Consider the following 50,764-nt stretch of genomic DNA (forward strand, 5'->3'; position numbering starts at 1 on the left):
AATTGGTATACATAACTCTTATCCGAAGGCCCGTCAAATTGTTTTAAGGCTATTGACAGTTCGGCATCGGTATCACTACTAGCCTTGGGGTTTTTAAAATGTCGTGCCAATAAGGGTAATAGTTTGGGCGGAAAAACCTCTGGACGGATAAACGGCAGCATTAAAGATTGGAAACAATGTTTCCACTCCTTGCCATGTGGCAATATTTGTCTGCCGTAAGTCTCAAAAGCAATCAAATGGGCAATTTCATGTACCAAGGTCATCAAAAAACGATAGGGATTAAGGCTAGCATTGACGGTTATCTTATGCCGGCCATCGGGCATACGCCTATAGTCGCCATGCCGGGTTTGCCGCTGCCCCACGATCTTTAGGTGCACCCCATGTGTTTTGATCAACTCTACACAACGCGCTACCGCCCTCTCCGGCACATATTTAGCCAAAACCTCATCCATGGTAACACTGGATTAAATCGGGCAACTGTGACATCGTATCAAACACTTTGTGTGCCTCTTCCAAGGAGTCCAATTCTTGATGCGGCCTATAACCGAATACGGTAAAACCACCAGCCAGTGCGGCACTAACCCCTTGGGGCGAATCTTCAATTACCAAACCGTCTTGGGGATTTACTCCAAGTTGCTCAGTGGCGTGGATAAAAATAGCCGGATCGGGTTTCCACTTGCCGATATCGTAACAACTATAGATTCGACCTTCGAAACGAGGTAGCAAACCGGTCAGCCCCAAATTCAACCTGATTTTTTCAGGCGGGCCACTGGAAGCCACGCCGAAGGGGATTTCAATTGCATCCAAAACCGACTCTATTCCGGCAATGGGTGTGATTTTTTCCTTGAAACCTTCAAAGGAGCGACGCCGGTATTCGGACTCAAAATCATGGGGCAATTCTTTTCCTATCCGATTTTCAATATGGGCCATACAGGCATTTATAAAACTGCCTTTGAAATGTTTATAGCCATAGGCCAGGTTTATATTGGCGCCATGCTCGTTGGCCATTTCGACCAAGATACCCGTACCAATAGCCTCACTGTCTACCAAAACCCCGTCGCAATCGAAAATCACCGCCTTAAATTTTGACATATTAGGGGGTACTACTTGAAACTTGTAGGGTTTTCCCGTTATAATAGCGCTGCCCGGTCAAGGTAAAATCCATGATATACTCTGCCATTTCCGCTGCCGATAATGGAGCTTGGTAGCCCGGAAAGGCCTCTTGGAGCATTTCGGTCTGTACCGCCCCCAAAGCTAGAGCGTTAAAGGCCGGACCATTTTCCTTAAACTCCTCCGCCCATAACTCGGTTAGCGTAATTACAGCCCCTTTACTGGAACTGTAAGCGGATAGACCGGCAAATTTGGCACTGCCTTGTATTCCGCCCATGGAAGTTACGGTAAGTACGTGTCCGCCCTTTTGCATATACGGCAATACTTTTTGGGTTAGCCGCATTACCCCAAACACATTTACCTCATAGACCTTTTCAAAGTCATCCCATTCCGTTTCCATGAAAGGGGCATTCAACAACCTTCCGGCATTGTGTACCAAGGCATCCACCTTACCCCATGCCTGAAGTAGGACATCTAATTTTTGGTAATCCGTTTTTTCAGCCAGATCAAACGATAAGGCCGTAAGGTTTTTATGTTTTGGCATATGGGCAACCTTTCTGGATAAGGCCAATACCTCATGCCCTGCTTCCAAAAGTAATGCACATAATTCGTATCCAATCCCCCTGCTGGTACCGGTAACAATGATTTTTGCCATTAGTTGTATTTAATATTTTGTTCCGCCTGATTGACCACTTTTTCCAAAACCGGGGCCATGGTGTTGATCAATTCGGTCATATGGGCCATATCCATCAACTCCATTTCGTCGCCCACCCCATGGTAATGCTCAAAATTGGTGAAATCGAAAGTAGAAAAGGTCTGTGATGGCACCCCGAATTCCTCATGAAAAGGATAATTATCGGAACGCTGGAACAAATTGTACTCTTTGGCCGTTGGCAAAAAACCTACTATCTTTTGTGCGGCCACACTATTGACTACTTCCGCCATATTCGACTTTTCGTAACCTGTGGCGTAAACCAGATAATCTTTATCTACCAAGGGCACCCCGACCATTTCAAAATTGAACATGGTATATAAAGAAGCCCCTTGGGCCTTCATTTTCTGGGCCAAGTGCTTCGAGCCTAATAAGCCTTTTTCCTCGGCACTGAACAAAGCGAAAACCAGGGTACGTTTATTCCCCCCTCTTTTCGCGAAATACTTAGCCAATTGCATTACCACCGTAGTACCGGAAGCGTTGTCATTGGCACCATTGGCAATATCGTCCGTACCATTGGGCTTACCCTTACCGATATGATCGTAATGCGCACCAAATAGCACAATTTCTTCTGCCATTTTGGGGTCGGTTCCGGGTATTACACCAACAATATTATCGGTAGCTTTATCAAAATTCGACAGCCTATCGCGATAGGTTTCAAAATAGGGGTTAACCCCATAGGACTTAAAAGCCGTTTCTAATAAAACGGCAGCCTTCTCTATTCCTTCGGTACCAGAATCCCGACCGGCCATGTCATCAGAGGTCAAGGCTTCCATCATTTGGGTCACCTCTACCTGGTTTGCTTTGGCCGCCTCTATTGATATCGCACTGGAAGGCTTGCTGCTTTTGCAAGCCAGACCCAATAGCAACAAAATTGACACTGATATTTTCGCAACCATATTATTTAATTTTATCATACCCATATTCAAAAGAGCTAATTACAGTATCCGAATATAAAAAAAGCATCCCGTTTTGGCAGGATGCTTTTTCAATATTTAATTTTAGCTTAACTATGCCAGCATGGTCACTGGATTTTCTAGGTAAGCCCTAAGTGTTTGTAAAAACTGTGCTCCTGTGGCACCATCTACCGTACGGTGATCACAAGCCAAGGTAACCTTCATGGTGTTACCCACAACGATTTGTCCGTCTTTAACGACGGGCTTTTGAACAATGGCACCTACCGATAGGATGGCTGAATTGGGTTGGTTGATGATTGAGGTAAACTCTTGTATACCGAACATACCCAAGTTGGAAACCGTAAAGGTACTACCTTCCATCTCTGCCGGAGCAATTTTTTTATCTCGGGCACGACCCGCCAAATCTTTAACCGCGGTACCGATTTGGGTCAATCCCATTTGATCGGTAAACTTTAATACCGGAACCACCAAACCATCTGGAACCGCAACGGCAACACCTATGGAAACATGTTGGTTATAAATGGTGGTATTCTCGTTCCAAGTGGTATTTACCTGCGGATGCTTTTTCAAAGCCATGGCACAAGCCTTTACCACCATATCGTTAAAGGATACTTTGGTATCGGGCAAATTATTAATTTGCTTACGCGATGCCATAGCATTGTCCATATCGACCTCAATAGTCAAATAGTAGTGCGGAGCAGTGAACTTGGACTCGCCCAAACGCTTGGCGATAACCTTACGCATTTGCGAATTTTTCACTTCTTCAACACTTTCCTCGCCTACCGGGGCAAAAGTAGCTACAGCTTTGGCAGGTGCCTCTTGCGCAGCTGGTGCAGCTTGCTTGGGCTGATAGTTTTCAACATCTTTTTTGATGATCCTACCATGATCACCACTACCTTGTATCGTAGATAAATCGATGCCTTTTTCCTTGGCTATCTTTTTGGCCAATGGTGAGGCGATTACCCTACCACTGGTATTTTGGACTGGTTTCGGCGCAGACTCTTGCTTCGGGGCCTCGGTCTTAACCTCGGCCTTGGCCGCTTCTTTTGGAGCATTAGCTGGAGTTCCTCCGGCCAATATACCGGACACATCGGTACCGGCCGGGCCAATTATGGCCAACACATCGTCTACCGGGGCACTCTCACCTTCTTGGATGCCGACATGCAATAAAGTTCCTGAATAGAAAGACTCAAACTCCATAGTAGCCTTATCGGTCTCAATCTCGGCCAAGATATCGCCTTCCTCTACGGCATCACCTACTTTTTTCAACCAAGTGGCTACGGTACCTTCTTCCATGGTGTCGGAAAGACGTGGCATTTTTACCACCTCAACCCCTTCAGGAACGTCGGCAGCCGGAGTGGCTTCGACAACTGCTTCCTCTTTCGCCTCAACGGTTTCGGCGGCAGTTTCGGTAGCTGTACCAGTTAAAAGACCGGAAATATCCTCACCTTCTTCACCGATTATAGCCAATAGGGAATCTACCGGAGCGGTATCCCCTTCCTGTATCCCGATATGCAGTAATGTCCCTTCTTGAAAAGACTCAAACTCCATAGTCGCCTTATCAGTTTCGATTTCTGCCAGAATATCGCCCTCTTCTACACGATCACCAACTTGCTTCAACCATGCGGCTACGGTACCTTCTTCCATGGTATCCGAAAGCCTTGGCATATTTACGATAACGGCCATAGGTTAGAGTTTATGTTTTATAAATGGATAATCTTCTTGCTCGTATACGGTATCGTACATCTGATCCAATGCCGGGAAGTCTGAATCTTCAGCAAACTGCTCACATTCCTTCACCAAGTCCTTAACACGCTTATCTATGGTCTTGATTTCATCGTCAGAGGCGTATTTTTCCTTTTTGATTACATCGAGCACCTGGGTAATCGGGTCGATCTTACGATACTCTTCTACCTCTTTTTTGGTGCGATAATGCTGGGCATCTGACATAGAGTGACCTCTATAACGATAGGTTTTCATTTCTAAGAAAGTAGGCCCACCACCTGAACGTGCCCGCTCTACGGCCTTACTTACCTCACTAGCAACGGAAACGGGATCCATACCGTCTACGGGACCACAAGGCATTTCGTAGCCCAGACCCAATTTCCAGATTTCTTGGTGGTTGGCGGTACGTTCTACCGAAGTACCCATGGCATAACCATTGTTCTCACAGATAAAAACCACCGGAAGTTGCCATAACATAGCCAAGTTAAAGGTCTCATGCAAAGAACCTTGTCTTACGGCACCGTCACCCATATAACAAAGGGTTACGGAATCTCGCTTAAAATATTTATCGCCAAAAGCCAATCCGGCACCTAAAGGAATCTGTCCGCCCACAATTCCGTGTCCACCATAAAAACGGTGTTCTTTGGAGAAAATATGCATAGACCCTCCGTTTCCGCCTGATGTACCGGTAGATTTACCATAGAGTTCAGCCATAACCCTTTTCGGATCTTCACCCATACCAATGGGTTGTACATGGTTACGATAAGCCGTTATCATACGATCTTTGGTAAGATCCATGGCATGTAACGACCCAGCCAATACCGCCTCTTGACCGTTATACAAATGGAGGAAACCCCTCACTTTCTGCTGGATATACACCGCAGCCAACTTGTCCTCGAACTTTCTCCAGAACAACATGTCTTCGTACCATTTCAGGTAAACCTCCTTGGTAATTTCTTTCATGTGAATTTTCTAATTGTCTTTAAATAGGTCACACGCAACATCTATCAACACCCCTTTATTAAAAGGCCAGTTTTTCTAGATGCCTCATCTTTCTATTCCTGTTTTTCCTCCGCCGCACCTATACAATAACTATGGGTTCGGACACCTCAACTTCTAAGTGGTAATTCTTTAATCACATAAAAGGCATTATACCATGTGACCATTTTCGAAAAACCGAAAACAAAAATAAACATTAAATCGGTAGTGGAAAACATTTAAGGAGTACGAATAGGGCTTAAAAAAACCTATATCGTTTTCGAACACGGAATCAGCCAACTATGGCAAATACGAATTATTGAAGCCTAGGGGAAGAATATCGGAAATAGACGCACATTTGTACACCTCCCCTTTTTCGCCCATTAACAATAACACAATGGGCTTTTTTTGTTTGAATTCGTATTCGGAAAGTGATTGCCGGCAATTACCACAAGGTGCCGCGGGTTTATCTACATCTATTTCGTTTGACGCTGCCGTAATGGCAATCATCTCAATAGATTGATCTGGAAAGTTGGCCCCTGCATAGAATACGGCCACCCTTTCGGCACATAACCCGGCCGGATAGGCAGCATTCTCTTGGTTGCTACCTTGAACCACTTGACCATTGTCTAAAAGAGCAGACGCCCCAACCCTAAATTTAGAGTATGGGGCGTATGCTTTTTCCCTGGCTTCTACGGCCGATTCCATTAATTGACGTTCTTGCTCTGAAAGTGCGGTTACATCTGGATAAATCTCTACCTCAAAAGATATTTTTATTCTTTTCATTAAAAGTTATCGTATTCCCTTCCTAAGTTAAAGATAAGGGAAAAACGCAAGGTATTCTCCAAAGGATTACGAACATTGGAAGTTGAGAACAGGTACGAAAGATCTATTTCTACCATATTGTATTTAAACCCGGCCCCCATGGTAAAGAATTGTCGCGATCCTTTTTCTTCACTTTCGTGAAAATAACCTGTACGCAACATAAAGGCTTCCCTAAAGGAATAATTGGCACCCAAGGCCCAAGTTACTTCTTTTAATTCTTCACTAAAACCATCCGGAGCATCGCCGAAAGATTTAAAGATACCTTCAAAGGCACCAATCTGGTTATACTCGTCATTATCTTCGGAATCAATATCGCCATCACCATCAAAATCTTGAGGGGTTGGCACCAACAACTTATTGAATTCGGCATTCAAAGACAATACGTTATCAGCATCCAAAATAAAATCGAAGCCCCCACCAAACTTTAGGTTAGCCGGCAAGAAGTTTTCTTGTCCACCTTCATCATACTGCATCTTACCTCCAATATTCGAGATATTGAATCCAGCCTTCCAGCGACCATCAAAAGAATTATAAGCAATTTCTTTAGAGCGGTAATAACCCGCGATATCTACAGCAAACGAACTTGCGGATTGCGAATCTGATGAACCGGTACCATCTGGCAATTTGAGGTTAGAATTGATAAACCTACCGGCCACGGCCATACTAAATCTATCGCTCAACTTCAATGAATACGAACCGTCTAGGGCAAATTCGTTAGGCTTGGCCAAACGCCCTGGATCAGCTGCATTTTGTCTTAACTCAATTTCACCTAATCCAAAATAACGTAGGCCAACAGCAAAGGCACTACGTTCATTTATTTTCTTGGCGAAGGTAGCATTCAATAAAGATATATCTGTTATTACACTTTCGAGGTAAGGCGTATAGGCCGCCCCAACCACCATTTCTTGCCCCAAAAAGGCATATTTGGCGGGGTTCCATTGTTGGGAGAAAGCGTCTACATCGGTAGCAACACCCATATCACCCATTCCGCCTGCCCTAGCATCGGCAGCTATAGTTAAAAAAGGTACTGCAGTGGTTATGACCCTATCTTCTTGAGCCATTACATTAAGACTTACCACAAGTAGTAAGGTGGTTAAAAAAATCTTTTTCATTTCAATAGTTTGTTTATGGCATTGATTAAAGAAATTAACAACATACAATTTTCCTTAACCTAAAATTTTCATATTAAATGGGCCTCTTTTAAACTGTGTTCCGGTATTAGCTACTATTAAGAGAACAAAACAATTATAGTTTGTTCGAGCCTCCCAAAAACAAGGTCAAAAAGACATATCTTATCGTCTAACGTCATTTTTGGGAAAAAGTTGTGTCGCCCTCATACTAACCTTTCACATATTTCGTTATAGCATTCTCGGCATGGCGACGTAATTTTATTAATGATGCCTTTCCATTATTTTTCCACAGCGTAAAATAATCAATAGGTTTTTCCGTTCTAATGCCAACTGTAACGCTAATTGAAGATCAAAGTTATGGTAACGCCCATATCTTGAAAACGCAAGCCCTTATTATGAAAAAACAATGTATCAAGGTTGTACTATCCTGTGTAGCAATATCGCTAGCGGTCACCGGCTGTAAGAATTCCTCTTCCGGTGGTAAGAACGTCTCTAGGGCTACCGGATGGAAAATCAACGCCAAGGAAGGTGGCTTCCAATACAATTCCGACTTTAAGGAACAAGAAACCGCCCCCGGATTGGTATTCATTGAAGGTGGTACCTTTACCAAAGGAAAGGTGCAAGACGATGTGATGCACGATTGGAACAATACCCCAACCGCACAGCACGTACAGTCCTTTTATATGGACGAGACCGAGGTTACCAATGTTATGTACCTCGAATACCTAGACTATCTAAAAAGTGTTTATCCACCGGAAGACCCAAAATATGCCAATATTTATACCGGAGCCTTACCTGATACTTTGGTTTGGAGAAACCGACTGGGCTTTAACGAAACCATGACCAATAACTATCTCCGTCACCCGGGCTATTCGGAATACCCTGTTGTAGGTGTTAACTGGATACAAGCCGTTCAATATTCCGAATGGCGTACCGATAGGGTGAACGAAGTTATGCTGGAGCGTGAAGGATACCTTTCACAAGAAGCCAAATACAAGCCTTTGGAAGGTGAAATGGGAGAATCTTTCAGCACCGAAGCCTATTTGAACCGTCCAGAATCTATTTATGGCGGACAAATCGACTCACTTCAAGGAAAGATGAAGAAAGATTCCGTATCTACCTTTGCCAAACGTAGTAGCGGTGTAATTTTACCTGAATATCGTCTACCTACCGAAACCGAGTGGGAATACGCTGCCCAAGCCCAAATTGGTTCGAGGGAATACAACAACTACCGTGGACGCAAAAAATACCCGTGGGAAGGTGATTATACCCGAAACGGACAACGCGTAGGGCGCGGCGACCAATTGGCCAACTTTAAGCAAGCCAAAGGTGATTATGGTGGAATCGCAGGTTGGTCTGATGACAATGCCGATATTACCGCCGAAGTAAAATCGTACAAACCCAACGATTTTGGCCTTTATGACATGGCCGGTAACGTAGCCGAATGGGTGGCCGATGTATATCGCCCAATCGTAGACGACGAAGCCAACGACTTTAACTATTACCGTGGTAACATTTATATGAAAACCGCCATCGGTGAAGATGGGAAGGTAAACGTTTTACGCGATTCTATTGTGTACGATACCTTACCAAACGGTAAAGTAGTAGCCGTAAACCTACCCGGTGAGATTAAAATGGTACCGGTTGACGAAAATGAAACCTACTTAAGAACCAACTTCTCAAGCAGTGATAACCGCAGTTACCGTGATGGTGAAATAGGTTCGTCACGCTTCTATGATCGCTTTGCCGATGAAGAAGACAAAGACGAAAGTTCGAAACGTCAAATGTACGATTCGCCCCGTCATAAGGTCTCTAAAGATGAAGAAGGAAAAATCGTTAGGGAGTACGACAAATCGAACAACCGAACCAGTTTAATAAACGATGAGGTACGTGTGTACAAAGGAGGTTCTTGGAGAGACCGTGCCTACTGGTTAGACCCAGCACAACGTAGATACCTACCCCAATATATGGCTACCGATTATATCGGTTTCCGATGTGCCATGTCTAGGGTCGGTTCTAAATCGAAAAGTAAAAACAAGACCCCAAGATCCAAGAAGGTTAGAAACTAGGGCTTGTCTATCAAATAAAAAAGAGGGCGTTCCGATCGGAACGCCCTCTTTTTTTATCTTCGCCTTATGGAGATAAGCAAGCTATACGATTACTTCTTGGCGCAACCCGAAGTTTGTACCGATACCCGTAAAATAACCAAAGGATGCATTTTCTTCGCTCTAAAGGGACCCAACTTTAACGGCAACCGTTTTGCCCAGCAAGCCTTGGAAAAAGGAGCCGCATTAGCCGTGGTAGACGAAGTAGAATTTGCCCAACCCCCAAATACTTTTCTTGTTGAAGATAGTTTAAAAGCATTGCAGCAATTAGCCCAGCATCACCGTAAGCAATTCAACATACCCGTTATTGGCCTAACCGGAAGTAACGGCAAAACCACAACCAAAGAATTAATCGCATCGGTCTTATCAAAAAAGTTCGAAACCTTGGCCACCTTGGGGAACCTGAACAACCATATCGGGGTACCCTTGACCTTGCTTCGTATAACAACTAAAACAGAAATCGCCATTATAGAAATGGGCGCCAACCATATTGGCGAAATCGAGTTTTTGTCAAATTTGGCACAGCCCACTCATGGTTATATCACCAATTTTGGAAAGGCCCATATAGAAGGATTTGGCTCTGAAGAAGGTGTAGTCATCGGAAAAAGTGAACTTTATCAATATTTGATTAAGAACCAAGGCTGCATTTTCTATAACGGTCAAGATAAAAAGCAGGCGGATCTTTTGGAAAGCTATTCGAATAAATTAAACTATGGATCTACTGCCGATTTTAACTGTACTATTTTAAACATAGCTGCGGAACCCTTCGTTAATTTGGATTATGACAACCACAATATTCAAACCCAGCTTATTGGGCGGTATAATGCCAATAACTGCGCCGCTGCTTTATTGATTGGTTCTTATTTTAAGGTTAGCACCGAATCAATGGTCAACGCCCTAGAGGGTTATTGCCCTACAAACAATCGATCTCAGATTGTTGAAAAGAATGGACATAAAATAATTCTTGACGCCTATAACGCCAACCCTTCAAGCATGGAGGCGGCCTTGGAAAACTTCGATAAGCTAATAGCCAAAAACAAAGTGGTTTTTTTAGGGGATATGTTCGAATTGGGAGCCATCGCCGAGGCCGAACATAAGCGCATTGCGGAAATGGCTTTTTCAAAAAAAATCAATCAGGTATATTTGATAGGCATGAATTTTTCAGCAGCAGTTAACAGTAAAAAGGCCTTTTCCGACTTTAATGCCATTTCGGCCTATTTAGAATCAAACAGCTTGCCTTCGTCAACTATTTTAATAAAAGGTTCTAGGGGCATGGCACTTGAAAGACTAGTTGCTCTTCTTTAAGCTGAAAAACCTAGGTTTTTATACAACTTCGCTAATCTGAAAAAGATTGAGATTCGTCAAAATTTCATAAAGAAGGAATTACCCTACAACGAATAGCTATTGGATTACACACAATACACGTTGTTTCGCAACAAAAGTAAGAAAACAAACTACCAAATAGCTTAGCTTGCACTTAATCGTAAAAACGAATCAGTTCAACTGAGTTGTATAGCTGCGTATACCTGACCTTAACCCAGGTTTCCATATAAGCTTAACCAGTTGGGCGACAAGCTAAACCCAAAATACTGGAGCGATGAGAAATACCCTAAAGGGATTCCTAATCTTGATTTTTTCTTTTACTTGCTATACGGCATTGGCGCAACAAGAGGCGCAGTTCTCAAGTTATATGTACCATACCCAACTATATAACCCGGCTTATACCGGTAGTACCGGCTACCCATCTGCCATGTTAAGCTATAGGTCGCAATGGGTAGGAATAGATGGTGCCCCCGTAACCCAAACACTCACCTTCCACTCACCGGCATGGAATCGGGTCGGTTTAGGCGTTTCCGTGTTACGTGATGCCATTGGGCCATCGACTGAAACCTATTTTGCTGGCGACTTTTCGTATGCTATCCACTTTGGCGATGGTAGAACCCATTTGGCATTTGGCCTAAAAGCAGGGTATTTCAACCTCAATCTAAACATTAACGATATCAATATCCTAAATCCGGGCGATGCCGGTTTTGCCAATACGGAAAAAAGTGGGAACGCCATCATTGGTACCGGTTTGTACTTGTACAACGACCAAGGATATATTGGGGTTTCTACACCAAATTTAGTCACCACCTCGCATTACGATGGTATCGCCAATACTACCATACAAGAAAAAATGCATCTCTACTTAATGGGGGGCTATGTCTTCCCCTTAAATCCAAACCTACAGTTTAAACCTGCTTTTTTAGTTAAAGCGGTAAACGGTGCCCCGCTTGGGGTAGATGTATCAGCCAATTTCTTGATAAACGAATCTTTTACGTTAGGGGCTTCTTACAGACTGGAATCTGCTATTAGTATCTTGGCCGGATTTCAGGTAAACAATGCCATTTTCATTGGCTATGGCTATGATTTCGACACCACCGACCTAGCCCAATACAATTCTGGTTCCCATGAGGTATTCTTACGCATCGATTTTATGAGGAGAGTACGAAGGAATATGTCTCCTAGATTCTTTTAAACTGTAAAGACACTTCCGACACCCATGAAGTACACAACATATATATTGGTTTTCTTTCTATTCGCAGCCAGCTTTGCACAGGAAAAAGATTTGGGTAAAGCCAATGAATTCTTTAGCGCACTCTCTTTTAGCCAAGCAATAAAAAAATACGAAAACATGGTAGCTGAAGGCCAAGGCAATATACATGTGTTTCGTCAATTAGGTATGGCCCATTATTACAATGCCCGTTATACCGATGCCGAAAAATGGTACTCCATATTATATGAAAAATGGCCCGATTCCATAACGGCCATCGAGTATTTACGTTATGCCCAATCCCTTCAGGCCAATGGTAGCCAAAACAAAGCTAAAAAAATGTATGGCCACTATGTTAAAGGCATAGGCCAAGAACATATACTTGATTTTATAGATACGGGAGACGACCATTATACGATTTCGATTATGCCCGGCAATTCGGATAAAAGTGAATATGGTGCCTCTTATCATGAGGGCAAACTTTATTTTGCATCGGCCCGTGGACGGGAAAACAGTTTTATCGTAGATGCTTGGACCAACGACCCGTTTTTTGACCTGTATCAAGTTGCCTTGGATCCTGAGTCTGGTCCGTTTGGTGAGGCCATGCGATTAAAAGGCCATGTAAACACCGCCTTTCACGAATCTTCCCCGGCTATAACACCAGACGGTAAACATTTGTATTTTACGGCAACGCACAGGGTTAATACCGGTAAAGACGGTATTGTACATTTAGGTATTTTCCGGGCTACCCATAAAAACGGAAAATGGAAAAAGGTAAGAAACCTTTCTATTAACGGAAAAGAATTTAATAATGCCCACCCCTCTCTAACCAATGATGGCAAAACCTTATATTTTGTCTCTGATCGAGAAGGGGGCATTGGTCAAACCGATTTATACAAGGTAGCCATTAACGAAAATGGAAGTTTGGGCGAACCTGTGAATTTGGGCCCGGAAATAAATACACCCGGAAGGGAATCGTTCCCATATTCAGATGGCGAAAAAGGTTTGTATTTTTCCTCTGACGGTTATTTAGGCCTTGGAGGTTACGATATATACTTTAAAGACCTTACCCAACCCCAAAATGCGGTTATTAGCCTAGGAAAACCCATTAACAGTAATAAAGACGATTATGCCTTTCATCTTATTTCAGAAAACGGGGTGGGCTTTTTCAGTTCGAACCGTGGGGATAATGATGACATTTATCAATTGACCCAACTTAATCCGATTAACAAACTTTCGGAATTGGTCCTATATGGTACCATTACCGGGGAACCCCAAGAACAAGCGGTGGCCAAGGCCTTGGTACGTATAGTAAATGAATTTGGCCGTACCATCGCAGAAGCCAAATCTGATAGTGCAGGTGAATTCATGTTTAAAACACCCAAACAAGCGGGTAGTACGCTCCGTATAAAGAAAGATGGTTACAAAACCTATTCACAAGTATTGGATTTGACCGGATCGTCGCAAGAACTTATGGTACACCTTCAAGAATCTGAAGAAGCGAAGGCCTATAGGTTACGTAACCAAGAAAAATCACTTCTCTTGGCCGCCTTAAGCCCCTTGAACGAAGACCCCATTTCTTTCCCGTTCGAAAAAACGGCATTATCAGATTATGAAAAAACACGTTTGGATGTTCTGGCCGAAGTCATGAAAGAGCAATCGACCCATACCTTGGTTATTGTAGGCCATACCGATACACGTGGTTCAAAGCATTATAATATGAAACTATCGGAAAACAGGGCCTTGGCCGCAAAAACATATTTGGTATCCAAAGGAGTAGACCCTACATATCTCAAAATACAAGGCAGGGGTGAAGAAGAACCGATCAACGACTGTATACACTGTAACCAAGAAGAACATCAAAAAAACAGGCGTCTCCAATTCCGGTTACAGGAATAAATGGAGGCGACAAATTTTGGGATGCTTACGCAGCGAAGGGTTCCGGCTACGGCTGGGCCCTTTTTATGATTTCGGACAATCAAACAAATCTATTCTACTTAAAACCATCCCCTCTTGTTACATCGTAAGTGTTTTTTATCGTCAGCCTAGAAAAAGTTTTTTACCCATGGACTACTTAACGAAAAGACGTGAAATCTATAGTATTTTACCACAAATCAAATTAATTTTAGCCCATATGGGCTTTCTTGGCCTTACTGAGGTATTTTCTTTCCTTTCACCTAAGGCAAGAAATCGTTTTCCTGTAGTGGATCTACTTGTCAACATACGCTATTTAATGGATGGTTTTTCCATCAATTTTAGCTATTATTAGGCTCCCGCAGTATTTTGACATAAATTGGATGCGTCTAATTTAGAATCTATTACATCTTAGGCTTACCAAATTCACTAGGAAGCTTTTTCCTATAAATTGTGCACCTTGATTTGAACATCTTTTTGCACGATCCAATGCACAACATGAGGAACCGTAATAACCATAACCAACACCATCTAACTTCTGGTCATACCATTAGGTTATTGATTGTTGACGATCATCCGATGACCGTTAAGGGATATATCTATTCCTTAGGTGAGATTGTTCCTCAAGGTTCCGTTGAAATTTTGGAAGTGAATAGCCAAGATGCAGCCATTCAGGCCTTAAATGAGTCTAAAGCCGATTTTGACCTTGTTTTCTTAGATATATCCCTGCCACCGTCAAAAGATGGCAGGCTTACTTCTGGAGAAGACCTAGGTAAGGTTTTGAGAAAGAAACAACCCAGTATAAAACTCATGGTACTTACCATGCTGAACGATGTTTTTCGCATTAAGGGTATTATCAACGATTTAAAACCGGAAGGATTTTTGCTCAAAACCGAAATTACCCTAGAAATACTATCTACTGCCTACTACCAAGTACTTAATGGCAATACCTATTATAGCCCAGAAGTGGAAAGGTTATTAAAGGAGCCGGTTGATTCCGATATACAAATCGATAGTTTAGATCGTAAAATACTCTATTATATCTCTATCGGTGAAAAGATGAAAAACCTACCCATGTATATACCCTTATCCATGGCCACCATAGAACGCCGGAAGAAAAACCTGAAATCGGTTTTACAATTAAAAAGCGGGTCTGATCGCGAACTTTTGGAAAAGGCCCGTGAAATGGGATTTATTTAAAACCAGCTATTCCAGGTACCCAATTACCCATTGGAATATGGTGCATAAAAGCCTGTATAACACCTAAAATCCTTTTGTTCCCATATTTGAATTGCCACCAAATAAAATAAGCGCCTCGATACATTTATCGAGACGCTTATTTTACTATAGCGGTATGTTGCGCTTTTACTCCGGATTGGTACCCGCCAAAGCTTCTGCTACCTTTTCTACATATTTAGAAGCTACTTTAGACGCTTCCTTAGGGTCGGTAACACTAGAGGTTACCACACTTACCAGTTGATCCTTACCACTTTCTTTCAAGTTATATGCCACGGTTTCTACAACATAGGTAGTAGAGGTATAGGTACTTGTACTGGTTGGCATATACCCTCCAAATCCACTATAGTAAGGCCCTGCCGCATACGGGTAACGGTAATAATTATAGAAACCACCGTAATACCCTGGGTAATAGCCGGCCCCCATATAAATACCACTTGTAGAAGTGGTGGTAGTTTCCTCTTTATCCTTAATGGAAGTTACCACAACTCCGGTATACCCCTCACTATCGATAATACTCCTTACCATTTTCATTCGCTCTTCGGTCATTTCCCTTTGTTTATGCATTTTCGGGAATTTTTTAAAGCTCTCGGTCACCTTAAAACCTTTAGCGGCCATTTGGGCAGCTATCTCTTCTTCAAAGGCGACACGGGCCTGATTATCTGCCGTACGGGCAATTACCAAAATATTCTGCTCTTTAAAACTGTCCAATTTGGCTTGGTCGGCTTTCCAGGAATCCAATACTTTAATACTAGAACAACTCTGGAACAAAATAGCTACCAATAGGATAGCGATTTTTACTTGCGCGTTTTTCATGATATATGCGTGTGTTTAGAAATTTGATGGGAAGATACTAAAGTTTGTGTAAAAACCGCCCACTTGGTACGTTAAAGCTAACATAGGCTAAAAACCATATCCGTTCAGGCCTATTCCCACCAATTTTCTTGATAATCGGCAGTACGCCCAAAGGTGAACCATTGACCTATTTTTGGTACGATCATGGGCATTTGCAATTCTTCACTCCTTTTTGAAGCCCTTAGTACAGGGTCGTCCCAAGTATGAAAAGCCAATTTAAAGGCGCCCCAATGAATGGGCATCATTTCCTTGGCACCGACATCTATGGCAGCCTGAACCGTTTGCTCGGGCATCATATGTATCTCTTTCCAGAGTTCATTATACTGCCCACACTCCATCAAGGCCATATCAAAAGGCCCGTAGGTTTCACCGATTTGTTTAAAATGGGGCCCGTAGCCGCTATCGCCGCTAAAGAACAATTTGGTTCCCTCGACCTCAAGGACCCAGGAGGCCCATAGGGTACTACCCCAATTACTGATCTTGCGACCCGAAAAATGTTGGGCCGGCGTACAGGCCATAAAAACATTTTCATATTGGGTTTCTTCTCCCCAATCCATCTCTTCGACCTGAGCTTTAGGCACCCCCCATTCATACAAATGCAAGCCTACGCCAAGTGGCACTACAAAGCGCTCCACCTTGTCTTTTAGCGCCAAAACAGAGTCATAGTCCAAATGATCATAGTGATCATGTGAAAAAACAACCAAATCTATTTTAGGCAATCGTTCGATCTCCAAGGGCAATTGGGTATTAAAGCGTTTTGAGCCTAATGCCGGATGTGGTGCCGGTGTTGTACCGAACATGGGGTCCAGAAGTATGTTCTTACCCCCTATCTGCCACAAAAAAGTGGAGTGGCCAAACCAAACCATTCTTCCTGCCCCTTGGTATTGGGTCATTTCCAAGGAATCTAAGGTTTGAACAGGAACCGATTCCGGAACGGTACCTTCTTGTTTCTGAAAATACTTGACCCCGGATTTAAACATATCGCCAAATCCCATTTTATTCTCGACCCCACCAATATTCCTAAAAACATCGTCACGGTATTGCGGCGATTTAGCAAAGCGAACCTTATCGGAAGCCGACGGGTCTGCGCCAAAAGCGGGATGCAGATTAACAAATAAAAAATAGGCCAAAACAAAGACCCCGATTACAATACCAATGGTAATTCCGAGCATTTTTAATCTTCTTTTAATCATATGATGTTTACTAATCCCTACAGTAACCACGAATTTCTCGATTCATCAGTACTTATAGTGAATATTTATTCGTTTTTATTTTAAAAAAAATCATCTTTTTATCCCATCCCAGTACAAATCGAATAATTGATTGCTATCTTTTAGGGCCATCTTGCCATCGCGTACCAATTGGGCACTCATAGTAAGACTGGCCAAGGTAGCGGCAATCAACACCTCATTATCCAGCGCTTTTATCGTACCATCGGCCTTGGCCGTTTGGAACAAGGCACTAACCAAACTGTATGCCTCACCCCTATCGTGAATTTTCTGTCTTTTGTAATAGGGTGATTGCTTTACTTGCTCTATAAAAGACTTCTCTTTTATGTTATTAATGTTAAAATGAAACCATTGCAACCAAACTTTCTTTAGTTTTGCCCGAATCGGAATTGGTTCTGCGGTATGGGCTTTTAAAAATACTTCCTGGGTACCAAGTACTTCATCATAGACGCTTAAAACCAAATCTTCCTTATTCTTAAAATAGATGTATAAGGTAGCGGGCGACAGGCCCACCTTTCTGGCCAAGGCAGCCATTTTTAAACCCGATAGACCCGTTTGGTGCACCATGTCCAAGGTACATTCGATGATTTGTTTTCTTTTTGTCTCGTCTTTGAGCCGCATGGGGCAAATATATTAAAAACGAATAAATATTCACTTTAAATCAAAAAAGAAAGGCCTAGCATTTACCAGACCTTTATAACCCTAGTGGGATATACTGGATTCGAACCAGTGACCTCTGCCCTGTCAAGGCAGCGCTCTAAACCAACTGAGCTAATATCCCATAATTAAGTCTTCACGAAAATAATCAATGAAAACCATAAACTAAAAAAGCCCTCCGTTAAGGAAGGCTTTTTGTTGTGGGCCCTACTGGATTCGAACCAGTGACCCCCTGCTTGTAAGGCAGGTGCTCTGAACCAACTGAGCTAAGAGCCCCAATCGCACATCCATTACTGATGTTGCGGGTGCAAATATAGTACTGTTTTTCTTTTGTCCAAAAGAAAAGGGATAAAAAAATCAAAGTATTTCCGCCACGGTGAACGTACTGCCACCAACAAAGATCAAATCGTCGGAAGTCGCATTTTCTTTAGCCCTCGCAAAGGCTTCAACTACAGAAGCATAGCCTGAGCCCTGCAACTTTTCTTCTACAGCCAGGGCTAACAGCGCATCTGTATCTACAGCTCTTTTTATTTGGGGTTGGGCAAAATAATATATGGCCTTTTTCGGGAGAAGCCCCATGATTTTGGACACTTCCTTATCGGCTACCATACCGATTACCATATGTAGGTTACGGTATTTTTGGGCTTTTACTTGCTGAATTACCAACATAATCCCTTCAACATTATGGGCGGTATCGGCAATAATCTTTGGCGCTTCGCCCAAAACTTGCCAACGCCCCCTAAGTCCGGTATTGGCCACCACGTTTTTTAGACCTAGACGCAAATGCTCTTCTGTCACTTCGAAACCTTCCAATTTTTTCAAAGTCGCCACTACCCCTTTTAGGTTTTGCTGCTGGTAAGCGCCCATTAAATCGGTTTTGTACACCCCATTAACTGTGGTAGAAGCGAAACAAATACTACTAGCCTCCTTGTTCTTGGCTTCGGTCTTAAACACCTGTACTACCTTGGGCTGATATTCACTAATGACCACGGGCACCCCCTGTTTTATAACCCCTGCTTTTTCAAAAGCGATGGCCTCTAAGGTATCTCCCAATATTTGGGTATGGTCCTTACTTATATTGGTTATTAGGCAAACTTCTGGGGTAATAATATTGGTGGCATCGAAACGCCCACCCAAGCCTACTTCGATAATGGCTATATCTACCGATTCTGTAGCGAAGTATTCAAAGGCCATGGCCACGGTCATTTCAAAAAAAGACAGTCCCAAACCTTCCATATAGCTTTTGTGCCGGCTTACGAAATCGACAACACTAGACTCGGGTATCATGGTACCGTTAATCTTAATACGTTCTCGAAAATCGGACAGGTGGGGCGAGGTATACAAACCAACTTTATAACCTGCCTGTTGCAGTACGGAGGCCAGCATATGGCTACTACTCCCTTTGCCGTTGGTGCCCGCCACGTGAATGCTCTTAAAACGTTCTTGCGGATCACCCAAGTGGCGGGCAAACGCTTTTATCTTATCGAGTTTGGCGTTTAGGGCCTGTATGCCCTCTTTTTGGTACATGGGCAATTGCTCGAACATCCATGTTACCGTTTCCTTATAGTCCATTGTATATTTTATTCCCCCAATTTGAAGTTGACCACCACAAATCCGATTTGGCGGCTTGGGGCATTGCTATCGAGGTTCCAGTGGTGCATCATGGCCGTTTTACGGGCAGGCTCCATTAAACATGGGGCGGTATTGTTGGTTCCCTTTACCCCAGGTGTGGCACTGGTTACCTTTCCATTACGATCGACCACGATTTTTACCACTACCCGGCCTTCTTCATTGCAGTCTTGCTGTACTTTTCCGCGGCTAACCAAAGAACGGCCGTTAAGTCCGTATCCGCTGCCTCCCGTACCTGTACCGGCCGAACCGTAATAACTGGTGGCATAAGGATTACCTTCGGGTTTTCCCTTGTCTCCGGCACGGTCATCGTTACCTTCACTTCCGGTGGCCGTACCCTCTGAGGAGTTCAAACCGCCCATAAGGGCATCCAACTGTTTCTTTTTGGCATCTTGTTCGGCCTGACGCTTACGTTCGGCATCGGCTTTGGCCTTAGCGATTCGGGCCGCTTCGGCCTCTGCCTTTTGTTTGGCCTCGGCCGCTTTACGCTCGGCTTCCTTTTGTTGCTTGATACGAATGGATTCCTCACTTTCTTGGGTCAGTACCTTTTCTTCGGGAGCGGATTCGGGTTGGGCCTCGGCCACTTCGGTCTCTTCTGTCACAACTTCCTCAACTGGCTGTTGCTCAGTAACCGGTTCGGGAATTTCTTCAGCTTCTTGAGGTTGGGAACGAATGGGTTCGGTGGGTTGTTTATTGCCCCTACCGAAATCGGTGGTACCAAAGTTTACCGAAATACCACTTTCCTCTGGCGGATCTAAATAGGCCAGCCCCACATAAAAAAGCAATAAGAGCAATGCGCTCACCAAAACGGTGGTCAGCGTAAAACTCTTTTTTTTATGATCCGTATCTAATAGTGCCATTATTTGGGCCGTACGGCCAAGATGACCTTAAAGTTATTTCGGTTGGCGATATCCATAACGTTTACCGCTTCTTTAATGGCGACGCTCTCTTCGGCCCTTAAGATAATGGTAGGTTTCTCCTGACCTTTAAGGGCTTTTTTGAGTTCTATCTCAATGTACTCGCCATTGATCCGTTCATTGTTCACATAGTATTCCAGGTTCTTGTTGATGGTCACCGACACATTTTGGGTATTGGTCGATTTCCCTTTGGCCTTGGGCAGTAAAAGATCCAGGGCATTAGGCGCATTGGAGGTCAGCATAAAAAAGACCAACAATAAAAACACGATGTCGGTCATGGACGACATACTGAATTCTGGACTAACCTTATTCCTTCCTTTTAACTTCATAGCGGAAGAGGATTAAAGAGGTTCGTTCAATAGGTCGAGGAATTCCACGGCATTCGCTTCCATTTTGTGTACCACCTTATCGGTACGGTTCACCAAATGGTTATATCCAATATAAGCGATAATACCCACAACCAGACCGGCAACGGTAGTGGTCATAGCCGTATAGATACCCGAGGCCAAAGACCCCATTTCGGCCTGGCCGCCACTACTGGCCATTTCGTGGAACGCCAAAATCATTCCGATTACGGTTCCTAAGAACCCAATCATAGGTGCCGCACCTGCCACCGTAGCCAAAACACTAACGTTCTTCTCTAATTTGTATACTTCAAGTGTACCAGCATTTTCAATAGCCTTATTGATATCCTCCAAAGGTTTGCCGATCCTAGACACCCCTTTTTCGGTCAAACGGGCCACTGGCGAATCGGTTTGGGCGCATAATAATTTAGCCGCATCCAATTTTCCGTTGGTTACATGATCGCGTATTTGATTCATAAAGTTCTTATCGATCTTAGAAGCCGCCTTGATCGCAAAAATGCGTTCGAAGTAGATATACAAGGCTACAAACAACAATACGAACAACACCGCTATAATAACGATACTACCCGTACCACCGTTTAAGATAAGGTCCATTACGGACAAGGTTTTTTCTTCGGATAGGCTATCGGTAAGGGCCGGATCCGTGATTGCTTCTTGAAAGAATGTCATAGTTTCTCTGAATTGCTGATAGTTCGTGTTGCCATAATAACGCCTATTTCATTATAAAAGTATGTCATTGGGCCCCATACTTTATGTTCATGCACAAAAAAAAGCCTTTCTGTTTCGAATTCGATCCTATAGTAAGCAACAATCGGACCATTTCCGTATACAGAAAGGCTAAAATCTATTTTGGAACCCTTAGGCCAATATACTTCTCATAACGATAAAGGCAATAGAACCAGCCAAGAAGCCAATCAATGCCAACCAACCGATTTTTTTCAAATACCAGAAGAAATCGATCTTTTCCATACCCATGGCCACCACCCCAGCAGCAGAACCGATGATAAGCATACTACCCCCGGTACCGGCAGAAAAGGCGATGAAATGCCATAACGGATTATCCAATGGCTCGGAAAACATGCCCAAACTAGCAGCTACCAAAGGTACATTGTCTATTACGGCAGAACCTACACCTAATAGCATTACCACTAAGTCAGATACTGCAGTACCCGCCAATTCCGTACCCATCATAGGCATACTTTCTTTCAAGGTATCGGCAAAGCCGAACAATAATCCTAAAGACTCTAGTGCGGCTACGGCCATTAATATCCCTAAGAAGAAAAGGATACTTGGCATTTCAATTTTAGAAAGTGAATGGTGTACCGGACTATGGTGCCCGTGGGCATCGGCATGCTCACTGTCTATATTGGTAATGGTAAACTTAGAGTTACTATAAATCTCGGCAAAAGTAGCTACAACAGCCAGCGAAAGCATCATACCCACATAAGGTGGTAAATGGGTAACCGTTTTAAAAATAGGTACGAATACAATGGCAGCCAAACCTAAGTAAAGCATGGTAGGCCCAAATTTACTTTTTGGCTTATCTTCTTCCTCTTCTCCTTCGATTTCACCTTTAAAGGCCGGCATAAATGATGCAATCAACACAGGCACCACCATACAAACCAAAGAAGGTATCAACAGATAGGTAATTAGGTTTCCAGTAGTTACTTTATTTCCAATCCATAGCATGGTAGTGGTTACGTCGCCAATCGGAGACCAAGCCCCACCGGCATTGGCCGCTACAATGATCAAACCGGCATACCATATTCGGGTATCGCGGTTTTTAACGATTTTTTGAAGTATGGAAATCAAAACGATCGTTGCTGTTAGGTTATCGATTATTGCCGAAAGGATAAAAGCCAGGAAAGCGAAAATCCACAAGATCTTGCCTTTGCTTTTGGTCTTTACATAACTTTTAATAGTCGAAAAACCATCAAAATAATCGATAATCTCCACAATGGTCATGGCACCTAATAAGAACACCAATATTTCACAGGTCTTACCCAGATGGTGTAACAAGGTCTCTTCGAGCAGGTGCATTTTCTCTTTATGTTCCAGCATGCCGAAATTTTCCATTAGCGCATGCTTGCCCGAATCGAACCAAGTGGTAAATCCGTCAATTCCAAAAGCCATAAAGGCCCATAAAATGGCCATCATGGCCAAAGCAGGAATCAACTTATCGATTTTTAGATTGTGCTCTAGTGTAATGGCTAAATAGCCGAGCACGAAAATAACGATCATTATCGTCTCCATAATTAGTTGGTTTTTTTAGTTAGAGTAATTGTTTCAGTGCTATTTCGAAGGCGGTCTTACTTATTTCTTGTTTCGCGCCATTCTTTTTAAATACGTCTCGGAGTGCCTTTTTTATGGTTTCTGAAGTATCCCCAAAGATTTTTTCGTCGTCCATAGATACCCGCCGCTCCATAAAATAGGCGAATACCCGAGCCATTCCACAATTGGAAATAAAATCGGGAATAAGGCTTACGCGTTCATCGGTATATTCCATTATTGGGCCAAAGAAAATCTCGGAATCGGCAAAAGGCACATTAGCCCCACAGCTAATGACTTCTAGACCGGTATCGATCATTTGGCTAATCTGTTCCTTGGTTATTAAACGGGATGCCGCACAGGGCGCAAAGATTTCGGTTGGCAGTTCCCAAATCCGGCGGTTCATCTCTTCGAACGGAATCATTTGATTGGACACCAAGGTATTGCCATCTTTATTGCGATACAACTCTACTACCTCATCGAAGGTAAACCCCTCTTCCTTGATCACACCTCCGACACGGTCGATTATACCCACGATCTTGGCCCCCATCTGCGCTAAATAAAAAGCCGCTGCGGCCCCTACATTGCCGAACCCTTGGATAATGGCCCGTTTCCCGGCAACATTACCCCCGTAAATATCGTAATAATGCCTTACGGCCTCTGCGACACCAAAACCGGTAATCATATCGGCTACTGTATATTTTCGGGATAAATCGGGAGAGTATTGATTACTTTCCAATACTTTGATGACGCCTAAACGCAATTGACCGATACGATTGATCTTATCGGCTTCGGTAGGTCGAAAATGCCCGTTAAAAACCCCTTCTTGTGGATGCCAAACCCCGGCATCTTCGGTAATGGGGATAACTTCGTGAATCTCGTCTACGTTTAGATCGCCCCCGGTACCGTAATAACTTTTCAATAATGGGGATACGGCGTTATACCATCGTTCCAAAACCCCTTTTTTCCTAGGGTCGGCCGGATCAAAGTTTATACCCGATTTGGCCCCGCCTATGGGCGGCCCAGATACCGTAAACTTCACTTCCATGGTTTTGGCCAACGAAAGCACTTCGTTCATATCCAAGCCCTTTCGCATACGTGTACCACCTCCGGCAGCTCCGCCGCGTAATGAATTTATTACCGTCCAGCCCTCGGCTTCCGTTTCTGGATCCATCCAATGGAAAACAATCTCCGGGGCCTTATTTTCATATAACTTTAGTAGTTCTTTCATTCAATAGTGTCCAAAAATATTAGGAAAGACAAAAGCGTTCCCTTAGCATCTCCATCTGCATTTCGCCATATGTGTTATATGAAAAACACACCCAACAAATATATGAATATTGAAATGCTTTTTACATCTTTAACAGGATTGGTTTCAAAAAAAAGCAACCAATTCCCGCTACTCAATCCTGTTATATTATTCTCTAACAAGCTGTGCTTTTGTTGAATTTTTGACATCAAAAACGTATATTTGAGACCTTCAATTATATATTATTCAACAATATGGACTTCACCTTAACCGAAGAACAACAGATGATCCAACAAGCGGCCCGTGACTTTACGCAAAACGAGCTCTTGCCTGGGGTTATTGAACGAGACGAACACCAAAGCTTTCCGGCCGAACAAGTAAAAAAGATGGGGGAACTCGGCTTTTTAGGCATGATGGTAGACCCAAAATACGGCGGTAGTGGACTAGACACCTTGTCTTACGCCTTGGTCATGGAAGAACTCTCTAAGGTTGACGCTTCTTGCTCGGTTGTTGTTTCGGTAAACAATTCACTGGTATGCTGGGGACTGGAAACCTTTGGTACGGAAGCCCAAAAAGAAAAATACCTGACCCGCCTGGCTACAGGCGAGATTATCGGAGCCTTCTGTCTTTCGGAACCAGAAGCCGGAAGCGATGCCACCTCTCAAAAAACCACAGCGCTAGACCATGGGGATCACTACGTACTCAATGGCACCAAAAACTGGATTACCAATGGCGGTACGGCCGAAGTGTACTTGGTTATTGCCCAAACCGATATCGAAAAAGGCCATAAGGGCATCAATGCCTTAATCGTGGAAAAAGGTATGGATGGTTTTGAGATCGGTCCGAAAGAGAACAAATTAGGTATCCGCGGTAGCGACACCCACTCTTTGATCTTCAACGACGTTAAAGTACCCAAGGAAAATAGGATCGGTGAAGATGGCTTCGGATTCAAATTCGCCATGAAGACCTTGGCCGGCGGCCGCATTGGTATTGCCGCCCAAGCCCTAGGTATTGCCGCTGGTGCCTATGAACTGGCCCTAAAATACAGTAAGGAACGAAAGGCCTTCGGTACCGAGATCGTAAACCACCAAGCCATTGCCTTTAAACTGGCCGATATGCATACCAAAATAGTGGCTGCACGTATGTTGGTTTATAAGGCTGCTATGGACAAGGACAAGCACGAAAACTACGACCTGTCTGGAGCCATGGCCAAACTCTATGCCTCTGAAGTGGCTATGGAAACCGCAGTAGAGGCGGTACAGATACACGGTGGTAATGGTTTTGTAAAAGACTACCACGTAGAGCGTTTAATGCGCGATGCCAAGATTACCCAGATTTACGAGGGCACTTCCGAGATACAGAAAATCGTTATCTCAAGGAGCATCTCTAGATAACATATAGCTTTACACCATTGCAAAGCCTCCGTAGTTTCGGGGGCTTTTTTTGATTTGCATCTTGCCTGTTACCGCAACAAAACCAGAAGTGTTCTACCTTTACAACATCATTCTTTCCCCTACAACACCCCTTCAATCCAACACTTTATAACGGCGGTCTTCTACATAGGCCATTTTCTCCATATGGTTTACCTCTAGGGTCAAAAAACCGAATTCTTCCATAACCTTGCCCCTTAACCTATAGATACCCCGGCCCCGAAATGGGTATTTCTTGGCCACGGGCGGAAAATGTACCGTATCTATCCACGCGCCCTGCCGGTCTAAAAAGGTGCCGAAGAACATGAGTTTACCCCCAGAGGTCTTGGTTTTTTTCAGGCTTACCAAATAACCGTACAATTCCATATTCCGATGTAAAAACCGTTGCATATGTACTGCGTTCCAATCCGTGGCCGGGGGCAGCTCCAATAAATCGAAGGGGTCGCCCAAGGCAAAACCCAACAGCTCCAACTCGTCAAAAGCCTGTTCCAGCTTATGTAGCTGTAGTTCGGGTAGGGCAAAATTGCGGCTATGCGAACGGAACAGGGGTTGCTGGTGGTGCTGGGGTATTTTATTGCGTTTTAAGTAGGCCTGCCATAACAGTTTCCGCTTATTGGGGTGCAACTCCCGAAAGGCATCGATACGTATCAACACCTCCAATTGTTCCATCCCTATGGGTACCCGCTCCAAAAAATCGTCTAGCGAACTAAAGGCACCATCTTGTTGGCGCACTTCCATAATGCGTTTGGCCTGGGCCAGCTCAAAATTTTGTAGATAACAGAACCCCAAATAAATAGCATTGCCCTCCAAACGGGTGAGGTAATCGCTTTTATTGATATGGGGCAAATGGATATGCCCACCGCACATACGGGCTTCGTGTATATAAAACTCGGCCTTGTAATAGCCGCCGCCGTTATTCAGGGTTGCCACCATATACTCTAGCGGATAATAACATTTTAGGTACAGGCTTTGGTAACTCTCTACCGCATAACTGGCCGAATGCCCCTTGGCAAAGGCATAGCCCGCAAAACTCTCAATCTGGCGCCATATCTCGGCTACCTGATCGGGATCGTGCCCTTTTTCGTTACAATTGGCAAAAAACTTCTGCTTTACCTTTAAAAATTCATCGCGGGAACGGTATTTACCACTCATACCCCTTCGCAACACATCGGCCTCGCCCAGATCCAATCCGGCAAAATGGTGGGCCACTTTGATCACATCTTCTTGGTACACCATAACCCCATAGGTATCGGGCATAATATCCCACAAAACCGGATGGGCCAATTTACGCCTTTCGGGATCTTTGTGACGTAAGATATACTCGCGCATCATGCCACTTTGCGATACCCCGGGCCTAATGATCGAACTGGCCGCCACCAAGCCCAAATAATTATCGACCTCCAATTTTTTAAGCAGCATACGCATGGCCGGCGATTCAACATAAAAACAGCCCACACAGGCCGCGCGGGCCACCATGGTGTTGATTTTGGGGTCTTGGATCAAAGGGGCCACATGGTGTATATCGGGCAATACCACATGGGGCCGGTTTTCGCGCACCAGGGCCAAGGCATCTTTGATCTTACCCAGACCGCGCTGGGCCAATATATCGTATTTGTACAGGCCTACATCTTCGGCAATAACCATATCGAATTGGGTGGTCGGGAAACCTTTGGGCGGTAGGTCGGTGGCCGAAAAATAATGTATGGGCTTTTCCGAGATTAAAATACCACCCGAATGCACACTTAAATAATTGGGCATACCTTGCATATAGCCCGCATAGCGATGGGTAAGCGTAGAAAACTTATCGAGCTGGTCGGGATCGTACTTGCCACTACTCAAACGATCAATCTCGTGTTTGGGCAACCCAAAGACCTTACCCAACTCGCGTACGGCGGCACTGTGTTTAAAGGTGTTATAGGTAGCCAATAAGGCCACCTGCCCCTGCCCCCCGAAACGCTCAAAGATATAACGGGTAACATCTTCCCGGTCGCGCCAAGAAAAATCGATATCAAAGTCGGGCGGATTGGCCCTATAGAGGTTCATAAAGCGTTCGAAATACAGGTCGAGTTCAATGGGATCTACATCGGTTATACCCAACAGATAGGCTACGATACTATTGGCACCACTACCCCGGCCCACATGGTAATAGCCTTGGCGTTTGGCATAGTCTACAATATCCCAATTGATCAAAAAGAAGGGGATAAAACCCATTTCTTCGATCAGGGCCAGTTCTTTTTCCATACGTGAACGCACCACGACACTAGGCTCACTATAGCGATAGGCCAGCCCTTTTTCGCACAATTCGCGGAGCATACGTTTATCGGCCTGGCTATTTCCGGTATAATCCATTTTGTTCTGTGGCTTTCGCCCTTGCGAAAAGTCGAAACGGATGCTACACTGGGCCAATAGCTTTTCGGTATGGGCAACCAAATCCGGGAAATCGGCAAACTTGTCGAGAAGCTCGGCTTTGGGCAGCATCAGGGCATCGGGATCCGATTGTTCTTCCGGCGGCAATTTACTCAACAGTGTATTGTTGTCTATGGCCCTAAGCAACCGATGCAGGTTAAAATCGCGTTTACCCCTAAAACTGACCGGTTGCAGAATCACAAAACGCTCTTTTTGGGCATAGAGTCGCGAAAAGCGGATCTTGCGCAGCTCTTGCCATTGCACCCCAATATATTCGTAAGGCGCCAAGCTCTGTTTGTCCAACTCCAAAGCCCGCTCGAACGGATAGATCATATACACCCCTTCCAAGGCCGGGGCCGTTTCGGGAAAAGGCTCTTTTCGGGCCTTGCAAACCGACAAAAAGCGATTGAGTTGCATAAAGCCCGTATTGTTTTGGGCCACGCCTACATACAAACGCTGATTACCATTACGAAAATCGATGCCCACCATAGGCCGTATACCGAATTGGGGGGCCAAACGTATAAAATTCAAACAGGCCGAGGTATTGTTGATATCGGTCAGCACCATTTGGCTATATCCTCGGGCAGCGGCCATCTCCAGCAACTCTTTTTCAGAAATGGTGCCGTACCGTAAAGAATAATAACTATGTACGTTTAGTAACATGGGTTAGTCGAATGTCAAAAGTCAAAAGTTGGTGTACATCCCTAAATAGCGTTGCCGTCTTTTTTCTTTCCTCTTTGAGCAAAGCGGTCTTTTTTCTATAAAAACTCACTGCGTCCTATGGGCCAATACGATGGGCGGTTCGCCGTTAAAAGGGTTAAAATTGCCCCCAATGGTCTTGGCGCCCATGGTAGCGGCCCGCATAACCATTCGGCTACCAAAGCGGTTACGCACCCGATCCATAGCCTGGTAGAGGTTGGCCGTTTTACTGGTATCTTCAAAAAGCGACATTTGGTAATGCCCCCCAGTAAGCCCACTAAAGCGCACCCCGACCAAACGAATGAGCATACGGCGGTCGTACAAACGCTGAAAAAGCTCCATGGTCTTGGGAATCAGTATATGATCGGCGGCCGTATAGGGTATGCGCAATTGCTTACTATAGGTATTGAAATCGGAATAGCGGATCTTTACCGTAACACAAGAACACACCTTATTACCCGCCCGCAGTTGGTAGGCCAATTGCTCGGCCATGGCCGACAGGCTGGTCTTTAATTTTTGCATATCGGTGGTATCGCGCCCATAGGTACGCTCGCTAGAGATGGATTTACGTTCGTGATACTCCACGATCGGACTATTATCTACCCCTTGGGCCCGTTTCCAGATTACGATACCGTTTTTACCAAATACACTCTCCATGGCCTCTATGGGCATTTGCTGTACGTTAGCCACCCGTTTTAGACCTAGGTTGCACAAGCGCTGAAAGGTTTTATCGCCCACCATGGGTATTTTCTTTATAGACAGCGGTGCCAAAAACAGTTTTTCGTACCCCTTGTCTACTTTTAACCTATTGTTGGGTTTGGCCTCATTGGTAGCCACCTTCGATACGGTCTTGTTTACCGAAAGTCCGAACGAGATGGGCAGCCCGGTCTCATGCCTAATGGTAGTACGCAATTCAGAAGCGAACTTATAGGCCCCGAAAAACTTATCCATACCCGATAAATCGGCATAAAACTCATCTACACTGGCTTTTTCGAGTACCGGTACCCGCTCCTTCAGTATCTCGGTCACCATTTTGGAGTATTGGGTATAGGTGCCCGCATTGCCCCGGATCACTACGGCTTCCGGACATAACATACGGGCCATTTTCATAGGCATGCCCGAGTGTACCCCAAAAGTACGGGTCTCGTAACTGGCCGCCGAGACCACGCCCCTATCGCCCGTACCCCCCACCAAAATAGGGCGGTTGTTCAGCCTACTATCCAGTAAGCGCTCACACGACACAAAAAAGGTGTCCAAATCCATATGGAGTATCGTCCGTTCCATGTCACAAAAGTAGATCAAATTTTGTTTTATTCCATATTTTTGGATTATTTCCATTTTTAAATCGACATACCACCCAAACCGAATCATTTGATCTATTGTCAATTTTTTAGCCTTTGCGATTACCAACTCCCCAAAAAAGAGCTACCCAAAATAGCATCATTGGGTATTTTTCAGCTCATTTTTCCAAAAGCTGTATTTTTTCTCCGACAATTCTTCCTTTCATGCATTTTTGACAAACTTTAGGCTGTTTTTGAATAAAATCATCAGTTTATGGGGAAGCATGCACAAGGGCTCTATCTGCCCGAATTTGAACATGAAAACTGTGGGGCCGGATTTATTTGTAACCTAAATGGTGAAAAGAGTAACCAGATCATTCACGATGCACTGGAAATCTTGGTAAAACTGGAACATAGGGGCGGTGTAAGCTCCGATGGAAAGACCGGCGATGGGGCCGGACTCATGATAGATATACCACACGAATACTTTACCAGGGTCTGTGGGTTCGAACTACCGGAACAACGGAAATATGCCGTAGGTATGGTATTCTTACCTAAAAGCCCAAATCAATACAGCTTTTGTAAAGCCGAGTTCGAAAAAGAACTCAAAACCCAAGGCCTAACCGTATTGGGCTGGCGTAAGGTTCCGGTAGACCCCTCACATCTGGGCGAGATCGCTTTGGCCTCGGAACCCAATATAGAACAGGTATTCGTTGCCCAAGGCGAACTGGAAGAGCATATTTTTAAAGCCAGGTTGTATGCCGCCCGAAAAATCGCCGAGCACGCCATCCGCCTCTCGAAAATATCGGAAGCCGATGCCTTTTACGTATCCAGCCTGTCCAATACCACTTTGATCTACAAGGGTATTATCATGCCCGAAGACATTGGACCCTATTTCCTGGATCTACAACAACCCGATCTGGTTACCCGTATGGCCTTGGTACACCAACGTTTCTCTACCAATACCATGCCCACTTGGGAACTGGCACAACCCTTCCGTTTTCTATGTCAAAACGGTGAGATCAATACCCTACGGGGCAATGTATCGCGTATGCGGGTACGGGAAGAGATCATGAAGTCGGATATTTTTGGAGATCAGATCGAAAGACTGTTCCCTATTATCCTGCCCGGAAAATCGGATTCGGCCTCTATGGACATGTCGGTAGAACTACTTACCCTTACCGGACGCTCGTTACCCGAGGTTATGATGATGACCATACCCGAAGCCTGGGAAAGGCATGCCACCATGTCTGAAGACCGCAAGGCCTTTTACGAGTACAACTCTTGTATTATGGAGCCTTGGGACGGCCCAGCCTCAGTACCTTTTGCCGATGGTGATTATATAGGTGCCCTACTCGACCGTAACGGCCTTCGGCCTTCGCGCTATACCGTTACCAAAAGTGGTAAACTGATCATGTCTTCGGAGGTTGGCGTAGTAGACCTAGACCCTGCCGATATTGAAAGCCATGGCCGTTTAGAGCCCGGAAAAATGTTCTTGGTAGACATGAACGAAGGCCGCATTGTGGGCGATGAAGAAATAAAGGATAAAATCGTTACCCAACGCCCCTATAAAAAATGGTTGAACGAGAACAACCTGCAACTGAAAGACGTACCGAACAACAATACGGCCTGCCCTATTGAGACCTTGGACCTGAATACCCGCCAACGTCTTTACAATTATACCATTGAAGATATACAAGAGGTAATCGTACCTATGGCCCAAAACGGTAAGGAAGCCTTGGGGTCTATGGGTATAGACACCCCTTTGGCCGTATTGTCTGACCGCCCCCAATTGATACCGAACTACTTTAAACAATTGTTCGCCCAGGTTACCAATCCGCCTTTAGATGGTATTCGCGAAGAAGTGGTTACCGATATCAGTCTGGCTTTGGGGCACGACAAAAATATTTTCGAGATTATTCCGGAACAATGCAACAAACTGCGTATACAGAATCCGGTAATCTCGAATAACGATCTGGAAAAGATCCGTAATATAGACGTAAACGGTTTTAAGGCCGAGACCATTGCCATCCTTTACGATAAAAACAAAGGGGTAAACGGACTGGAAGATGCCTTGGATCAGATTATCATCCAAATAACCAAAGCCCTCGACCAAGGGGTGAATATCATTATCCTATCGGATCGCGGGGCCAAAAAAGGTTCTGCCCCGATTCCGGCCCTATTGGCTTGTTCGTATGTGCATCACCAAATGAACCGTTTGCGTAAGCGCTCATATTTCGATATCGTAATCGAATCGGCCGAGCCGCGTGAACCCCATCATTTTGCCACCCTCTTCGGTTATGGTGCCTCTGCCATTAACCCCTATATGGTGAACGAGATCATCCGCCTTCAGGTAGAAGAAGGATTTATAGCACTCGACGCCCAAAAGGCCGTAGACAACTTTAACAAGGCCATTGGCAAGGGTATCTTAAAGGTGATGAACAAAATCGGAATCTCTACCCTACACTCGTACCGGGGATCCCAGATTTTTGAGATCGTTGGCTTTAACTCTGCCTTTGTAGAAAAGTATTTCCCGTACACCGCTTCGCGCATAGAAGGTATTGGGCTGTATGAGATTGAAAAAGAGATACACAAACGCTACGAATACGCCTATCCGGAGCGCCATATCGATAAGCGATTAGGCCTTAATATCGGGGGCGAGTACCGTTGGAGACGTAATGGGGAACGCCATTTGTTCAACCCTACCACCGTGGCCAAGCTGCAACAATCGGTACGTTTGAACGACCAAAATGCCTACGATACTTATAAGGATGCCATAAACGAACAGGCCAAAAACCTGCTTACCCTGCGCGGTTTGTTCGAGTTCGACAATTTGGATCCCATTCCGTTGGAAGAAGTGGAGCCATGGACCGAAATCGTAAAGCGTTTTAAGACCGGGGCCATGTCGTACGGATCCATTTCCCGCGAGGCCCACGAGAACTTGGCCATTGCCATGAACCGCTTGGGTGCCAAATCCAATTCTGGGGAAGGTGGCGAAGACCGTAGGCGTTTTCAGCCGGCCCCCAATGGTGACAATAAAAACTCGGCCATTAAGCAGGTAGCCTCCGGACGTTTCGGGGTAACCTCACATTATTTAAGCTCGGCCCAAGAAATACAGATAAAAATGGCCCAAGGGGCCAAACCCGGTGAAGGTGGACAATTACCCGGACATAAAGTATTGCCCTGGATCGCCGATGCCCGTAACTCTACGCCTTTTGTAGGTTTGGTATCGCCACCGCCACACCACGATATCTATTCCATCGAAGATTTGGCCCAGCTGATCTACGATTTAAAGAATGCCAATAGGGAAGCCCGTATCAATGTAAAATTGGTTTCCGAAGTAGGTGTAGGTACCATTGCCGCCGGCGTTGCCAAAGCCAAGGCCGATGTCGTACTGATCTCGGGTTATGATGGAGGAACCGGAGCCTCGCCCCTAACCTCTTTAAAACATGCCGGACTGCCTTGGGAACTCGGTTTGGCAGAAGCCCAACAGACCTTGGTCATGAACAACCTTAGGTCGCGCATCGTGGTAGAATGCGATGGGCAACTTAAGACCGGACGCGATGTGGCCGTAGCCGCCCTATTGGGTGCCGAAGAATTCGGTTTCGCCACCGCACCCTTGGTAGCATCGGGTTGTATTATGATGCGTAAATGCCACCTAAACACCTGTCCGGTAGGTATCGCCACCCAAGACAAGGAGTTGCGTAAAAACTTTAAGGGTACGCCCGAACACGTGATCAACTTTTTCTACTATGTAGCCAACGAATTGCGCCAGATTATGGCCCAACTAGGTTTTAGAACGGTTGATGAAATGGTAGGCCAAACCCAAAAATTGAATACCAACAAGGCCATTCAGCATTATAAGGCCAAAGGTTTGGATCTATCGTCCATTCTTTACCAGCCGGCCAATTATAACGAATTCACCATCCGTAATACCGAAACCCAAGACCATAACTTGGACAATGTTATGGATTTCCGAATCCTGAAAGACGGTCATGCCGCCATCTTTAGAAAGGAACCCACCCACTTGGCCTACGATATACATAACACCGACCGTTCGCTTGGGGCCATAGTCTCAAATGAAATATCGAAGATCTATGGGCATTTAGGCTTACCAGAAGACACCTTGAACCTAAGTTTTAAAGGTTCGGCCGGACAAAGTTTCGGGGTTTTCGGTGCGGCCGGTATTACCTATACCATTGAAGGGAACACCAACGATTATCTGGGCAAAGGATTATCTGGGGCCAAGATTATCGTAAAGAAACCAGCCGATGCCGATTTTGTGGCCGAAGACAATATTATCGTGGGTAATGTGTGCCTGTTCGGAGGCGTAAAAGGGGAAGCCTATATTAACGGAATTGCCGGTGAACGCTTTGCCGTACGAAACTCTGGCGTAACCGCCGTTGTAGAAGGTGTAGGCGACCATGGTTGTGAATATATGACCGGAGGTAGGATCGTGGTACTCGGAAAAACCGGACGCAACTTTGCCGCGGGAATGAGCGGGGGCTATGCCTACGTACTCAACCAAAGTGGCCAGTTCACCGATGGTCTTTGTAATGAGGAAACTGTCGATTTTGACCCCATTACCGAAGCCGATGCCGCCGAATTGAAAGCATTGATAAGCAACCACCTAAATTATACCGATAGTAAGAGAGCGGCCGAAATTTTGGCCGACTGGGACAGTTACTTGGCAAAATTCGTGAAGGTTATGCCAAAAGAATACAAGGTAGCCTTAGAGCGTATTGCCAATGAAGAACCAATGGTCGAAGAACTAACAGTAGCGTAATTATGGGAAAAGTAACCGGATTCAAAGAATATAAAAGAGTTGACGAAACCTACGAACAAGTAGACGACCGTCTTAAGAATTATAAAGAGTTTACCGTACCCTTATCCGAAAAGGAGCTAAAGCAACAAGGGTCGCGCTGTATGGACTGTGGTATACCCTTTTGCCATAGCGGATGCCCGCTGGGGAACCTTATCCCCGACTTTAACCATATGGTACACCAAGAAGAGTGGCAAAAAGCCTCTTGGATCTTGCACTCTACCAACAATTTTCCGGAATTTACCGGAAGGTTGTGCCCGGCCCCCTGCGAACAAGCCTGTGTTCTTGGACTGATCGACAATCCGATCTCCATTGAAAACATAGAGAAAAATATTGTAGAAAGGGCTTTTAAAGAAGGCTGGATCAAACCCCAACCTCCTAAAAAACGTACCGACAAGACCGTAGCCGTAGTAGGCTCCGGACCCGCCGGATTGGCCGCCGCGCAGCAGTTGAACCGGGCAGGACATACCGTTACCGTTTTCGAAAGGGACGACGCATTGGGAGGATTGTTGCGCTACGGTATTCCTAATTTTAAGATGGAAAAGGAAATCATTGACCGCCGTATCGCCATTCTGGAGGCCGAAGGTATCCAGTTCAAGGTGAACGCCAACGTGGGCAAAAACGTACCGGTCGAAGACATCAAGAACTTTGATGCCGTAGTATTGGCCGGAGGTGCCACCGAAAGACGATCGCTACCCATTCCGGGAATTGACGCCGATGGAGTGGTACAAGCCATGGATTTCCTTACCCAACAGACCAAGGTGGTGTTTGGCAAAGAAGTAAAAGACCAGGTATTGGCAACCGATAAAAACGTTATCGTTATCGGTGGGGGCGATACAGGTTCCGATTGTATCGGTACCTCTAACCGCCACGGGGCCAAATCGGTGGTGAATTTTGAGATTATGCCCAAACCCCCCGGACACCGTTCACCCAGCACGCCTTGGCCCTATTGGCCTTTACAACTAAAAACCTCTACTTCGCATAAAGAAGGGGTAGAACGCAATTGGTTGATCAACACCAAAGAATTCATCACCGATGAAAACGGGAAACTAACGGCCCTAAAAACGGTGAATGTAGAGTGGAAAATGGTACCCGGTCAACGCCCACAACTGGTAGAACTGGAAGGCACGGAAAAAACCTGGCCTTGCGACTTGGCCCTTTTGGCCCTTGGTTTTACCGGACCCGAAAATTACTTGGCCAAACAATTGGGTATAGAAACCGATGCCCGATCCAATTACAAAGCGGGTACTAACAACTACCAAACCAATGTGCCCAATATTTTTACGGCTGGCGATATGCGCCGTGGTCAGTCTTTGATCGTTTGGGCCATATCGGAAGGTAGACAGGCCGCACATCACGTAGACACTTATTTAATGGGCAGATCCGATCTACCCTTAAAAGGGAGCGGCGACCTACCAACCGTTTAAAATACAGATATATACATCTTTTTAAAGGGAGGCGATGCCTCCCTTTATGTTTTTAGGGATCACGGTAACACAAAAAACCATTACTTCTCCTACCGACGAAATGCACATTACTTCTTTATCCCGCATAATCAAAGGGCTTATCGACAAAACGCATACCGATAAAAACAGGTGTTTTATCCATTTTTTAGCCTTTTACCGAAAAATACAAGGGCTTAAACCTATTATTTCCAAATCAATAGCCCCTCTAAGCTTACTTTGTTCCTAGTTAACCGAATCCTATTGCTATTATAACCTACGACCTATAAGGAAATAAATACCCCTATTCCCTTTTAGACCAAAGATTTAAGGCACCGACACGCACATGTCGGAACAGGGTTCCTATGCTCAAATCTTTCGTTATGGCACAACCAAAACGTTACTTCGTCCTACTAATCGGCTTATTGCTTTTGCTCAGTACACCTAAGTTAGCACAAGCCCAATTGAAAAAATCGTTCAACCCTAGATTCTCCCAGAGTATCCATGGCGACATGACCACCATTGCCAACAATGTAATCTCGCGTCATGCCACCAACGATTACAACCCCGATTACCCTTATAGTAACCACGATTTCACGGACAACGTGTTCGTCGATATCGACAGTGACAGCTCGACCTTCAACTCGAGTAGTGCCCAATTCAACAATCCGGCTCCGGGAGCTTCTTGTTTCGAATTGGAAAAAGTGTTTCTATACTGGGCCGCCGCCGATAAACCCTATGACTCGGGTAGCGGTAACGGAGGTACCGAACCCAATTGGGCCTACAACCAACTTAAGTTGATGTTGCCCGGGCAAAATGCCTATCAAACCCTTACGGCCGATGAGACCATTTACAACGGACGGGCCGATTCTTTTGGAAACGCCCCATACATCTGTGTAAAGGATATTACCCAATCGGTAAACGGTCTGAGTTCACCTTTCGGGAAATATCAAATCGCCAACCTAAAAGCTACCGAAGGAAAATTAACCTCTTATACCGGAAACAATACCGGTACCTCTGGCGGATGGCAAGTGGTTTTTGTTTACAAAAGCCCTTCATTAGCCCCAAAAAACATTACCCTTTTCGATGGTTATGCCCATATTACCAAACATAGCCACGGATACGAAATTCCGATGAATGGTTTTGCCACCGTACCCTATGGTCAGGTTAACGCCAATCTGTTGATCGGTGCCCTCGAAGGTGATGCCGGCCTTGGTGGTGATAAACTTCAATTGAAAAACACTTCCGGAAGTTGGGTAGATTTAAGTAGTCCGGCCAGGGATAGTAACAACTTCTTCAATAGTAAGATTACGTTATCCGGCAATGCTTTTAATGATAGAAGTCCGGCCAGTGCCAACACCCTTGGTTTCGATGCCGGTGTCTTTGCCCTACAAAACAATGGTAACACGCTTATCGGTAACAATCAAACTGCGGCTACCTTTAAAATGACCTCCGACCAAGAGACCTATGGACTGTATCTTTTGGGCTTTTCGGTAGAGGTTTGGGAACCAAATCTTGGGGCCTTGGACCTAACCACCCAAAGTAATGGTACCACTTTTGCCCCGGGTGATTCCGTAGGTTTTAACCTGAAACTTCAAAACAGTGGTAATGACGAGGTCAAGGACCTTACCATAGCCACTACCATTCCCCCTTATGCCGATTTAGGTGATATGGGCGGATTACCTTCAGGGGTTAGCTATAGTTTTGACCCTCTAAGTCGCGTATTGACCTTTAGCGTGGCCAATGGTACCATCAACATTGGTGATGCCGCATTGGATATCCCTTTTGAACTGACCTTAAAAAACAGTTGTCATTTTCTAGAGGAAGCCTGTGTTTCCGAATTCGGACTACAGGCTCAAGCCACTTACAAAGGGGTATTGAACCCGAATCAGCAGAATACTCTTAGCTCTGGATCTTTGGATAATTGTGGTCAAGGTTTACACGACCCTACCTTACTACAAATAACTCCAACCGAAATGGCCTGGACCACGGAAGCCGGTAGTTTGGATAGGACCGTGGAATGTAGCGATACCGATGCCCTAGCCACTGCCCAAGCCTTGGCCCCGGTAATCAATAACTGTAACTTGGATTTGACAAAGACTGAAGGTAGTTTGGTTCCGGATGCTACTTGTGAATATATCGGAACCATTACCAATAGCTGGACCTTTACCGATGCCTGTGGGAATACCATAGAAGCTTTTACCCAAACCATTAGGGTACAAGACACCCAAAAACCAAGTTGGACGACTACACTTCCAGAACATACGGTAGCTGCGGTAAACGACATTCCCGTTGCCGAGACCTTAGCCGCCACGGATACTTGTGATACGGAAGTTGACATTCAATTCCATGAAAGTGTTGTGGGCGATGGCAACAGCAATACCTATACTTTGGTTAGAACATGGACAGCTTCCGATTGTGCCGGAAATAGCATATCCCATACCCAAAATATTTATGTATCGGAGCACGGCTTACCTTTTGGTTTGACCCTATTCGATGCCGAGGTCAACGAGTCGGCCGGAAATGTTTCCGTTAGTACCATTTTGATCGGTCAACAAGCCGAAGCCTTTACGGTTAGCGTGCAAACCCAAGACGACTCGGCCATCGCCTCTGAAGACTATACCCAATCGAACAGTTCCCTTCAATTTAACGGTTCCCACGGACAAGTGGTTGATTTTGTCATCCCTATCGAAGACGACGCTATCGTAGAACCCACCCAAGCCTTTAAAGCCATTTTGGGTAGCCCGAGTTTAAGCGCAGTACAAGTAAACGATGGTGAAGCGCTTATTACCATTTTAGACAACGACACCGCTGCTTTGAGCGTTCAAGATTATAGTATTGACGAAGCTTCGGGTAACCTAAATGCCTACATTACCTTATCGGGTAATGTACAACATGCTTTCGATGTCACCTTTACTACTATTGGTGCTGGGGAAAGTAGTTATGCTGCCACAGCCACTTCAAATTCCGATTTTACTGGGGTAAGTCAGCTCGTTAGTTTCCCGGCCCAAAGCACCAACGGACATAGCATTGCTGTTACTATTCCAATTATTGATGATAACCTGATTGAAGCTTCGGAGACCTTTATTCAAGAATTAAGTAACGTTTCCAATGCCCAGATTAATCTAAGTACCCCAACGGCTGAAGTTACCATAACCGACAACGATGCCATCGCCGGGACCGGGATCGCTTTCGACACCACTTCTTTAGAGGTAAACGAAGCTGCCGGAACCATCAGTTTGGATGTGTTGTTGACCGGAAATGTGGACGGTGGGTTTAGCGTGGATTTTGCTACTGCCAATGGTTCGGCCGAGGCGGGTAACGACTATACCGCCAATAACGGGACACTGAGTTTTGTTGGTACTAACGGAGAAACTCAAACTATTACTGTTCAAATAACCGACGATGCCCTTATCGAGAACACCGAGGACTTCTTCGTCAACCTTTCGAACATTACCACCACTTTGATCGGGATCAACACCCCGCAGGCTACCGTATCCATCTTGGATAACGATGCCATTGCCGGGACCGGGATCGCTTTCGACACTACTTCCTTGGAGGTAAACGAAGCTGCCGGAACCATCACTTTGGATGTGGTACTGACCGGAAACGTAGCTAGTGGCTTTAGCGTGGATTTTGCTACCGCCAATGGTTCAGCCGAAGCCGGTAACGACTATACTGCCAATAATGGAACACTGAACTTCATCGGAACGAATGGAGAAGTACAGACCATCACCGTTCTAATAACCGACGATACCCTTATCGAAAACACCGAGGATTTCTTCGTCAACCTTTCGAACATCACCACCAACTTGATCGGGATCAATACCCCGCAGGCAAGCGTAGCTATCTTGGATAACGATGCCATCGCCGGGACCGGGATCGCTTTCGACACCACTTCCTTGGAGGTGAACGAAGCTGCCGGAACCATCAGCTTGGATGTGGTACTGACCGGAAACGTGGACGGTGGCTTTAGCGTGGACTTTGCTACCGCCAATGGTTCGGCCGAAGCCGGTAACGACTATACCGCCAATAACGGAACACTGAACTTTAACGGAACTAACGAAGAAACTCAAACTATCACTGTTCAAATAACCGACGATACCCTTATCGAGAACACCGAGGATTTCTTCGTCAACCTATCGAACATCACCACCACTTTGATCGGGATCAATACCCCGCAGGCCAACGTATCCATCTTGGATAACGATGCCGTTGCCGGGACCGGAATCGCTTTTGACACCACTTCCTTGGAAGTAAACGAAGCTGCCGGAACCATCACTCTGGATGTGGTACTGACCGGAAATGTGGACGGTGGGTTTAGCGTGGATTTTGCTACTGCTGACAATTCAGCTGAAGCTGGTAACGACTATACCACCAATAATGGAACACTGAACTTCAATGGTAATAATGGTGAAGTACAAACTATCACTGTTCAAATAACCGACGATACCCTTATCGAAAACACCGAGGATTTCTTCGTCAACCTTTCGAACATAACCACCACTTTGATCGGGATCAACACCCCGCAGGCTACCGTATCCATCTTGGACAACGATGCCATCGCCGGGACCGGAATCGCTTTCGATACCACTTCTTTGGAAGTAAACGAAGCCGCCGGAACCATCAGTTTGGATGTGGTATTGACCGGAAATGTGGATGGTGGGTTTAGTGTGGATTTTGCAACCGCCAATGGATCGGCCGAAGCCGGTAACGACTATACAGCCAATAACGGAAAATTGGATTTTGCCGGTACTAACGGTGAGATTCAAACTATCACGGTTCAAATAACCGACGACGTCCTTATCGAAAACACCGAGGATTTCTTCGTCAACCTTTCGAACATTACCTCCACTTTGATCGGGATCAATACCCCACAGGCCAGCGTATCCATCTTGGACAACGATGCCATCGCTGGGACCGGAATCGCTTTCGATACCACTTCCTTGGAGGTAAACGAAGCTGCCGGGACCATCAGTTTAGATGTAGTACTGACCGGAAACGTAGACGGTGGGTTTAGCGTGGATTTTGCTACCGCCAACGGTTCTGCCGAGGCCGGTAATGACTATACCGCCAATAACGGAACACTTAACTTTAACGGAACTAACGGAGAAACTCAAACTATCACTGTTCAAATAACCGACGATACCCTTATCGAGAACACCGAGGATTTCTTCGTCAACCTTACGAACATCACCACTACTTTGATCGGAATCAATACCCCACAGGCAAGCGTAGCTATCTTGGACAACGATGCCATCGCTGGGACCGGGATTGCTTTCGATACCACTTCTTTTGAGGTAAACGAAGCTGCCGGGACCATCAGTTTGGATGTGATTCTGACCGGAAACGTGGACGGTGGCTTTATCGTGGATTTTGCTGCCGCCAATGGTTCAGCCGAGGCCGGTAACGACTATAACGCCAATAACGGAACACTGAATTTCAACGGAACCAATGGTGAAGTTAAGACCATCACCGTAAGCATCACAGACGATACCATTATAGAGAACACCGAGGATTTCTTCGTCCACCTATCGAACATCACCACCGCTTTGATTGGGATCAATACCCCACAGGCCAGCGTAGCTATCTTGGACAACGATGCCATCGCCGGTACCGGGATCGCTTTCGACACCACTTCTTTGGAGGTAAACGAAGACGCCGGAACTATTTCTTTAGATGTAGTATTGACCGGAAACGTAGACAGTGGCTTTAGCGTTGATTTTGCCACTGCCAATGGTTCGGCCGAAGCCGGTAACGACTATACCACCAATAACGGAACACTGAACTTCAATGGAACCCATGGAGAGTTTCAGACCATCACTTTGGATATCACCGACGATACCCTTATCGAGAACACCGAGGACTTTTTCGTCAACCTTTCGAACATCACCACTACCCTTATCGGGATCAATACCCCACAGGCCAACGTGTCCATCTTAGACAACGATGCCATCGCCGGGACCGGGATCGCTTTCGACACTACTTCCTTGGAGGTAAACGAAGCTGCCGGGACCATCAGCTTGGATGTGGTACTGACCGGAAATGTGGACGGTGGGTTTAGCGTGGATTTTGCTACTGCTGACAATTCAGCTGAAGCTGCTAACGACTATACCACCAATAATGGAACACTGAACTTCAATGGTAATAATGGTGAAGTACAAACTATCACTGTTCAAATAACCGACGATACCCTTATCGAGAACACCGAGGATTTCTTCGTCAACCTTTCGAACATCACCACTACTTTGATCGGAATCAATACCCCACAGGCCAGCGTAGCTATCTTGGACAACGATGCCATCGCTGGGACCGGAATCGCTTTCGACACTACTTCCTTGGAGGTAAACGAAGCCGCCGGAACTATTTCTTTAGATGTAGTACTGACCGGAAACGTAGACAGTGGCTTTAGCGTTGATTTTGCCACTGCCAATGGTTCGGCCGAAGCCGGTAACGACTATACCACCAATAACGGAACACTGAACTTCAATGGAACCCATGGAGAGGTTCAGACCATCACTTTGGATATCACCGACGATACCCTTATCGAAAACACCGAGGACTTTTTCGTCAACCTTTCGAACATCACCACTACCCTTATCGGGATCAATACCCCACAGGCCAACGTGTCCATCTTAGACAACGATGCCATCGCCGGGACCGGGATCGCTTTCGACACTACTTCCTTGGAGGTAAACGAAGCTGCCGGGACCATCACTTTGGATGTGGTACTGACCGGAAACGTGGACGGGGGCTTTAACGTGGACTTTGCCACTGCCAATGGTTCAGCCGTGGCAGGGTCTGACTATACCGCCAATAACGGAACACTGAGTTTTGCTGGCACTAATGGTGAGATTCAAACTATCACTGTTCAGATAACCGACGATAGCCTTATCGAGAATACCGAGGATTTCTTCGTCAACCTATCGAACATCACCACCACCTTGATCGGGATCAATACCCCGCAGGCCAGCGTATCCATCTTGGACAACGACGCCATCGCTGGGACCGGGATCGCTTTCGACACCACTTCCTTGGAAGTAAACGAAGCGGCCGGGACCATCAGCTTGGATGTAGTGTTGACCGGAAACGTGGACGGCGGGTTTAGCGTGGACTTTGCTACCGCCAACGGTTCAGCCGAAGCCGGTAACGACTATTCGGCTAACACAGGTTCCTTGAGCTTCAACGGTGTGGATGGCGAAGTACAGACCTTCACTGTTCAAATAACCGACGATGCCCTTATCGAAAATTCCGAGGACTTTTTCGTCAACCTTTCGAACCTTACCACCACCTTGATCGGGATCAATACCCCACAGGCCAGCGTTTCCATCTTGGACAACGACGCCATCGCTGGGACCGGGATCGCTTTCGACACCACTTCTTTAGAGGTAAACGAAGCTGCCGGGACCATCACCTTGGATGTGGTACTGACCGGAAACGTGGACGGTGGCTTTAACGTTGATTTCGCTACCGCCAACGGTTCAGCCGAGGTTGGTAACGACTATACCGTCAACAACGGGACACTAAGTTTTGCCGGAACTAATGGTGAGATTCAAACTATCACTGTTCAAATAACCGACGACACCCTTATCGAAAGCACCGAGGATTTCTTCGTCAACCTTTCGAACATCACCACCACCTTGATCGGGATCAATACCCCGCAGGCCAGCGTGTCCATCTTGGATAACGATGCCATCGCCGGGACTGGGATCGCTTTTGAAACCACTTCTTTGGAAGTAAACGAAGCCGCCGGAACCATTAGCATGGATGTGGTACTGACCGGAAACGTGGACGGTGGCTTTAGCGTGGATTTTGCCACTGCCAACGGTTCTGCCGAAGCCGGTAACGACTATACCGCCAACAACGGGACACTGAATTTCAACGGTGTTGATGGCGAAGTACAGACCATCAGCCTGAACATTACCGACGACACCCTTATCGAAAGCACCGAGGATTTCTTCGTCAACCTTTCGAACCTTACCACCACCTTAATCGGGATCAATACCCCGCAGGCCAGCGTATCCATCTTGGATAACGATGCCATCGCCGGGACCGGGATCGCTTTTGAAACCACTTCTTTGGAAGTAAACGAAGCCGCCGGAACCATCAGCTTGGATGTGGTACTGACCGGAAACGTGGACGGTGGCTTTAGCGTAGATTTTGCAACTGCCAATGGTTCAGCCGAAGCTGGGTCTGACTATTCCGCCAACAACGGAATACTGAGTTTTGTTGGTACTAACGGAGAAACTCAAACTATCACCGTTCAAATAACCGACGACACCCTTATCGAAAGCACTGAAGATTTCTTCGTCAACCTTTCGAACATCACCACCACCTTGATCGGGATCAATACCCCACAGGCCAGCGTGTCCATCTTGGATAACGATGCCGTTGCCGGGACCGGAATCGCTTTCGATACCACTTCCTTGGAGGTAAACGAAGCTGCCGGGACCATCAGCTTGGATGTGGTACTGACCGGAAACGTAGACGGTGGCTTTAGCTTGGACTTTGCCACGGCCAACGGTTCAGCCGAAGCTGGTAACGACTATACCGCCAACAACGGAAGTTTGAATTTTACTGGTACTAACGGAGAAACTCAAACTATCACTGTTCAAATAACCGACGATGCCCTTATCGAGAACACCGAGGATTTCTTCGTCAACCTTTCGAACATCAGCACCACCTTGATCGGCATCAATACCCCACAGGCCAACGTGTCCATCTTGGATAATGACGACCATGGGCATTTCCCTGCCGATAGTACGGTAGAATGCGGTACGGTTCCGGTTCAAGAAGCTTTGATTTTCAACACCAGCTGTGAGGTAACCCAATCGTTTTCCGAAAGTTTTACTGGCCAGGACGATGACTGTACTGCCGAATATCAGATTGTTCGTACTTGGGAAGCTATCGATTGCGCGGGTAACCTAATCACCCATACCCAAACGATAACCGTAATCGATACTAGCGCACCGATTTTCAATGAAAACCTACCCCAAAACCTAACCGTAGGTTGTAATGAGATTCCGGATGCCGCCGTGCTGACCGCCACCGACAATTGCGATCCGGAGGTTAACGTAGTATTTGAAGAAACCGTTACCAACGATGCCAATTGTGCTCTAGGGTATAGCATTAACCGTACCTGGACCGCTACCGATTGCGCTGGTAATTCCGAACAACACACACAGATAATCACAATTCCTGAAACCGGGGATATTACCCCAAATGGTTTCGCTGAAAACCTCGAAATCATTTGTGGCGATGACATGCCTGAATGGCCTACCCCAACAATTACCGGCGGATGTGGCGACTATGTTATTGAAACCTCGGAAGAAACCCGTTTCCAAGACGATACCGATGATTATAGTATCATCAGAACTTGGTTCGTGGTCGATGCCTGTGGTAACACCCATAGTTTTGAACAACACATTTTGGTAAAACAATTGCCCAAAGAAACCATTGAACTGGAATTATGTGTAGAAGACGAGGTCGTTGACCTTATGGATTACCTTCCTCACAACTTTGAAGATCAACAGCACGTAAGTTTGATGTTACTTGGCGAGAACCAACAAACCTTGGCCACTACCCTGTTCAATCCTATGGAATACGAGGCTGGCACCTACACTTTGGCCTATAGTGCCCATAACAGTAGCTGTATTTACTATGCCGATTTCGAAATAATGATCAATACCGATTGTGTACCCTGCGGAAGGGATCAGATCAAGGTTTCCAAAGCCGTTACACCCAACGGAGATAACGTAAACGATGTATTCAGTATCGGCGGGGTAGAATTCTGTGATATGCGGTTCGACCTAATGATCTTTAACCGCTGGGGAGACAAGGTTTACGAAAGTACCGATTACCGAAACGATTGGGCCGGACAAGCCCCGGGTGGTTCTTTCGGGAACTCGGGCGAACTCCCCTCCGGAACCTACTACTATATATTAAAAGTAAGCAACAAAGATTTTGAGCCTATCAACGGGTACATCTACCTAGGCACCAAATAATTATCCTGAATCTTAGAAACGTACACCATGAAAAAGATTTATCTAACCCTAAGTATCGGTTTACTGGCCCTGTCCCAATCGCTTTGGGGGCAACAATTACCCCAGTTTACCCAATATATGTACAACACCATTTCGGTAAACCCTGCCTATGCCGGTAGCCGAAATACCCTGAGCCTTACTGCCCTGCACCGTAACCAATGGGCCGGACTCGAAGGAAACCCTAGAACAAGTACCCTTTCGATTCATGCCCCCTTACGCAATGACCGGGTCGGTGTCGGATTTTCATACATCAACGACCGTTTGGGCTTTGAAAAGACCAACTATGTTTACGGCGACTTTTCCTATGCCATTCCCGTTTCTTCGGAAGCCAAATTGGCTTTTGGGCTAAAGGCCGGTTTTACCAATTATCAACTGGAAAACCCCGACCCAACCGATATGTTCTTCGATGCCGATTTTAACAAATGGTCACCCAATATGGGGGCTGGGGTATACTTATCCACCTCTAGATGGTTTGCCGGATTTTCTTCGCCCCGTCTGTTCAATACCGATTTGAACGAAGGGGAGTTCAAAGCCTTGGAGCGTAACAGTTATTACGCTATTGGGGGTATGGTATTCGACCTTTCGGCCGATCTAAAATTCAGGCCCACCGCCATGGCCAAGATTACCAATGGGGCGCCCGCATCCTACGATGTTACCGGCACCCTATTATGGCAAGAAAAACTATGGATCGGGGCATCTTATCGGTTTAACGATGCCGATGGTTTCGGTGCCTTTATGGATTACAAAATTGGACAACAACTACGTATCGGGTATGCCTACGAGCAACCTACGGGCAGTATTAGACCTTATACCGGCGGGACCCACGAGATCATCTTGATCTTTGAGGTCTTGAAACCAAAATCCGGAAAATTTATCTCACCACGCTATTTCTAAATACACGATCATGAAAAGAACACTTCAAATCGTAGTACTCCTATTGACCCTAGGTCACCTAAGTAGTGGAAGGGCCCAATATGGTGCCCAAAAAAGGGCCGATCACCTTTTCTCGCAGTTCGCTTATGCCAAAGCGATTCCGGAATACCAAAACATGTTGGCGGGCGATTTTAATACCGCACATGCCCACAGGCAATTGGCCGAATGTTATGTATTGCTACGTGACTACCACAAAGCCCTACCTCATTTTAAGGCCGTTATTAACGATGAGGGCACTCCAACGGATTTTTATTTGAAATACGGAATGGCCTTGATCAGTGTAGGCGAAAAGAAAGCGGCCGCGGCTTGGTTAAAGAAATACAAAAAGACCAATCCGGAAGACAGACGCGCCATGAAACTCTTGAAAGATGGCAATTTGGCTTCCATTGTCTTTAACAGTAGACAACGATATGCGCTACAAGAACTGGCTTTTAACACCTCCGAAAGCGATTTTGGGGGCTATATGTACCAAGGCGAACTCTATTACGCCTCGGGACGCAAAGACCTAAACACAGGCGATACCTATGGGTGGAACGATGAAGCCTGGTTGGATATCTATCATATAGATCCCGCAAATCCAATGGATACACCCAGCCCTATTTCCGGTGACATCAATTCGAAATACCACGAGAGTTCCATGATCGTTACCACCGATTATAAAAAGGATACGGTAATCTATTTTACGCGGAATAATTTCTTCAATAATAAAAAGGCCTATGGTCTAAAAAAGGAAGTCAACTTAAAGATCTACAGCGCTATTAAGAAAGATGGCAAATGGGTAGAAAACCGCAGTTTGCCCATCAACTCCGATTATTATTCCACAGGACACCCTTTTGTTAGTCCGGATGGAAAACGCTTGTACTATACCTGTAACCGACCTGGGGGCTTTGGGGGCACCGATATCTATTATTCAGAAATACACGAACGTGGTAGAATCGGAAAACCCATTAATGCCGGGCCTACCGTAAATACCGCCGGAAACGAAATGTTCCCTTTTGTTAATGCCGAGGGCCAGTTGTTCTTCTCTTCGGACGGACACCCTGGTTTTGGCCAATTGGATGTGTATTCCGCCGTAACAGATAGTCTGGGTACCATAACCGACATCATCAATCTGGGAAGCTCTCTAAACAGTAGCGCCGATGATTTCGGATTCTATGCCGATAAAGATGGCCTAAACGGTTTTGTAAGTTCTAATAGGGCTGGCGGAAAGGGCAGCGATGATATTTATGCCTTTACGTTTACCCCCTCCTTAGGGGTAGAAGGTTATATTGCCGACGGTGTCAATGGTCAGATTTTGGCCGGCGTACACGTCGCACTCTTCGACCAAACGAATGGAAGACTTATGGCGGAAACCTATACGGATAGCACGGGCTATTATACCTTTCCTATAAATCGAAATGCCGCTTATTTAGTTGAAGCAAGTAGTAAGACCCACCCAAAGGGAGAACTATACTTGAACACTTCTGGAACCGCCAGAAAAACGAAAATGTTACGTAGGGATGTAACCTTACAACCTGTTTTGGACCTGAAGGTATTGGCCGACTTGAATAAAATCTATTTTGATTTCAACAAAAGTGATATACGCCCAGATGCCGCCAAAGAATTGGATAAAGTAGTTCGATTGATGACCATAACCTATCCGGAAATGGTAATCCGACTAGAAGCCCATACCGATCCCGTAGGAAGCCATACCTATAACGATAATCTCTCGGAAAGTAGAGCCCGGTCTACCTATCGCTACCTAATCGAGCATGGTATTGCCAAAGAACGGATCCTTTCGGTTAGGGGTTATGGTAAACGCAAACCCATAAACGATTGTCTAGGCAAAACCGACTGTAGCTCCGAAAAACTGGAATTGAACCGACGTACCGAATTTCCTATCGTAAGTTTAAAAGGTCCGGTATCCGATAGCGAATTGGCCAAATAACACCCTATTATCTAAGCACTAATGGGGTTCTGGTTCTCTGGGGCCCCAAAGGCTTGGGGATTAAGTTCACGCCTCAACAAACATGTCGGGGCTTTTTTACAAGGTACTTGTTCCTTACACAAATATCCTTGGTTCTTAGACTTAGCAATGCTTGTTTGCTTTGTTAGGTCTGCAATCCATTCTACTGCTGTAGCGTATTCTTCAAATAAGCGCATTTCACCATCGTAAAACCCTTGTTCCATGGGAAAAATACCCTGTGTCCTTAAATTGGTATCAACTACTGCTATACCTTTTAAATTAGGCCACCGATGCAATTGTCGATAAACATGTGGGTTAATGGAATACGAATTTTCCCTTAGACTGATATAGCCAAATTCTTTATCTTTAAAATGGGTATCGATTACTGCCTCATAATATTCGAGTACGCTTGAATCGATAAGGGCACCATACTTCATTTTTCCAACAACACAATGCTCGTAAACGTTCAAGGTTCCGAACTCGAGCTCATAACAGGCCAACATAGGTTTTTCATTTTTGGGGTTTGGTTCTTTCCCAAATGTATTTCACGGTTTTTATACTACCGTGCTTTTGTTGTCAAATGGATGGGATTCGTTGTGAAAATATCCTACCTACAAACCCGCTTACAGGGCGCCAAGTATTACTGTCTTTTTGGCCGAAGTATTCAGCTACAAAACGTACTTTACTATACGGTCTTGGCAGGATCTGTAAGTTCTAAAACCCATTTATAGGCTTTTTTTAGATCTTGAAAAAGATGCATGGGTCCTTTAAAAAATGCCGATTCGACCGGAAATGTCTTTTCTGCTTTGGCCTCCAGATCCACTATGGCAAAACATTTTAAATTTTCCCATTTCCCAATGGTCTTGTATACATGCGGATTTACGGAATACGAATTTACCCTAATGGTCATATAACCGAAATCCGTATTTCGGAAATGAGTATCGACCAAGGCGTCAAAATATTCCAATTGGGGTTCATCTACCAAAATACCATAATCCATAATTACCACCATGCAATGGTTATATATCATGACATTACAAAAATCTAAGGAATAGGACGCCTTCATGAAGCTGGTTAATGCGTACCTAAAGGTACAAAATTGTGTATTCTGAACCTCTTAATTATAGGATTGTCCATATAATACTTCCTAACTACAAATATTGCCAATCCCATATGGCCAAGTCTGATATATATATAAGTATTTTATGAGAGCATTGGATTTTACGGAAGCTCTTTTTCCGAAGTTTATAGTTAGGCCATAAAAAAACCCCCAACGATAAGTTGGGGGTTTCAAAGAAAGGCGGCGACCTACTCTTCCACTTGGTGTAGCAGTACCATCGGCGCTGGTGGGCTTAACTTCCCTGTTCGGTATGGAAAGGGGTGGGCCCCACCGCAATGGCCACCTTAGGC

At 45.3% G+C, this 50,764-nt stretch carries 32 protein-coding genes, 2 tRNA genes and 1 rRNA gene (1 of these 35 cut by a window edge); 11 read left to right on the forward strand and 24 right to left on the reverse strand.

Annotated elements, in window-relative coordinates; translation table 11 throughout:
* From B7P33_RS04310 to porV, 8 genes are all read right to left on the reverse strand, one after another.
* Positions 1 to 452, reverse strand: the 5' portion of a protein-coding gene (locus B7P33_RS04310) for a SprT-like domain-containing protein (protein ID WP_097440693.1). Its footprint begins 148 nt before the window's first position; 452 of the gene's 600 nt are visible here — the first part of the coding sequence; its start codon is at positions 450 to 452; its stop codon lies beyond the left edge, outside the window.
* Positions 445 to 1,092 (reverse strand): HAD family hydrolase, encoded by a 648-nt coding sequence (locus B7P33_RS04315; protein ID WP_097440694.1) that lies wholly within the window; start codon positions 1,090 to 1,092, stop codon positions 445 to 447. The genes B7P33_RS04310 and B7P33_RS04315 overlap by 8 nt, the downstream gene beginning before the upstream one ends.
* A gap of 1 nt (position 1,093) precedes the next feature.
* On the reverse strand, positions 1,094 to 1,765 hold the full coding sequence (locus tag B7P33_RS04320) for an SDR family NAD(P)-dependent oxidoreductase (protein WP_097440695.1): 672 nt from the start codon (positions 1,763 to 1,765) through the stop codon (positions 1,094 to 1,096).
* Positions 1,765 to 2,721: a M28 family metallopeptidase gene (locus B7P33_RS04325; protein WP_097440797.1), complete on the reverse strand. Its 957-nt coding sequence runs from the start codon at positions 2,719 to 2,721 to the stop codon at positions 1,765 to 1,767. Before B7P33_RS04325 ends, B7P33_RS04320 begins: the two co-directional genes overlap by 1 nt.
* Positions 2,722 to 2,832: 111 nt before the next feature.
* Positions 2,833 to 4,425 (reverse strand): pyruvate dehydrogenase complex dihydrolipoamide acetyltransferase, encoded by a 1,593-nt coding sequence (locus B7P33_RS04330; protein ID WP_097440696.1) that lies wholly within the window; start codon positions 4,423 to 4,425, stop codon positions 2,833 to 2,835.
* A 3-nt stretch (positions 4,426 to 4,428) separates the two neighbouring features.
* Positions 4,429 to 5,427, reverse strand: a complete 999-nt coding sequence (pdhA, locus tag B7P33_RS04335) for a pyruvate dehydrogenase (acetyl-transferring) E1 component subunit alpha (protein WP_097440697.1) — start codon at positions 5,425 to 5,427, stop codon at positions 4,429 to 4,431.
* Positions 5,428 to 5,742: 315 nt separating this feature from the next.
* Positions 5,743 to 6,228, reverse strand: a complete 486-nt coding sequence (gene cdd / locus B7P33_RS04340; protein ID WP_097440698.1) for a cytidine deaminase — start codon at positions 6,226 to 6,228, stop codon at positions 5,743 to 5,745.
* On the reverse strand, positions 6,228 to 7,379 hold the full coding sequence (gene porV / locus B7P33_RS04345; protein ID WP_097440699.1) for a type IX secretion system outer membrane channel protein PorV: 1,152 nt from the start codon (positions 7,377 to 7,379) through the stop codon (positions 6,228 to 6,230). Before porV ends, cdd begins: the two co-directional genes overlap by 1 nt.
* Positions 7,380 to 7,792: 413 nt before the next feature.
* Between porV and gldJ the strand changes: the two genes are divergently transcribed.
* From gldJ to B7P33_RS04375, 5 genes are all read left to right on the forward strand, one after another.
* Entirely contained in the window at positions 7,793 to 9,466 is a 1,674-nt protein-coding gene (gldJ, locus tag B7P33_RS04350) for a gliding motility lipoprotein GldJ (RefSeq protein ID WP_097440798.1), read from the forward strand.
* Between the two features lie 66 nt (positions 9,467 to 9,532).
* Positions 9,533 to 10,807, forward strand: coding sequence for a UDP-N-acetylmuramoyl-tripeptide--D-alanyl-D-alanine ligase (locus tag B7P33_RS04355; RefSeq protein ID WP_097440700.1), 1,275 nt, complete (start codon positions 9,533 to 9,535; stop codon positions 10,805 to 10,807).
* 292 nt (positions 10,808 to 11,099) lie between these two features.
* Complete coding sequence (locus tag B7P33_RS04360) at positions 11,100 to 12,020, forward strand: PorP/SprF family type IX secretion system membrane protein (protein ID WP_097440701.1); 921 nt, start codon at positions 11,100 to 11,102, stop codon at positions 12,018 to 12,020.
* 24 nt (positions 12,021 to 12,044) lie between these two features.
* Positions 12,045 to 13,934 carry an OmpA family protein gene (locus B7P33_RS04365; protein ID WP_097440702.1) on the forward strand — a complete coding sequence of 630 codons (1,890 nt, stop codon included), beginning with the start codon at positions 12,045 to 12,047 and terminating at the stop codon, positions 13,932 to 13,934.
* Between the two features lie 513 nt (positions 13,935 to 14,447).
* Positions 14,448 to 15,149 (forward strand): response regulator, encoded by a 702-nt coding sequence (locus B7P33_RS04375; RefSeq protein ID WP_172435848.1) that lies wholly within the window; start codon positions 14,448 to 14,450, stop codon positions 15,147 to 15,149.
* Between the two features lie 165 nt (positions 15,150 to 15,314).
* Here the strand turns inward: B7P33_RS04375 and B7P33_RS04380 are convergent, their stop codons facing one another.
* The 11 genes from B7P33_RS04380 to B7P33_RS04430 form a co-directional block, all read right to left on the reverse strand.
* On the reverse strand, positions 15,315 to 16,001 hold the full coding sequence (locus tag B7P33_RS04380; protein ID WP_097440705.1) for a hypothetical protein: 687 nt from the start codon (positions 15,999 to 16,001) through the stop codon (positions 15,315 to 15,317).
* 110 nt (positions 16,002 to 16,111) lie between these two features.
* Positions 16,112 to 17,233, reverse strand: coding sequence for an MBL fold metallo-hydrolase (locus B7P33_RS04385; protein WP_216359350.1), 1,122 nt, complete (start codon positions 17,231 to 17,233; stop codon positions 16,112 to 16,114).
* A gap of 90 nt (positions 17,234 to 17,323) precedes the next feature.
* Positions 17,324 to 17,890 carry a TetR/AcrR family transcriptional regulator gene (locus B7P33_RS04390; RefSeq protein ID WP_097440707.1) on the reverse strand — a complete coding sequence of 189 codons (567 nt, stop codon included), beginning with the start codon at positions 17,888 to 17,890 and terminating at the stop codon, positions 17,324 to 17,326.
* A gap of 85 nt (positions 17,891 to 17,975) precedes the next feature.
* Positions 17,976 to 18,050: transfer RNA gene (locus tag B7P33_RS04395), tRNA-Val, on the reverse strand.
* A 77-nt stretch (positions 18,051 to 18,127) separates the two neighbouring features.
* Positions 18,128 to 18,202 (reverse strand) — tRNA-Val (locus tag B7P33_RS04400).
* Positions 18,203 to 18,283: 81 nt separating this feature from the next.
* The gene (locus B7P33_RS04405; protein ID WP_097440708.1) at positions 18,284 to 19,498 is read right to left on the reverse strand and encodes a bifunctional folylpolyglutamate synthase/dihydrofolate synthase; all 1,215 of its coding nucleotides are present in this window, start codon (positions 19,496 to 19,498) and stop codon (positions 18,284 to 18,286) included.
* An 8-nt stretch (positions 19,499 to 19,506) separates the two neighbouring features.
* Complete coding sequence (locus tag B7P33_RS04410) at positions 19,507 to 20,415, reverse strand: energy transducer TonB (protein ID WP_097440709.1); 909 nt, start codon at positions 20,413 to 20,415, stop codon at positions 19,507 to 19,509.
* The gene (locus tag B7P33_RS04415; RefSeq protein ID WP_097440710.1) at positions 20,415 to 20,801 is read right to left on the reverse strand and encodes an ExbD/TolR family protein; all 387 of its coding nucleotides are present in this window, start codon (positions 20,799 to 20,801) and stop codon (positions 20,415 to 20,417) included. Before B7P33_RS04415 ends, B7P33_RS04410 begins: the two co-directional genes overlap by 1 nt.
* A gap of 12 nt (positions 20,802 to 20,813) precedes the next feature.
* Positions 20,814 to 21,506, reverse strand: coding sequence for a MotA/TolQ/ExbB proton channel family protein (locus tag B7P33_RS04420; protein ID WP_097440711.1), 693 nt, complete (start codon positions 21,504 to 21,506; stop codon positions 20,814 to 20,816).
* A gap of 189 nt (positions 21,507 to 21,695) precedes the next feature.
* Positions 21,696 to 23,090 carry a sodium:proton antiporter NhaD gene (nhaD, locus tag B7P33_RS04425; protein ID WP_097440712.1) on the reverse strand — a complete coding sequence of 465 codons (1,395 nt, stop codon included), beginning with the start codon at positions 23,088 to 23,090 and terminating at the stop codon, positions 21,696 to 21,698.
* Positions 23,091 to 23,109: 19 nt separating this feature from the next.
* The gene (locus B7P33_RS04430) at positions 23,110 to 24,336 is read right to left on the reverse strand and encodes a Glu/Leu/Phe/Val dehydrogenase dimerization domain-containing protein (RefSeq protein WP_097440713.1); all 1,227 of its coding nucleotides are present in this window, start codon (positions 24,334 to 24,336) and stop codon (positions 23,110 to 23,112) included.
* Between the two features lie 272 nt (positions 24,337 to 24,608).
* On the opposite strand from B7P33_RS04430, the gene B7P33_RS04435 reads away from it, so the two are divergent.
* Positions 24,609 to 25,748: an acyl-CoA dehydrogenase family protein gene (locus B7P33_RS04435; protein ID WP_097440714.1), complete on the forward strand. Its 1,140-nt coding sequence runs from the start codon at positions 24,609 to 24,611 to the stop codon at positions 25,746 to 25,748.
* A 132-nt stretch (positions 25,749 to 25,880) separates the two neighbouring features.
* On the opposite strand, the gene B7P33_RS04440 is transcribed toward B7P33_RS04435, so the two are convergent.
* Both B7P33_RS04440 and dinB read right to left on the reverse strand, forming a co-directional pair.
* Positions 25,881 to 28,853 (reverse strand): DNA polymerase III subunit alpha, encoded by a 2,973-nt coding sequence (locus B7P33_RS04440; protein ID WP_097440715.1) that lies wholly within the window; start codon positions 28,851 to 28,853, stop codon positions 25,881 to 25,883.
* 105 nt (positions 28,854 to 28,958) lie between these two features.
* Positions 28,959 to 30,173 (reverse strand): DNA polymerase IV, encoded by a 1,215-nt coding sequence (gene dinB / locus B7P33_RS04445; RefSeq protein ID WP_097440799.1) that lies wholly within the window; start codon positions 30,171 to 30,173, stop codon positions 28,959 to 28,961.
* 270 nt (positions 30,174 to 30,443) lie between these two features.
* Here dinB and gltB point away from each other — a divergent pair, with 270 nt between their 5' ends.
* The 5 genes from gltB (at position 30,444) to B7P33_RS04475 (ending at position 49,336) form a co-directional block, all read left to right on the forward strand.
* Positions 30,444 to 34,955 carry a glutamate synthase large subunit gene (gene gltB, locus B7P33_RS04450; protein ID WP_097440716.1) on the forward strand — a complete coding sequence of 1,504 codons (4,512 nt, stop codon included), beginning with the start codon at positions 30,444 to 30,446 and terminating at the stop codon, positions 34,953 to 34,955.
* A 2-nt stretch (positions 34,956 to 34,957) separates the two neighbouring features.
* A complete protein-coding gene (locus B7P33_RS04455; RefSeq protein ID WP_097440717.1) occupies positions 34,958 to 36,418 on the forward strand; it encodes a glutamate synthase subunit beta in 1,461 nt (486 codons plus the stop codon).
* A 398-nt stretch (positions 36,419 to 36,816) separates the two neighbouring features.
* Positions 36,817 to 46,437: a Calx-beta domain-containing protein gene (locus B7P33_RS04465; protein WP_172435849.1), complete on the forward strand. Its 9,621-nt coding sequence runs from the start codon at positions 36,817 to 36,819 to the stop codon at positions 46,435 to 46,437.
* 27 nt (positions 46,438 to 46,464) lie between these two features.
* Entirely contained in the window at positions 46,465 to 47,370 is a 906-nt protein-coding gene (locus B7P33_RS04470) for a PorP/SprF family type IX secretion system membrane protein (protein ID WP_097440720.1), read from the forward strand.
* Positions 47,371 to 47,380: 10 nt separating this feature from the next.
* Positions 47,381 to 49,336, forward strand: a complete 1,956-nt coding sequence (locus B7P33_RS04475; protein WP_097440721.1) for an OmpA family protein — start codon at positions 47,381 to 47,383, stop codon at positions 49,334 to 49,336.
* Positions 49,337 to 49,347: 11 nt separating this feature from the next.
* Here B7P33_RS04475 and B7P33_RS04480 read toward each other — a convergent pair whose 3' ends face one another.
* The 3 genes from B7P33_RS04480 to rrf all read right to left on the reverse strand — a co-directional run bounded on the left by B7P33_RS04480 (position 49,348) and on the right by rrf (position 50,761).
* Positions 49,348 to 49,857 (reverse strand): hypothetical protein, encoded by a 510-nt coding sequence (locus B7P33_RS04480; RefSeq protein WP_097440722.1) that lies wholly within the window; start codon positions 49,855 to 49,857, stop codon positions 49,348 to 49,350.
* Positions 49,858 to 50,039: 182 nt separating this feature from the next.
* Positions 50,040 to 50,366, reverse strand: coding sequence for a hypothetical protein (locus tag B7P33_RS04485; RefSeq protein ID WP_097440723.1), 327 nt, complete (start codon positions 50,364 to 50,366; stop codon positions 50,040 to 50,042).
* A gap of 283 nt (positions 50,367 to 50,649) precedes the next feature.
* Positions 50,650 to 50,761: ribosomal RNA gene (rrf, locus tag B7P33_RS04490) — 5S ribosomal RNA — on the reverse strand.
* Between the last annotated feature and the right edge of the window lie 3 nt (positions 50,762 to 50,764).

This window comes from Sediminicola luteus, assembly GCF_002514735.1.
Classification (GTDB): domain Bacteria; phylum Bacteroidota; class Bacteroidia; order Flavobacteriales; family Flavobacteriaceae; genus HQA918.

Coding starts and splice junctions, on each gene's coding strand:
- cdd (WP_097440698.1), bottom strand. CDS start 6,228: ATGAAAAGAATAAAAATATCTTTTGAGGTAGAGATTTATCCAGATGTA.
- dinB (WP_097440799.1), bottom strand. CDS start 30,173: ATGGAACGGACGATACTCCATATGGATTTGGACACCTTTTTTGTGTCG.
- B7P33_RS04435 (WP_097440714.1), top strand. CDS start 24,609: ATGGACTTCACCTTAACCGAAGAACAACAGATGATCCAACAAGCGGCC.
- B7P33_RS04360 (WP_097440701.1), top strand. CDS start 11,100: ATGAGAAATACCCTAAAGGGATTCCTAATCTTGATTTTTTCTTTTACT.
- B7P33_RS04465 (WP_172435849.1), top strand. CDS start 36,817: ATGGCACAACCAAAACGTTACTTCGTCCTACTAATCGGCTTATTGCTT.
- B7P33_RS04405 (WP_097440708.1), bottom strand. CDS start 19,498: ATGGACTATAAGGAAACGGTAACATGGATGTTCGAGCAATTGCCCATG.
- B7P33_RS04470 (WP_097440720.1), top strand. CDS start 46,465: ATGAAAAAGATTTATCTAACCCTAAGTATCGGTTTACTGGCCCTGTCC.
- B7P33_RS04385 (WP_216359350.1), bottom strand. CDS start 17,233: ATGATTAAAAGAAGATTAAAAATGCTCGGAATTACCATTGGTATTGTA.
- B7P33_RS04320 (WP_097440695.1), bottom strand. CDS start 1,765: ATGGCAAAAATCATTGTTACCGGTACCAGCAGGGGGATTGGATACGAA.
- B7P33_RS04325 (WP_097440797.1), bottom strand. CDS start 2,721: ATGGTTGCGAAAATATCAGTGTCAATTTTGTTGCTATTGGGTCTGGCT.
- B7P33_RS04315 (WP_097440694.1), bottom strand. CDS start 1,092: ATGTCAAAATTTAAGGCGGTGATTTTCGATTGCGACGGGGTTTTGGTA.
- porV (WP_097440699.1), bottom strand. CDS start 7,379: ATGAAAAAGATTTTTTTAACCACCTTACTACTTGTGGTAAGTCTTAAT.
- pdhA (WP_097440697.1), bottom strand. CDS start 5,427: ATGAAAGAAATTACCAAGGAGGTTTACCTGAAATGGTACGAAGACATG.
- B7P33_RS04375 (WP_172435848.1), top strand. CDS start 14,448: ATGAGGAACCGTAATAACCATAACCAACACCATCTAACTTCTGGTCAT.
- B7P33_RS04475 (WP_097440721.1), top strand. CDS start 47,381: ATGAAAAGAACACTTCAAATCGTAGTACTCCTATTGACCCTAGGTCAC.
- B7P33_RS04430 (WP_097440713.1), bottom strand. CDS start 24,336: ATGAAAGAACTACTAAAGTTATATGAAAATAAGGCCCCGGAGATTGTT.
- B7P33_RS04355 (WP_097440700.1), top strand. CDS start 9,533: ATGGAGATAAGCAAGCTATACGATTACTTCTTGGCGCAACCCGAAGTT.
- B7P33_RS04420 (WP_097440711.1), bottom strand. CDS start 21,506: ATGACATTCTTTCAAGAAGCAATCACGGATCCGGCCCTTACCGATAGC.
- B7P33_RS04455 (WP_097440717.1), top strand. CDS start 34,958: ATGGGAAAAGTAACCGGATTCAAAGAATATAAAAGAGTTGACGAAACC.
- B7P33_RS04365 (WP_097440702.1), top strand. CDS start 12,045: ATGAAGTACACAACATATATATTGGTTTTCTTTCTATTCGCAGCCAGC.
- B7P33_RS04480 (WP_097440722.1), bottom strand. CDS start 49,857: ATGTTGGCCTGTTATGAGCTCGAGTTCGGAACCTTGAACGTTTACGAG.
- B7P33_RS04440 (WP_097440715.1), bottom strand. CDS start 28,853: ATGTTACTAAACGTACATAGTTATTATTCTTTACGGTACGGCACCATT.
- B7P33_RS04415 (WP_097440710.1), bottom strand. CDS start 20,801: ATGAAGTTAAAAGGAAGGAATAAGGTTAGTCCAGAATTCAGTATGTCG.
- gltB (WP_097440716.1), top strand. CDS start 30,444: ATGGGGAAGCATGCACAAGGGCTCTATCTGCCCGAATTTGAACATGAA.
- gldJ (WP_097440798.1), top strand. CDS start 7,793: ATGAAAAAACAATGTATCAAGGTTGTACTATCCTGTGTAGCAATATCG.
- B7P33_RS04380 (WP_097440705.1), bottom strand. CDS start 16,001: ATGAAAAACGCGCAAGTAAAAATCGCTATCCTATTGGTAGCTATTTTG.
- B7P33_RS04330 (WP_097440696.1), bottom strand. CDS start 4,425: ATGGCCGTTATCGTAAATATGCCAAGGCTTTCGGATACCATGGAAGAA.
- B7P33_RS04390 (WP_097440707.1), bottom strand. CDS start 17,890: ATGCGGCTCAAAGACGAGACAAAAAGAAAACAAATCATCGAATGTACC.
- B7P33_RS04485 (WP_097440723.1), bottom strand. CDS start 50,366: ATGGTGGTAATTATGGATTATGGTATTTTGGTAGATGAACCCCAATTG.
- nhaD (WP_097440712.1), bottom strand. CDS start 23,090: ATGGAGACGATAATGATCGTTATTTTCGTGCTCGGCTATTTAGCCATT.
- B7P33_RS04410 (WP_097440709.1), bottom strand. CDS start 20,415: ATGGCACTATTAGATACGGATCATAAAAAAAAGAGTTTTACGCTGACC.